Below are 57671 nucleotides of genomic sequence, written 5' to 3'. Positions count from 1 at the left end.
CGATTCAAGAACAAGGGGCCACAATATTAGCTACATATGCCGATACTCGTACAGATCTCACTATTGGAAGCTTTGAAATTCCCGTTTCATGGTTCCAGTCGTTAAATCCTTTATTCATTATTATCTTTGCACCAGTATTTGCATGGTTATGGTTAAAACTTGGCAGCCGCCAACCGTCAACACCTAAGAAATTTGCCATCTCATTATTCTTTGCGGGAGCTTCTTTCTTAGTAATGATGATCCCGGCGACAATGTCTGGTGGTACAGAACTTGTTAGCCCATGGTGGTTAGTTCTTTCCTTCTTCCTAGTAGTAGTAGGGGAGTTGCTATTATCGCCTGTAGGTTTATCAGCAACAACAAAGCTTGCACCGGCTGCATTTGCGGCCCAAACAATGTCTTTATGGTTCTTAACAAGTGCTGCAGCCCAGGCAATAAATGCTCAGTTAGTTAGAATATATGAAGCAGTAACTGAAATTACTTACTTCGGTACTCTTGGTGGAATTTCTATTGTCTTAGGTATTATTTTAGTAGTCTTGACACCAATTATTTCAAGAGCAATGCGTGGAGTAAATTAATAGTATTTTTGATATGGAAAGTGGGTACCTCAATTAAGTACGAGGGCCCACTTTCTTTGGTAGAAAGGAATTATTTTACTGGCATATAGAAAAAAATGACATCTTTTCCATTTCTTAAACGTTAATAAATGGTACCCTGTATTTGAAAGGATGGGATAAAGTGAAAAAATGGGTCATGATTTGTTTAGCAAGTTTCCTTTTACTTGTATTATCGGCTTGTAATAGTACGGCCGAGCCTACGTCAGGTTCAGAAGATGAAGCAGGAGGTCAAGAGGTTAGCAATAAAAGTGAGCTGACTTTAGAAGAAGTATATGAAAAGGCAATCGAGCGACAAAACGAATTAAAAAGCAGCAGTGCAGATATCAAGATGAATCAAAAAATGATTTTTGGTAGTGGTACTGAGAGTTTTGAAATGAGTACAATTAGTAATATGAAAATGGATATGATTGTTGAACCGCTTGAAACATATATGGATGGAACAATTCAAATGGCTGACCCTGAGACGGGTGAAGAAACAAATCTAGATATGGAAATGTACATGGCAAAAGAAGGTCTATTCATGCACGACTCTGAAACAAAGCAATGGCTGAAACTGCCATCAGAGCAATTTGATGCAATTGTTGGACAAACAGCAAATCAAGCAGATGTATCAGATCAATTAAAGCAGTTGCAAACATTTATCGATGATTTTAAATTCGAACAGACAGAATCGGAGTACATTTTAACAATGAATGCAGCTAGCGAAGAGTTTAGCAAATTTATTCTAGAACAAATGCAACTCAGTGAGATGCTAGGAATGACTGAGGAAGATAAACAATTGTTCGAAAATATGAGCTTTGATACTGTGAATTATGTAATAACGATTGATAAAGAAACATTTGATATTCATAAAATGGATACGGTTGTAAATATGACGCTTGAAATTGAAGGTGAAGCCATCACTGTCAATACAGATGCTAAAATCGCGTTCAATAACTTTAATGCAGTAGAGGATATAGCAGTGCCTCAAGAAGTGATCGATCAAGCAGTAGAAGTACAGTACTAAATTTTAAGAGTTAAACACAGGGAGTAAATTTTCCTTGGGTTTAACTCTTTTTTTGTCAAAAGTAATCAAACATATATGATGCGCTAGTCATAAAGCAATCAATATTGATGTGAATAAATTGGTATCAATAATTTACAAAATATGTAAAATACTTAAGTCGCTATATGGGACTTTATTTTGCCACCTTTTACTTATATTACCAGTATTATATATGTGTTAGGATGTTACTAGTTTGAGAATTGGAGGTTTTAGGACATTGAGTAAATTAAGTAAATCATGGAGTACTCTTCTAGCCATAATGCTAACATCACTAATTCTTAGTGCTTGTGGCAGCGACGAAGAATCAACAAAGGCTGAGGAAGATGTAAACGTAGATGCATCAGAGGAAACTACTGAAGAAGTTGAGAAGACTAAGGAAGAAGTTGTAGAAACAACGTCTGCTGCAAATGCATCTGGCGATATTTCCGACTTAATTAAATATATGGAAGAAGAAACAGAAGGAACAGCAAAAGTTCTTTATGAAAATACAGAACCACAAGTTCATAAAATGGAAGGTGTAACGGTCTCGTTAGATAACTATACACTTGTTGAGCTGAAAGATTTCCATACGGATTTTAGTATTCCGTTTAATGATCAAACAAATGGCGGTGTTATTGTAGCTCAATATACAGTTAAGAACGAATTGGACAAAGACATGTATTATACGCCATTTTTCTATTTATCTTTTACAGGTGCTCAAAAAGCATACAACAATTATCGAGATCTGCTGCCGCTTGAAGATCAGTTATCTGAAAAGTTATCACCCTCAAATGATTACTTACTTAAAGCTGGTGAATCGGTAACAGGCTACTATACTTATCCATTTGGTCAAGATGATTTGCAAGCTGCATTAAACGTATCCACAACAGCAGTTGAAGTTCCTGCAGCGCTAGCCGTAAAGGATGATTTTGGTTCAGCAATAGGAAAAAAAGGGCAGTTCACACTGAGCTTGAACACAGCAGGAGCTGATAAAGTTAAATCTAATGAGGCATTTTATAAAGATAAAGCTACTGTTGCTGACATGGGTGAAAAGAAGATGTTGAAAGAACAAAGTGGCATCGGCAAAAGTGAGGCACTAGGGGACGTTACAGTAACACTGGACGGATACCAATTTACAGAATTCACTCCAAACGAGGTAGAAGCACCACGTTTTGAAAGTTTTAAAACTGGGATCGTGTTGCTAACAGTTAAGTTCAATTTAGACAATAAGGGAGCAGATGCTATCGGTCTGTCTTCCATCTCTTCTAAGTTGACTGTAAACGATGGTACCCAGTATATGCTTGGAGAGGGCATGTTGCTAAATTATAGCTACGACGATTTGATTGCAGCTGGAGAATCTGGAGAGCTATTGCAAATATATACCCTTGATAAGGAACAGTATGAAAAAATCTGGAAAAACAAATCCTTTGAAGTGGAAGTTGGACCAATTCGAAATCAAGACGCAAAGGATATTTCTAAAGGAAAAACAGCTGTATTTTCTTTCTAATACTCTGAAATAGGAAGCACATATTCGAGGTAATATATAATAGAGGCTGAAGATATTGTCTGAAAATGACTTTGTCTTCAGCCATTTTTTGGATTAAATAAAAGAATCTTTTAACTTTACTGTCTATCTTTTAAACTGATTTGATAAAACTTTGGATATTAAAACCCTGAAAATTGTCATTCTTGCAAACTTTTCTGTTATTCAATGATTATCATTCTCATTACTTTATTGATTTTTTTCAATTCAATAAGATATACTTATAGAGTACTCGAGGTTGAGAATTATTTTCATTACATACTTGAGAATAAAAAGAATATGGGGATAAAAATGAGACTGTGGATGTTAATTATCGCAGCAATCATCCTGTCGTTTATTTCGCTCTTTATTGGTGCGATTGATATAAAACCAAGTGATTTGCTTAATTGGGAATCAAGAGAAATGCAAATTTTCTTAATCAGTCGTGTGCCGCGTCTAATTGCGATTATTCTAGCGGGTGTAGGGATGAGTATTGCGGGCTTAATCATGCAAAGCTTAAGTCGAAACAAATTCGTTTCTCCAACAACAGCAGGAACATTAGACGCTGCTAAGTTAGGGATTCTTATTTCGATGTTGTTCTTTACAAATGTAACGTATACTCAGCAGGTTATTTTTAGTTTTGCTTTTGCGTTAATTGGAACTTTGCTTTTCATGCAGATTTTAGATCGAATTAAATTTAAAGATGTTATATTTGTACCATTAATCGGGATAATGTATGGGAACATTTTGTCCTCGATTACGACGTTTTTCGCATATGAAGCAGATTTGCTTCAAAATATTAGCTCATGGTTGATGGGTAGCTTCACTTTAGTTATTGCAGGGCGTTATGAGCTTCTTTATCTCAGCATACCAGCAGTTATTTTGGCTTATCTTTATGCCAATAAATTTACAGTTGCGGGTATGGGAGAAGACTTTGCAAAAAACTTGGGATTAAGTTATAAGTTTGTTCTTAATATTGGGCTTATTCTTGTTGCAATAATCGCAACTACTGTTGTTTTGACAGTGGGGGTAATTCCATTTTTAGGGTTGATAGTACCGAATATAGTTTCCCTATATATGGGCGATAACTTGCGTAAAACAATTCCTCATACAGCTGCACTAGGAGTCGTTTTCCTATTAATCTGTGACATAATTGGCCGAGTGGTTATTTACCCATATGAAATTCCGGTAAACGTAACAGTAGCAGTTATCGGCAGTGTAATCTTCTTAATCATGTTAATTAGGGGGAGAGCATATGCGAAATAGTACGAAACTTATTATTTTAACGGTTGTAGCGATAATCTGTATTTTATTATATGGATTTTATGATATCAAAGGCGGGTTTGATTATGCCTTTCCTCGACGCATGATGCGTGTCGGGGCAATGATTGTAACTGGCTTTGCCATTGCATATTCGACGGTCGTATTCCAAACGATTACACATAATCGTATTTTAACACCTTCAGTCATGGGTCTTGACTCGATGTTTGAGGTTGTGCAAACGCTTATCTTCTTCTTTGCAGGTTCAGTGTCTATCTGGGTAGTGAACCAATATTTGAATTTTGCAGCATCTATCATAGCAATGGTATTGTTTGCGTTAATTTTATACCGTTTCCTTTTCCGTGCGGATAAACATCCAGTTTATTTATTGTTATTAATCGGAATGATATTGGGGACATTTTTAGGAAGTCTTGTTTCTTTTTTACAAGTACTTATTGATCCTGTTGAATACTTAAGTTTACAAAGTAGATTATTTGCAAGTTTTGTTAATATTAAAGTAGAGTTGCTATACATTTCAGTAGGGATTCTCTTTTTAGCTTTTGCATACGGTTATCGTATAATGGGCCAATTAGATGTTATGTCACTTGGTCGTGAAAATGCTATTAATCTAGGAATAAATTATGATCGATTGGTTTTGAACGTTCTAATTTTATCGTCGGTTCTAATTGCAACATCAACTGCATTAGTTGGACCAATCACATTCTTTGGTTTAATCGTTGCAAATCTTTCATATCAGTTTTTAGTCACATACAAGCACTCTATTCACATATTAGGTGCAGGGTTAATGAGTGTGATTGCTCTAGTCGGTGGTCAATTTATCGTAGAACATATTTTTGAAATGAATACAACATTGAGTGTCATTATTAACTTTGTTGGTGGAATTTATTTCATTTACTTATTACTAAGGGAAAGTAGGGCAGCAGGATGATTGAAATCAAGGGATTAACAAAAAGATTTGGTAACAAACCTGTTGTAGAAGATGTTTCTATCAAGATTCAACCAGGGGCCATTACTTCCTTTATCGGCCCTAATGGTGCTGGGAAATCGACTCTATTATCAATGGTTAGTCGCTTATTAGATGCAGACACAGGTGAAGTGTTATTAGATAAAAACAATGTAAAGCAGTGGAAGTCCGATGAATTTGCAAAGCGAGTATCGATTTTGAAGCAGGCAAATTTCCTTAATGTACGATTAACGATACGTGAGCTTGTTTCTTTTGGACGTTATCCTTATTCAAAAGGTCGTTTAACGTCTGAAGATGAACAATTCGTAGATCAAGCTATTGACTATATGAATTTAACGGATATGCAGCATATGTTCTTGGATGAATTATCCGGCGGGCAAAAACAACGAGCATTTATAGCAATGGTAATTGCTCAGGATACGGAATACATCTTACTGGATGAGCCATTAAATAACTTAGACATGAAGCATTCTGTTCAAATTATGAAGATTTTACGCAAGCTCGTTGATGATCTTGGCAAAACAGTTGTAATCGTATTACACGATATTAATTTTGCTTCAGTGTATTCAGACAATATCGTTGCATTAAAAAATGGTAGGGTAGTTAAGGATGGACCGACAAACGAAATCATTAACTCGGAGGCTCTACGTGAAATCTATGATATGAACATTCCGGTGCAGGAACAAAATGGATGCCGAATTTGCGTTTATTTTAACTCGCACTCGTAGTGATTAATGGTTTAGAGAAGTTTGTTAGGCATACTTTTCTAAATCATTTTTTTGTAAAGAATGGAAATTAAATTTTAAAAAAGTGTTGACCTTTTTTTTCTAAGTGCTATAATTTCAATTAGTTAGTTGATAATGATTATCATTATCGTAAACAGATAGATAGGAGAGAAATGAAAATGAAAAATTGGAAATTACTAAGTGTAATTTTAGCAAGTCTATTATTTGTTCTTGCGGCATGCGGCGGATCTGACGAGTCAACTGAATCAGATACAAATACATCAACAGAAGAACAATCAGCTACAGAAGGAACATCTGAAAGTACAGAGGGTCCTGTTTACCCGATGACTATATCCCCAACAATTGCTTCTACTGAAAGTGAAGATGCAGGCACAATTGCTTTTGAAGATGTAACACTAGAAGAAATGCCGAAGAAAATTGTTGTTTTTGACTATGGTTTCTTAGATACGCTTGATGCTATCGGAGTTGAAGGAATCGTTGGTGTAGCAAAAGATTCTACATTACCTGAACACCTTTCAAAATACTCTGGTAATGAATATTCAAGCATTGGTAATTTAAAAACTCCATTACTTGAAGATATAGCTGCTTTAGAACCAGACGTAATTTTCATTTCTGGTCGTCAATCTGCATTCTATGAACAATTAAAGGAAATCACTCCAAACGTAATCTTTGTTGGTACAAACCAAGATGATTACTGGAACACATTCTTAGCATCAACTGATATTGCAGCTAAAATGTTTGGTAAAGAGGCTGAAGTGGAAGAGCACGTCGCTAAAATCGAATCAGCAATCGAAGAAGTAAAAACTTTAGCTGGTAATTACGATAACTCATTAGTAACAATGTACAATGAAGGTAAATTATCAGGTTTTGCAAAAGAATCTCGTTTTGGATATATATATGATATTTATGGATTTACTCCTGTAACAACCGATATTGAATCTTCTTCACATGGTTCAGACTTTGGATTCGAAGCAATTTTAGAGTTTGACCCACAAGTATTATTCGTAATCGACCGTACAGCAGCAACAGGTGAAGCATCTAATATCGAGACAGATATGGAAAATGATATAATTAAAGAAACAATCGCCTATAAAAATGATAAGATCGTTTATTTAGATGGACCTCTATGGTACTTAAGTGGAGGCGGCTTACAATCAGAGCTTGCTAAAATTCAAGAAATCCTAGATGAATTAAAATAATGTATTGAAAAAGAAGGCTATCCCGCTTTTGGGATGGCCTTATCTTAAATATCAGGGGGAATGGTCATGTTTGTTCAAATTCGAAAATGGACGATTACAGAAGGAAATTCAGACAAAATTTTAGAGCGTTTTAAAAAGAAACCCGGTCAAGGCCCTACATTGATCGAACAACGAGAAGGATTTATTGGCCGTGAACTTCTTGTTAAAAATGTACGTCGTGGAGAAGAAGAAGTTGTCATGATTATCCGTTGGGAATCTGAAGATGCATGGAAGGCTTGGGAAAAGAGTCCTGAGCATATCGGAGGCCATAAAGAAAAAATTAAAGAGCATGGCGGGAAGCCACCAAAACCGGAATACGTGATTAATATGGAGCATGGTAACTACACAATAGTTGAATAAAGTGCTAGTCCCCAAAGTTTGTAATTAAACAAACTTTGGGGATTTTTTTGCTCTAATTACATTTTTACTGGAGTTGGAGTAGAAGGCTATTATCAAGAAGAATAAAACTTACTTCTAAATAATAATGAGTAATATGGTAATATTTATAAAAAAGAAAGGGGGAACTATATGAAAAAAACCTCTTATATCTTGGCGATTATTACATTCTGTTTATTTTTAATCATGCTAATCAATTTTGAAAAAACGTCCTTTGTTAATTTCGATAAAGCAATATCTGATGTTCTATTCGGAAATGACTTGATAACAGCCTTCCATATTCTTGGGGAAACTACAACAATTGTTACGATTGCACTGATACTTTTGTTTGTTCTATGGCTAGTTCAACGAAATTTTCGTGGAATGCTTTTTGTATTATTGACGATTGGAATGGGGAGAGTATTGAATCAACTAATCAAGAATTGGATTGATCGTCCAAGACCGGAATTAGCTAATGATATGACCTCATTTAGTTTTCCATCTGGACATGCAATGATAGGGTTGCTTTATTTATTTACAATAGCTTATTTATTATCTGAAGCTTTAATGGATAATAAAAAAACTCTGATCTTCTGGGTTACGGCTATACTTTTAACCCTCCTTACTGGTTTATCCAGAATTACTGATAGTCATCATTATGCAACTGATGTTGTAGCGGGCTGGAGTTTAGGATTTACTTGGTTTGTTGTCTGTGTAATTTGGTATGAAAGAAGAAAACAAAAGATTAGTAAGATTATAGATAACACCTAAAATTGGGTGCTATCTATTTTTATGTTTATGACAAAAAAATGTGGCTATTTAGAAAGGAATGACTATAGTTAAAGTTTTCCTGGCGCACAAGATATAACTTCGGCTAAAAAAGTTGCACAAAGGAAACTTTTAAGTATATAATACTAGTATCAAATTAAAAGAGGAGACTAAAAACTAAATGGAGGGTAATGTACTTTTAGCTTTAGGTTTAACGCTGTTTGCTGGCTTGGCTACTGGAGTAGGGGCATTAATCGCTTTCTTTACATCAAGAACAAACAAGAAATTTCTTTCTGTTGCTTTAGGCTTTTCCGCAGGTGTTATGATTTACGTCTCTTTAGTCGAAATTTTTGTGAAGGCAAAAGATGCCCTGGTTGCTGCACACGGAGAAACACAAGGATACTGGATGACTGTAATTGGATTCTTTGGAGGGATTGTCTTTATTGCATTGATTGATCGCTTTATACCAAAAGGGAATAATCCACATGAGGTAAAAACTGTAGAGGATGTGCATGCTGCAGAGTTAGATGCACGTATTATAGATGAAGATAAATTAATGAAGATGGGGATGTTCACTGCATTGGCAATTGCCATTCATAACTTTCCTGAAGGTATAGCAACATTTATGTCTGCAATGCAGGATCCGAGCGTGGGAATTGCTATCGCCATAGCTGTTGCAATCCACAATATTCCTGAGGGGATTGCAGTTGCAATTCCAATCTTTTTTGCAACTGGAATTCGAAAAAAAGCATTCAAACTTTCATTTCTATCTGGTTTAGCAGAACCAGTCGGCGCTATTGTAGCATATTTAATATTAATGCCATTTTTAACAGACACAATGTTCGGGATTGTTTTTGCTGCTGTAGCTGGGATTATGGTATTCATTTCATTAGATGAACTTTTACCGGCTGCCCAAAAATATGACGAAACTCACTTATCGATTTACGGATTAGTTGCAGGAATGGCTGTAATGGCTTTAAGTTTGCTATTACTGGCCTAATATAGAACTGTTATTTTTGTTGAAATTAAAATGCCCTTAAAGACATTGGATGACTTTAAGGGCATTCTATTTATAAGTCACTCTAGCCGATTTGGCATTAGTCTTTACGGATTGATTTTATGAGCTACTAGTTAAGTTTTCAGAAGCAACTGTAAAACGTGCATTTTCGTGAATTGGACTTTCGATTTCATCCAGTACAGCTACCGCGTAATCTGCATAACTGACATAGCTAATCTGTTGGGAGTTTAGTAGGAGATGGTCTTTACCTAAAATGTAATGGCCTGTTCTTGGTCCGTCGGAATCGAACAAGGCAGAGGGACTTAAAAATGTCCATTTAATGGAGGAGTTTTGTAAATCTACCAAGTTTTGTAACTGTTGGGTTGCGATTTCTCTAAATTCTTTAGGGTAATCCGGAATATCGATTAGCCTTGTTTTCCCATCAATAAATAAGCTTCCAGCTCCTCCAACTACAAATAGTTTCGTCCTGCTCCCTTCTAAAAGCGAAATAAGAAAGCGTCCAAATTCAACGTGTAGATGTTCTTCGCCTGGTTGAGAACCAAAAGCATTTACGACAACATCAAATTGAAGTAAATCTTCTCTGGTTAAGTCAAATACTTCTTTTTCTAATATATTGATATGTTGCAAAGTAATCTTATCCTTATTACGAACGATGGCGGTTACATCATGATGTCGCATTCTGGCCTCTGTTAAAATTGTAAATCCAGCTTTACCAGTTGCCCCAATAATTCCAATTCTCATTTCGATTCCCCTTTCTAATTGTTAATAGAACATCCCCTTAATCTTTTATCCCCAAGATTGAACTTAGCGAAACATAGGTTGGACAGCTAGATGCATAATAAAATGAAAAAAAGATGTCCAATAGTTATATATATGAACCATTGGACATCTATATTAATTATTTATGTTAGAACATCATTGAGAATTTTGGCTGACACCCCTTGGTGGTCGGCTTTCGTTAAAATAATCTCATGAGTAGGGAACCGATTTTTCATTGTAAAAACAAATTGGTCACCGATAGCGTTCGGAATAATTGAAATCATGGTTGGCCCGGCTCCACTTAACGCAGTGCCATAAGCGCCAGCTTCTTTTGCTGCACAAAGTATCTCATCAAAATTTGGGATAAGACTTGAACGGAAAGGCTCATGGAATAAATCCGATTCCATATATTGCCCGATTCGCTCATAATCTTTGGAGATGAGTGAAGCTGCTAACATATTCGCATTTGCACTTGCACGAACGGCATAGCTGCGGTCCAACTGATCAGGCAAAACTTTACGAGCTTCTGACGTCTTTAGCTCTACACTAGGAATAAACACAACAAAAGAAGCATCTAAATCTTTTACATGGATTGTATCGACGATTCCTTGTTCGTTCATTTGAGAAATTGTTAAACCACCAAGTACAGAAGCGGTTGCATTGTCAGGATGGCCTTCAATTTGTGAAGAGATGTTTAATTTATCCTGTATTGTTAATTGTAATTCGCATACTAGGTTCGCTAATTCAATCGCTGCAACGATTGCTGCGGCACTGCTACCTAACCCACGCGCATAGGGAAGTTCACTTCGCATCACAATTTGACAAGGTGGTAATTCCTTATTAAAACGAGCTGCCGTTTCTTTAGCAATGGTATAGATTAAGTGTTCCTCAATGACGATATCTTGGGGAAGGTGATCTGAAACATGAATGATTTCCCATTGGTCTGCTAGTGAAACTGTTAATTCAAGATAAAGGTTTAAACTAAGTCCAATGGAATCAAAACCAGGTCCTAAGTTAGCAGTGCTTCCAGGGACTATGATTTGCCATTTTTTACTCATAGAATTCCCTCAATATAATGGCGAATATCGTTTTCATCGTTTTGAAGAGAGACTAGATCCACTGTTGAAACATTCATAGCCGTATCTGGATCCTTTAAGCCATTACCTGTAAATACTGTTACAACACGGCTGCCTTTTTCAATTCCACCGTTCTTAACTGATTTAATAACACCAGCAAGCGAGGCAGCAGAGCCCGGTTCAACAAAAATTCCTTCACTGCGTGCGATTAATTTATATGCTTCCAAGATTTCATCATCAGTTACTAAATCAATAATTCCGCCAGATTCATCACGGGCTGCCTCAGCAAATTTCCAGCTTGCAGGGTTTCCGATTCGAATTGCTGTAGCGACAGTTTCAGGATTTGATATTGGCTCTCCTTTTACTATTGCAGCAGCCCCTTCAGCTTCGAAGCCGAACATTTTAGGCAAACCAGTATTTTTTGCTTCGTTATATTCTTTGAAACCTTTCCAGTAAGCTGTAATGTTGCCAGCGTTCCCTACAGGAATACATAAATAATCAGGGGCATGTCCTAAACTATCAACAATTTCAAATGCGGCTGTTTTCTGACCTTCGATTCGATATGGGTTTACGGAATTAACTAAATTAACAGGCGTAGTTTCACTAACTCTGCGTACAATTGCAAGAGCATCATCAAAATTGCCATCGATTTCAATTATTTTTGCCCCGTACATACAAGCTTGTGCTAACTTGCCAAGTGCAACTTTTCCTTTTGGAATAACGACAATTGACTGAATTCCGGCACGTGCAGCATAAGCAGAGGCAGCAGCCGACGTATTGCCAGTCGAAGCGCAGATAACGCATTTTGCTCCATCTTCAATTGCTTTGGCAACAGCAAATACCATTCCACGATCCTTAAATGATCCAGTTGGATTGGCCCCTTCTACTTTACCGTATAATTCAATGCCTAATTCTTTTGAAAGATTAACTAAATGAATAAGAGGAGTGTTTCCCTCATTTAACGTAAGTAGCGGTGTATTTTCATTAACGGGTAAAAATTCTTTATATTCTTCGATAAGACCTTTCCACATGACAGATTAGCTCCTTTTGTTCACGCTGAATGAACAGTTGTTTGTATATAAGAGACATTTTAACTCAAATGTGTAGTACTTTTCAATAGCATTTACCAATTTCACAGAATACACATATAATTTTTAGCTTGTCACATAATTGAAATAATTGTATGGTATAGATATGTAAATTCATGTGTAAAGACAGGTGGGTACAATATGAGCAAAAATACAGAAACAACACCGATTTCTCGTAATAAACTATTACGTGTTGCGGGGGTTGGCTGGATGTTTGATGCAATGGATGTTGGGATTTTATCCTTTGTTATTGCAGCACTAGCAGTCGATTGGGATTTAACCACATCTCAAATGGGATGGATTGGCAGTATTAACTCTATCGGTATGGCGGTAGGGGCATTAGTATTTGGGGTATTTGCAGATAAAGTCGGGCGCAAACAAATTTTTATGTGGACGTTAATTATCTTCTCTGTTGCAAGTGGTCTATCAGCAATAACGACAACATTTGTAGCGTTTCTGATTCTAAGATTCCTTGTAGGAATGGGGCTTGGCGGAGAACTTCCTGTAGCCTCCACGTTAGTATCCGAAAGTGTTGAAGCGAAAGAACGAGGGAAAGTTGTGGTTCTGCTGGAAAGCTTTTGGGCAGGGGGTTGGTTGATAGCAGCCATTATTTCCTACTTTGTCATTCCAGCAGAATTTTGGCCAATCGAAGGCTGGCGAGTGGCTTTACTCTTAACAGCTATTCCAGCATTATATGCAGTCTATATAAGAATTCATTTACCTGACTCTCCGCAGTTTACGGCAAAACCTGAGGCAAAAAATCGATCTATCATGCAAAATATTGCAGGAGTTTGGGGCGGGAAATATTCTCGTTCAACCCTTATGCTATGGATTCTTTGGTTTACAGTAGTATTTTCATATTATGGAATGTTTTTGTGGCTGCCGAGTGTAATGGTAGGGAAAGGATTCGACTTAATTTCTAGTTTTAAATATGTATTGATCATGACATTGGCACAACTACCTGGTTACTTTACAGCCGCGTGGTTCATTGAGAAATTGGGAAGAAAATTTGTTCTTGTAACTTATTTAGTAGGTACAGCAGCAAGTGCATTTGTTTTCGGGAATGCAGAATCAATTGCCGTACTACTTACTTCGGGAATTTTATTATCCTTCTTTAACTTAGGAGCATGGGGTGCACTTTATGCCTATACACCAGAACAATATCCAATGATAATCAGAGGAACAGGTGCTGGGATGGCGGCAGCTGTTGGACGCATTGGAGGAATATTTGGCCCGCTGTTGGTTGGATATTTATTAAATGCAAAATATGAGATTGGGTTTATCTTTTCGATCTTCTGTGTATCGATTTTAATAGGTGCTGCAGCAGTATTATTTCTAGGGAAAGAAACAAAGCAAACTGAATTGGAATAAAATAAAATTTGGCTGATTTAAGTTTTTTATTGAACTTGAATCAGTTTTTTTATGGCGAATTTTTCTTAATATAATTAGATTTTTCATATAAACATCCAGTATTTTTACAATTTATCAACTTTTTTAAGTTAATGTGTTAAAGTTTTTTCTGAAAAATCATTGTATTCAATCTATAATAGTGATAATATCAATTATTAAATTAGTATATGTATACAAAAAGGAAAAGAATAATTGAATAGAGGAGTGGGGGAGCTAAAATGTGCTTTTGTGATCAGATTAAAAAGCGGTTTATCCGTTTATCTAGAGGACAGCGTAAAGTTGCCCAGTTTACTATTGATAACCCAAACGTTATAGCTACTCATATAGCTTCGGATATCGGTAAGCTAATTGGAGTTAGTGAATCGACTGTAATTAGGTTCTGTTATGCAATGGAATTATCAGGTTTCTCGGAGCTGCAAGAGAAAATTAGGGCGGATTTAATGGGACAAGGCGACAAGGTAGAAAAATCGCATCCGCTTATACCGAAGAAGAATGTAAACCTTCTAAATGAAGTGATGAACCGAGATGTAGCAAGTATATTAAATACGATTAATATTGTTAATGAAGAACAATTTGATCGAGCAATTAAATTGATGCACGAATCACAAGACTTATATGTACTCGGATTGAGACAATCATTACCTTCAGCCAACTTCTTAACTTGTACGTTAAGTAATTATCGAAGACAGGTCAAACAAATTGAGCCTGATGTGGAGAACATTGTACAGCAAATAAATAGTATGGAAGAGGATACTCTATTATTTGTTATAGCACTAGATGATTGTGCTGAAGATGTATTGGCAATTTCGAAAATGGCAAAAAATAGGAAAGTGAAGATGATTGCGATTACCCATTCGTGTATTTCGTCAATAAGAGGTAACGCAGAGGTACTGTTTACAGTAGGATCACAAAAGTCAGCATTCGCCGAAACAATTACTGCTGCGCATTCATTAATCCATGCATTAGTCGAGGGAATGGTTGCGCAAAATAAAAATCAATATACAAACTTTCAGAAAGTGAATGCACAAATCAATAATAATTCTCTATATTTAGAGAAAACACTCTATATTTAGTTAAGCTATTGTTTCGGAGAGCGTATTCGTAAATTGCGGGGGCATTTACGAATGCGCTTTTTTCTAAGAAAAGTGGAGAACGCTCTTTCAGCTCCGACAACAACTGGAGGGGCTGGCAAAAGGACGCTCTTTGTCCTTGAAGACAGCACCGAAGTTGTGGAGGAGCTAGCGTTTGCAACTAGACAAAAAGAAAAGTGGAACGGGCTCGTTCAGTTCCGACAACAACTGGAGGAGTTGGCTGCAAGGACGCTTTTTGTCCTTGAAGACAGCACCGAAGTTGTGGAGGAGCTAGCGTTTGCAAACAGTGAAGTTCTTTTTTCTATTCATGCTGTTGTATGATAAAATAAACTCGAAATCATTGAAGAAAAGATCAATAGGAGGCCTCATATTTATGAGCAAAGTATTAATTTTCGGACACAAAAATCCAGATACAGATACGATTACATCTGCAGTTAGCTATGCGTATCTAAAACAACAACTTGGGGTGGATGCAGAGGCAGTTAGATTAGGCGAGGTAAACAATGAAACACAATACGCATTAGAAAAATTCGGTTTTGATGCTCCTCGTCTAATAAGTAATGTGGCAGGTGAAGCTAGTGAAGTGATTTTAGTAGACCATAACGAGCGTCAACAATCAGCTGAGGGTATTGAAGAAGTAAAGGTGACAGAAGTAATTGACCATCACCGTATTGCAAACTTCGAAACTTCAGATCCACTTTACTATCGTGCTGAGCCAGTTGGATGTACAGCAACAATCCTTAATAAAATCTTTAAGGAAAATAATGTAGAAGTACCTTCGAATATTGCTGGTCTAATGCTTTCTGCGATCGTATCGGATACGTTATTATTTAAATCTCCTACTTGCACAGAACAAGATGTACAAGCCGGAAAAGAATTAGCCGAAATAGCTGGTGTAAATTTGGATGAATATGGTTTAGCTATGTTAAAAGCAGGTGCAGATCTTTCAGATAAATCACTAGAGGATTTACTATCACTAGATGGAAAAGAGTTTGCGTTTGGTGAAGTCAAATCAGTTATAGCTCAAGTGAATGCAGTAGATGTAAATGATGTCTTAAATCGTAAAGACGAGCTAGTAAGCTTAATTAAGCAAAACATTGAAGAAAATGATTTAAATCTATTTTTCTTCGTTGTGACAGACATATTAAATAATGATTCAACTGCTGTAGTAGTTGGTGATGCTGCAGAAGCTGCTGCTGAGGCATTCGGAAAAGAATTAGTAAATGATTTAGTTGATTTACCTGGTGTTGTATCTCGTAAAAAACAAATCGTTCCAGTTTTAACTGAAGGACTATAAAATAAAAAAAGGTTGGCCCAAGTCATTCTAATGTGACTTTTGTGGTCCACCTTTTTTATATTGGCAATAATTCAGTTAGTAGGGCATAATCTCGCGTCCTCAACTTCAACCCCGGTTCCCGATACTACTTTCTTAACTTCAATGGATAAACTGCTGGCCCTTCGATTACGTTGCCATTTTTATCATAACGAGAACCATGGCAAGGACAATCCCATGTTTCGTCCCCTTTATTCCATCTTGTTTTACAGCCTAGATGTGTACATTTGGGAGCTTCCATTCTTGTCAAATACCCTTCAGCTAAATTAGCTGTTACAAAGCCAATTGTACTTAAGCCCCTTAAGAAATTTGTCCCAAACTGATCCCGTGTAGGGCTGTAAATACGGGCTGCCTTGTGGGTTTCATGTGTAATTAAACTTGAAAGTATCTCTCCGGCAACGAGTGAATTCGAAAGCCCCCACTTACGGTAGCCAGTAGCTATATAAAGGTCCGGCGTGTCCTCAGAAATCTGTCCAATATAAGGAACTAAATCAGGAGTGTTTGGATCTTGTGCACTCCAAAGGAAAGGAGGTGGCTCCGGTAAATTAAAAGTCGTCTGCATTTCGTCTTTTAACGTTTCATAATAACTGTCCGTATCCTCGACTTCTCCTGCAATATGACTGCTTCCTCCATAGATAAGATAAGGGGTATCTTCTACTAAGGCAGTACGAGTCGAACGTGATGAATTTTCAACGGATAAGTATTGGCCTTTTAGTTCTTCGGTTGTCTTAGCGGCAAGTAAATATGAACGATCAATCGATAATTTTACTGTGATTAGGTTCTTTATTGATTCGATTGGGTAGTGCGTACATAATACTAATTTCTTGAACGTAACCTTTGAATCGTTATCGGTTAATAAGAATTTCTCATCAATTTCAACCTTTGTCACACGACTATTTGTATAGATTGCAGCCCCATTTTCCAGTGCAAGTTTTAAAAAATGGTTCGCAAATTTTGTCGGATGAATTTGTGCAGTATCCTCCATTTTGAGAGCAGATGTGACATCAAAAGGAAGCTCGGTTTCAGTTGTTTCCACCCCAGGAATGTTTAATTCTTGATAGGCGTATAATTCTTTTTCTATGGTTTGCTTGCCGGAAACTGTAGTGGCATATAAATAAGAATCCACTCTTTTGAAAGTATCTTCTGAAGCCACTTGAAGTGCGGATTCAATTGCATTTTTATTTGCCTCATAATAGGTAAACACATCTTCAGTAGAAAAGTACTTCAAAAGCTTGGAATAAACTACACCATGTTGTGGTGTTAATTTACCAGTAGAGTGCCCGGTTGTACCGATAGCAAGCGAGGGCTTTGCTTCGAGTAAGACAACATTCACGCCTTTTTTAGCAAGAAGATAAGCAGTATAGATTCCAGATAATCCGCCCCCCACAATACATACATCACAATCCAAGGAAGTTGATAAAGTGGGGAATGCAGGAGTTTCTACGTTATTTAGCCATAATGAATTTTGCATAAGTGCCTCCAGTTTACTCATATTTCACACAATCAAAGTATCGAAATAAATATTATATAGTAGTAAATCTCACTATTTTGGTGAAATTATCTACTTTATATAAAGTATTGGAAAAAAAGGATGACTATATTCAAATGAGCACTTTAATTGTCGAAAAAATATTTCACTCGTACAATGAAGAAAAGAGGAGGAATTGCTGATGAAAGTTGAAGTATGGTCAGATTATGTTTGTCCATTTTGTTATATAGGTAAACGTCAACTAGAACAATCTATTAAGGATTCTGGATACGAAGGACAAATTGAAGTGGAGATGAAGAGCTTTTTGCTCGATCCCACTACACCTATTGATACAGACAAAACGGTATATGCTAGCTTAAGTAATAAATATAATATATCAGAAGAACAAGCCAAAGAGATGACGAAAAATGTTGCTGAGCGTGCAAAGGAAGTTGGATTAAATTACAATTTCGACATTATGAAAGATGCAAATACAACAGCTGCACATCGTTTGGCAAAATGGGCAAGTACAAAAGGTAAAGGTCCAGAAATAAGCGAGAGATTTCTTCAGTCATATTTCCTAGAAGGCGGTGCCATCGGGAAACAGGAAGTATTGCTAAGCTTAGTAGAAGACATTGGACTTGATAAAGCTGAGGCACAGGAAATTTTAAATGGTAGCCAATTTAGTGATGAAGTGCAGAAAGATATATCAGCAGCACAAAATTTAGGTGTCCGCGGAGTTCCTTTCTTTGTCATTGATAATAAATACGGTATATCAGGAGCACAACCAAAAGCTATCTTTGAGCAAACGATATCAAAGGCTGCAGATGAAGCTGGTTTAAAACCTAAATTAAAGATGGTTGGAGATAATGGATCAGTATGTGCAGATGGGCAGTGTGAATTTTAGTAACTGAAATGCAAATTAGCATAAGATATTAAAATTTGTGAGTGGAATTCAGTCAAAAGTATTAGAACTGTTTTATTGAAATAATTTTTTAACTCCATTAAGATTAATTATATATCTTGATTTCAAGATACATAATTTTTTAAAAGGAGTTTTTATATTATGACAAAGGTATTAGTCATTAAAGCAAATAACCGCCCTGATGGCGTTTCAACGAAAATGTACGAAGCTTATGTAGAAGAAGCAAAGAAAGTTGAAGGTGTAGATCTAACAACTTACGATTTATTCCAGGAGGATACACCGTATTTTGGACAAGAACTATTTAATGCATTTGGTAAAGTTCAAAACGGTGAAGAATTAACTGAATTAGAATCTCGTCTTTTAGCAGCAAAACAAAAAGCAATGGATGCTGTAACTGCTGCCGATGTAGTTGTACTTGCATTCCCGCTTTGGAACTTAACGATTCCTGCTAAATTACAAACTTTCATTGATTATGTTTATTCTGCTGGCTTCATGTTTAAATATTCTGCTGATGGACAAATGATTCAGTTATTAACTGACAAAAAGTTTGTTGTCTTAAACGCTCGTGGTGGCTACTATTCAGCTCCAGAAGCACAACCTATGGAAATGTCGGTAAACTACATTAAAAACGTATTTGGTGGAGTAGCAGGAATGACACTTCATGATGAAGTAATCATTGAAGGACATAATGCTGAACCAAGCAAAGCACAAGAAATCATTGCAGAAGGAATCGAACGCGTAAAAGCATCGGCTCAAAATTTAGCTAAAGTAAATGCATAATTTATTGAAACCCCAACTTGATCATGGAAGTTGGGGTTTTTCTTCGTTATAGATACTTCTTAACAGGATTAAAATCACTAAAATATAGAATCTCTTTGTCGAATGAATAGAGTCAAAAGGGAATTCATAAAATCATTGAGGCAATAAAATCAGAAATATTCCTAATATCGCTTTAATTTGATTCAGCTTACTTTTCGTAACTAGATGTAAAATGGTACACTAGGAATAGAACACGCATATGATAAATTCAATTGAATGTTAATAAGTATATTGAACTACTTAATTTGAGGTGGAATGATGAAAGAATCTGCAATATGTCCCCGCCTAGCCAAAGCCATGGAGTTGCTTGGGAAGCGGTGGACAACATTAATACTATATCAACTACTAGAAGGCCCACAACGTTTTAACGAAATTGAAGCGGCATTACCCGTAAGTGGTCGTCTTCTTTCAGAGCGTTTAAAGGAACTCGAGAAAGAGGGGGTTGTTGAAAGGAAAGTTTACACAGAAGTACCTGTTCGTGTAGAATACTTCCTTACAGATAAAGGAAACGCACTGGAGGGTGCGATTCGTGAAGTCGAGAAATGGTCACAATGTTGGATAAAATAAGGCCATGTATCACTTGTCAAAAAGCTTTTAATTACCCATACTTAAAAAGAGTATGTAGTAGAAAGGAAATTTGCTTTTATGACAATTAAGCGCTGGGCAGAAGATTTAGCAAAAATAGTAAATCCTGGTAACATTAAAATTAATGAATCTTTAAAAACATATACAATGACGAAACTTGGGGGCAATGCCGATATTTTTGTCCTGCCTGAAACAGAAGAGGAAGCAACGGCGGTAGTAAAATACGCATATCAACATGAGGTGCCCCTATTAATGTTAGGGAATGGTTCCAACATGGTTGTGCGTGATGGCGGTGTTAGGGGAATCGTTATTTCATTTACAAAGCTTGATGAAATCCGTTTAGATGGGGAAAAAATATATGCACAAAGTGGAGCGCTCATAAAAGAAGTGTCTCGCACTGCGGCAGCCAATAGTTTAACAGGCTTTGAATTTGCATGTGGCATACCTGGTTCCGTTGGTGGAGCCATGGCTATGAATGCAGGAGCATATGGTGGAGAAATTAAAGACATTATTGTAGATTGCACGGTATTAACAAAAGAAGGCGAACGTATAGTTCTATCGAAAGAAGAGCTTGAGCTAGACTATCGTAAAAGCATTATTGCCAAAAAAGAATATTTTGTACTCTCTTCAAACTTCCTGCTAAAAAAGGGAAATCAACAAGAGATAGATGAAAAAGTTGCAGACTTAACTTATAAACGGGAATCAAAACAACCTTTGGAATACCCATCGGCAGGTAGTGTCTTTAAGCGACCACCAGGCTATTTTGCAGGTAAATTAATTCAAGATAGTGGCTTGCAAGGTAAAGGTGTAGGCGGTGCTGAAGTATCAACAAAGCATGCAGGGTTTATTATTAACAAAGGCCAAGCAACAGCTACAGACTATATTCAGACAATCGAAATGGTTCAACGTACGGTAAAAGAAAATTTCGATATAGAACTTGAATTAGAAGTGAAAATTGTTGGTGAAGATCTAACAAACTAAAAGAGAGCGTCTCTCCTAAAGTTAGGCGCTCAAAAGTGTAGACAAAGTCGGTTAAATCCGACTTTGTCTACACGTATTTTAAGGTGATTCTTGATGAGTAATGTTTCGCCAGACTGCCTTGAAAACGCCCGCCAGACAAGACGGATCGCAGAAGTCTTGTCCCGAATAGAACAAAACGTTCATAAAAGGGACGAGCCAGCAAGTCAACGCAGGTTGAAAGGCGTTGTTTAAAGTGTGAGTGCCTCTTGTAAAGGGAAGCGCTTATTTGCAATTCAGATATAAGATAAATAATTAATTTATACATAGAGGGGTTTGCAATGAAATTCATATCTTGGAATGTTAACGGAATACGTGCGTGTGTGAAAAAAGGTTTTATCGGTTATTTTAATGAAGTAGAGGCAGATTTTTTCTGTATTCAAGAAACGAAATGTCAAGAGGGGCAAATCGAATTGCCATTTGAAGGGTATCATCAGTATTGGAACTATGCTGAGAAAAAAGGCTATTCTGGGACTGCCATTTTTACAAAACATGAACCACTTACTGTAGCGTATGGTGTCGGAGAAGAAGAAAGTGAGTCAGAAGGACGTATTATTACACTGGAATATGACACATTCTATTTAGTAAATGTGTACACACCTAATTCACAGCGAGATCTAGCACGCTTACCTAAACGTCTCGAATGGGAAGAAAAGCTATCCGCGTATTTAAAGGAATTGAATAGTAAAAAGCCGGTCATCTATTGTGGGGACTTAAATGTTGCGCATGAAGAGAAGGATTTAAGAAATGCGAAATCTAATATTGGAAATTCAGGTTTTACTTTTGAAGAAAGGGGCAAAATGACAGAGTTACTTCAATCGGGATTTATTGATTCATTCAGGCATTTTAATCCTGAGAGAGAAGATGCTTTTACTTGGTGGTCGTATATGAATAAAGTACGTGAGCGAAATATTGGTTGGCGAATTGATTACTTTATCATTTCTAAGCAATTAGTAGAACATGTTCGAAAAACAGATATTCATGCCCATGTACTAGGCAGTGATCATTGCCCGATCTTATTGGATATAAATGTTAATCTGTAAAAAAGCTTTACTTGCAATAACTTGCTTGTTAAAATAGACAGATTTCATTATACAAATTATCTACAAGGCTATGTAGAGTTTGTTGAAAAGAAGAAGAATAAATATAGGTAGGCGAAAATCTTTGTCAAAGCCAATACTAATCAATGTAACAGAAGAAATGGTACAAGGTCTTGTAAGATTTTTGTTGCATAGTCCTGATTATCAAACATTTTGTGATTGTGAATCCTGTCAAATGACTATTTGTGCATATGCGTTAAATCAATTGCCAACGTACTACGTGTCAACAAATGATGATAGAGAAGAAGCATATATTACATTAAAAACACCCCATCATCTCGAGTTAATTAATAAAAAGATTATCATAGCAATTCATACAGTTGGCAAAAATGCAAACCATAAAAACTAAAATGTCCAATAAGTCTGTAAAAGGCTTTTTGGACTTTTTTCTTCAAGTTTAATTTATGCTAAACGGATAAAATCTATATTAATTGTTTTAAGTTACCTTTTTAGGTGTGTTGTAGTAAAATTAAACTGATATTTTGAAAGTGAGGAGACTTGTTATGCCAACACCTAGTATGGAGGATCATATCGAGCAAATTTATTTGTTAATCGAAAATAAAGGATATGCGAGGGTGTCGGACATAGCTGAGGCATTATCTGTTCTCCCTTCCTCAGTAACTAAAATGGTGCAAAAATTAGACAAAGACGGATATTTAGTATACGAAAAATATAGAGGGCTAACATTAACATCGAAGGGTGAAAAACTGGGTAAACGTCTTGTTAAAAGACACGAATTGCTTGAACAGTTTTTAAGGCTTATTGGTGTAGATGAAGGGCGAATATATGAGGATGTTGAAGGAATCGAACACCATTTAAGTTGGAATTCGATTGACCGAATTGCAGACCTAGTCCAACTGCTGGAAGAAGAGTCGCACCTAGTCAAAAGATTGGAAGCTATGAAAGAACAATAAAATCACTTCTATTTAAATAGTGGAAAGGAAAAGAAAATTGAACGAATTACAATCAGGTCAAGTTGTTGAATTAACAGTCTTAGAGGAACAGGGGTCAAAATGGTTACTAACGAATGGCCATATCGAGATCCCTTTAAACAGTTCTGATGTACAAACACCTTTAGCAATTGGTGAAAGAGTTAAAGTCTTCCTATATGCGGATCGTCGTGGCAATTTACAAGCAACTACTGCCATTCCAGCGATTTTGCAAGGTGACTACGGCTGGGCTCGTGTTATAAAAGTAACAAAAGAGGGAGCATTTGTTGATATCGGATCATCAAGAGAGGTTCTAGTCAAAGAAGAGGATTTACCTCCTTTACAAAATGTATGGCCGGAAGTGGGAGACCATCTTTTTTTAACACTTCGAACTGACCGTAATGGGGATTTATTTGGCCGTTTAATAACGGAAGAAAAAGTAAATGAATTGTATGAGGGTGCATATGATGAAATGCACAATAAAAACATTAAAGCACGTCCTTACCGACTATTGCCAGTAGGATCGTTTTTAATAGGCATAGAGGAACCTTATCGAATTTTTGTTCATAATACGGAGATGGAAGCAGAACCAAGACTCGGTCAAGAAGTTGAAGTGCGAATCATCGCAGTAAAAGAAGATGGTTCATTAAATGGCTCATTGCTGCCAAGAAAGCATGAAAGACTTGGACAAGATGCCGAAGCAGTTTTTGCGTACTTACAAAGCGTTGGCGGTAAAATGCCATTTGGAGATAAATCCACACCAGAAGAAATTACAGAAATGTTCCATATGAGCAAAGGAGCTTTTAAAAGAGCTCTTGGTACGTTAATGAAAGCCGGGAAAATTAAGCAACAAGATGGATGGACAGAAATTTTATAAAGAAAAGTAAAAAGCTGTGACCAAATTATCTGTGTCACAGCTTGTTTTATAAAAAAAGAGTGTTTACAATTCAAATTCTAAGGAAAGATAAAATGGAACCTTTTACTTTTTTTTACGTACTAATTGTTGAAAAACATAAAAAGGGGATATAGAGAAATGAAACAAAAGTGGATATTGATTGTTGCAACATTTGTATTATTAGTTTCCGTAATCATGCCAATGAGTGCCTTTGCAGCTAATAATACTCAAAGTGCTATAAATGAAAAATTAGGAGTACCCATTATTGTTTACGGAGCAAATTTAACCGAGGATGAAAAAGCAACTGTAAAAGAAGCACTGCAAGTAGATCAGGAACCAGAAGTAGATGAAATCACGGTTTCTGGTGAGGATTTAGTAAAGTATATTAGCGATAGTAATCCTAGCTCGAGGATGTATTCTTCAGCTAAGATTACACGTGAAGAAGCGGGAAAAGGACTAATTATTAGTATTGTTACACCAGATAATATTACCGAAGTAACTTCTGAAATGTATGCGAATGCAATGCTAACTGCAGGGATTGAAGACGCGACAGTGGAAATTGCTGCACCAAAACCTGTAACAGGTCATTCTGCACTTGTGGGCATTTATAAAGCATATGAAGTAAAAACTGGTGAAACATTAGATACTGAACGTACTGACGTAGCAAATGATGAACTTTCTGTAGCTACACAAATTGCAGAAAATGCAAATATTACTGATGAACAAATCGCAGAATTACTGACTGGTATTAAACAACAAATCTCTGAGTTGAATCCGGCAACTAAAGAAGAAGTAGAACAAATTGTTAGTGATCAATTAGCAAAGTTAAATATTGAGCTTAGTGAGCAAGATCGCCAATTATTAGTCGATTTAATGGATCGCATTAGCCAACTTGATATTGACTTTTCGAAGCTTTCGGATCAATTAACAGATTTAGCGACTACATTTGAGGAAAAATATGGGGAACTCATGCAAGATGAAGGCTTCTGGAATGGTGTGAAAAACTTCTTCAATAATCTGATTGATACGGTTTCTTCTTGGTTTAAATAATTATAAAAGCAGGATGGGCAACATATAATGAAGAAGCAAATCGATACCATAAGCGGCCAAACTATGTTATATTTTAGCGAATGGGAGGGATGATGATGGATTTTAAACTGACAGAAAAAAGTCCAAAACAATATGCTTTTGAGTATGAACAAGAAGGGGAAAAACTAGCAGAAATTGAATGGGTAGAGCGAGATAATATTATGGATATGACTCATACCTATGTTTCGGATGCATTGCGCGGTCAAGGGGTGGCCAAAAAATTACTAGACAGAGCAGCAGATTATGCTAGAGAAAATAATCTAAAAATGAATGCGATCTGTTCGTATGTAGTGGCGGCATTTGAAAAAAGTGAAGCCTATAACGATATAAAAGCATAACAATCGGGTGCCTAATTTGTAGAACAACTACGTTTAGGCACCTTTTCTGTAATTATGAAAAGTAAGAATCGGTAAAGTGAATGAAGAATAAGCTAGGAAAAATAAAACAAGCGTATTCGTTGAAACCAGCCGAATACGCTTGTTTTAAGTTAAATATAGCCTAATAAATAAATGTAAATCCATAAATAACAGTAGTTAAGAGTGTTGAGGCAATTATAATGGAAGTAACTTCTTTCCAGTCATATGTAACTTCTTTGTTATTCATCATTATTGTTCCTCCTTTAAAATTGGTGTAATAGTGGTTTTTTCACATAACTCCAGACTTATCCATAAAAAGCTTTGTTATATATCCTTTCCACATTTTTAGAGATTTTAAACAATTAGTTGGACGGTTTAAATGAACCGTATTCGGGAAAAGTAAACCATAACACTTTTTTGGAGGGGATAGAAAATGGCAAAATTAAAGGGAAAAGGTGTAGTAATGACTGCGTTAGTGGCTGGAGCAGCCTCATTTTTAAGTAAAAAAGAAAATCGTGATAATACAGTAAAGTTTTTTAAAGATATGAAATCACAATTTTTTGGTTCAAGACAGAATACAGGAACTGAACCTTTAAAGGAAATTGCAGAAACAGCAGCAGGTGCTACATCCACAAAAATTCGAGAAAACAACTTCATTTCTGAGGGTGGGGGACAAACCGCTCTAGCCTATTACAATGAATCGGATCAAAAACAGGTTCACTAAAAGATGAAAAAATCGACAACGATTCATTCGTTGTCGATTTTTTTTTAGAGATGAAACTCTCCAATGATATATTAAGCTTTAGTAACTTCTTTTTTCATTGTTTTGTTTTTAGCTAGGTTAACATGCCAAGAAAGTGCTTCCTCTAGGATATGAGGAGTTTGAGCATTACCAGTAGCTTCTACAGCGCGGTTATAGTAATCCCACATTTGTTCTTTGAAATCAGGGTGAACGCAGTTTTCAATAATTAATACTGCGCGTTCTTTAGGTGCTAATCCACGTAAGTCCGCAATACCTTGTTCAGTAACAATCACGTCAACGTCATGTTCTGTATGGTCAACGTGAGATACCATTGGAACGATTGACGAGATAGCGCCGCCTTTAGCATAAGATTTCGTTACGAAAATCCCTAGACGAGCGTTACGCGCAAAGTCTCCAGATCCACCGATACCGTTCATCATTTTTGTTCCGCTAACATGTGTAGAGTTTACGTTTCCGTAGATATCTAACTCTAAAGCAGTATTGATGGAAATTAATCCGAGTCGACGGATTACTTCTGGGTGATTAGAAATTTCTTGTGGACGTAAAACTAATTTGTCTGCATATTTTTCTAGGTTCCCGTATACTTTTTTCTGTAATTCTTCAGAAATAGTAATAGATGTTGCAGCTGCAAAGCTTACTTTACCAGCATCAATTAAATTGAATACTGCATCTTGAAGTACTTCAGACGCTACAATTAAATCTTCGAATTCAGAATCTGCAAAGCCATCTAATACAGCGTTTGCAACTGAACCTACACCTGATTGAAGTGGCATTAATTTATTTGTTAAACGACCAGCTGCAATTTCAGAACGGAAGAAATCAAGTAAAAGGTTTGCCATTGTTTGCGTTTCTTCATCTGGCGGAACGATTAATGAAGGAGCATCTGGCTCTTCAGAAATAACGATTGCTTTAATTTTAGCAGGATCGACTTTAATACCAATTTCACCGATACGTTTTACAGCATCAGTCATCGGAATTGGTTCACGTTGTCCTTGTGGTGCCGGAACATAGATATCGTGAATTCCGATAAGGCTCTCTGGGTGAGAGATGTTCAATTCAACGATAATATTTTCCGCGTACTCAGCAAATACTGGTGAGTTACCTACAGAAGTTGTAGGGATGATTAATCCATCTTCAGTAATTGCAGTAGCTTCTAAAATTAAGTAATTAATAGGGCCAATGATTCCTTGGCGTACTAATTCGGCATTATGAGATAAGTGAGCATCTACATATAAAACATTACCAGAGTTAATTTGGTTACGAATACCTGAGTCAGCTATGAAAGGTCCGCGTTTGCGAATAACCCCAGCTTCAGCCAGATACTTGTCCACTTCTGGTCCTAGCGATGCACCAGTATAAATGTCGATTTTGAAATTTTCATTTTTTGCACGTTCAACTAACGCCATTGGAACGACTTTAGCATCACCTGCGCGAGTGAAACCACTCATACCAACTACATCACCATCATTAAAAAGTGCAGCGGCTTGTTCAGCAGATACCACTTTATCCGCTAATTCTTTTAAACCTAAACGTTTTTCAACTCTTGAATCCATATAAAAAATCCTCCCCTATATTAAAGTGAAAAAGAGAAAATTGTGCAGAATTTTCTGTAAAATCGGTTGAATTTATTTTCAACTTGTATAATCAATAATAACATTGTAATGTCACAGAATCTCCATAAAATGCATGAAAGTGCTTAAAAAATGTTTTTTCGAGAAAAAAACATACAATTCGATTGATAATAAAACTTCATAGAGAATGAGTTGGTTTGTGATGCTGTATAAAAATGCAAACGACCTTTGCACTTTATGCAAAGGTCGATATAATGAAAAGTTTATCATTTTATATTAGGATAATTTGATGTTTAGGAAGATTTGCGTTCACAAATCTATTGCATCCTATATATTAGAAGCCTAGAGAACGTCGGAAATAACTAGCATAGCGTTGGCTCACAGGAATTCTTGTACCATCTTTCATAATCAGTAGGAAAGTTGAGTGTGAATCAGGTTGAACTTCATCGATATAATCGATGTTTACAATATATGATCTATGACAGCGAATAAATGAATCAGGAGCCAAGAATAATTCAAGGTCGCTTAAATTCAAACGGTGATACCCTTCGCGACTCATCGTTTTTACAAACGTCTTGCGTAATTGAGTCTCAAGATAAATTACTTGATCGTGTTTAATAGGGTACCAACAATCATCAATCTTAATAGTAATGTAGTTTGTTAAAAATGGTGATGGCTTTTGAGGGAAAATCGCTGTAATTGCACCTTTTGTTTCTCCTTCTTCTATTAGAGGAATACTCATCCCATAGTAAGGAACTCCAAATACATCCGACTCGATGTAGGAATTGATTTTTTGTCCATATGTTAGTGCTTTGTGAGCGGCAGAGCCATCTTTTATAGGATCGCCGGGTTTAATTTTTAAATCTACCTTTTTACTAGGCTGATAATATAAATATTCATTTGTATCCGATATTGCAATTGACGTATTTTCTGGGAAGAAATCTTTAATTATATCCATTATTTCTTCTATTTGTTTTGGTTCCAATTTAAGACACCTCATTTTGTATACATTTTATATCATATATCATCTATTTTACTACAGTTTGAACTAAATGAAATAGAGAAGATTACGGTATATCAAAGGAATTTTCAGTAAATATGAAATATACATTCTTATTTTTGTCACTTTTTGATGTTTTCAACAAAAATAGTGTACCTTATACTTAAAGTGGAATACATGTTTAGTATTTAGAACTTAAGTAAAAAGTATGCTAATAATTGTACTGATATCTAGGAAATTTAGCATTTCCTAAGTGGTCAGTTGAATTCATGGAAAATAAAAAGTCAATACTCTCTTAACTGTTTAAAATAGAGTTTGAAAAAATGCGAAATTATGGTAATATTCACTTAGTTATATATAATTAATTCTTTATTCTTATTAGCGAAATAACTTTAGGTAAATTTCTAGCAAAATCTACTCAATAAGTCAGTTATTTCATAGAAAATCTATTAAGAAGAACTATATTCTTTATTTAAATTAGGTTATATTACAGTAGTCGATGTGCATTGTTGTGCAAATGAAACAATACTGCAATTGTATTCTGAAGAAAGATGGGGTAATCTATGCAGCTATTTCCACATTCAATATCTGAAACAATTTCTAAACGGTACTTTCAAGAGATTGATAGTATAAATCAATATAACGGGATTGAAGATTTTTATAATATTGAATCCAAGCTGTTATTTGAAATCTTTCACTTAGAGTCGGCAAAAGCAAAAAAATCTTTGCATGAAATAATTGATATTTTATCAATAAGATTTGGAAAACAAGTCATCAAAGTGGTTAGAAACTATTTTGTTATCCTCTCATCAATAGTTGCACGCAAGCTTTTGGATAACCAAGTCCCTTCTAAGAAAGCATTTGCGTTTAATTTAGCTTGCTCTGATATGATAGAAAATAACATGAAGGATGCAGAGTTTCTGCAATTTGCTGATGATTTAATTGATTTTTATGTTTACTTTATAGCAGATCGTAAACAACCAACCTTTAGACATCAAACAGTAAATAAAGTAATTATGTACATAAACGATGAACTGGAAAATGATTTGACGGTAGAAAGCATTGCTCAAAAATTTCATATAAGCACTAGCCACTTGTCCAGAATTTTTAGAGAACATGTAGGCATAACATTGGTAGAGTATTTAAATGTTAGAAGAGTAGAAGAATCACAATATTATCTACGTCATACAAATAAAAGTATTACATCGATATCTGATCAGTTCCATTTCTGTAATCAAAGCTACTTTACACGTATTTTCAAAAAATATACGGGTGTAACACCGAAGCATTTCCGTGATGAGTTGCATCATGAATTTTATCGCTTTGAAATACCGGAAATTGAGTACGAAAACGTGTAGTACAAAATTAATACAGCAGTTTCAAATTTTCATAACTGATGGGAATTAATAAGTTCTTATTGAAATCCGTATAAAAAAGATATCAACTCGACCTCTTTTGGTCGAGTTGAGTTTTTCTAATCAGTTTTTCTTTAAACTCTTTTGTATCCGCATCTTTAACTTTCAGGAAAAGCGAGAATAGATCATATAGTATTCGATTATATGACCTTGCATTTGATATTCATAAAGTTAATACTGTATACTTCAATTTAGCTAAATAAAATAGTAGGTGGAAAAATGAAAAAACTGAAACTTTTTTCAATGCTAGGCCTTATGCTGTTCGTGTTAACAGGGTGTCAAGCTGTTGAAAATCAGGAAGGCTTCTTTTATAGCACATTTGTTAGACCAATGAATTGGTTGTTGGAATTTTTGGGGAATGACGTGTTCAATGGAAGTTACGGCATGGCAATCATTGCAATTACAGTAGCTGTACGTTTAATTTTAATGCCATTCATGTTGAAAAACTATCGTTCTCAATCTGCGATGAAATCAAAAATGGATGTCGTTAAACCGAAAATGGACGAGATTCAAGAAAGATTAAAAGCAGCTCAAACAAAAGAAGAGCAAATGGCAATTCAACAAGAAATGCTAAGTTTATATCGTACTCATGGCATTAACCCTCTAAACCTTGGTTGTTTACCTATTGTTATTCAAATGCCAATTATTATGGGATTATACTTTGCCATTTTATATTCAGGCGATGTAAAAACACATGAGTTTTTATGGTTTAATTTAGGGACGCCAGATATTTTGATGACAATAGTTGCTGGTATTGTATATTTTGTTCAGGCGAAAGTTTCACTTTGGACAGTTCCTGAGGCACAAAAAGCACAAATGAAATTAATGATATATATTTCGCCTATTATGATTGTATTCATTTCCTTCACTTCAATGGCTGCACTACCTTTATATTGGTCAGTAAGTGGTATACTATTAATTTTACAAACTTATATAGGTAGAAAATATTTTTCAGAGCATCCAGCTAAACCGGAAACAGAAACTGTTTCATTAGATAAAAAATAGATCCCACAAGTCGAGGTGAATTGCCTCGGCTTTTATTTATGGAAACTTAAAATTAAAAGTTGTTGCATTGAATTTCCTGCTATAAATTCTGAGAAGGATACACTATTCTGGAAAGCAGCCTACCATGTAAGCTGCCTTAAAGAAGCTTTCAGAAAGATATACCATGGTGGGCGGGCCAATACAAAGCAAAAGACAAGTCGTGGAGTTAACGTTAGCTCTATGGCTTGTCTTTGCGCTTAGACCTTCCACCAAAGAAATTTCTAATAGAATCTTTATTAGGAAAAAATATTTCTTGATTAATAGTTTGTTTGGTTAAGCTTAAATTTTAAGGAAAATATTAAAGTCAAATGGTAAAAACAGTGCTAAAATAAAAGCATTGTAAAGGAAAGAGGCTCGTACGATTATGAAAAGAACTACAACTTATGGAAATAAGAATAATAGCAAAAAGAAATACATATGGTTTGGTGCTAGTGTAGTAGTTATTTTAGTTGCAGCTATAGCAGTATTTATGTATTTAAAGCAAAACAACTTGAATAATCAAACGGGAGTACCTACACCAACCGAGGTAGTTGAAGAGGAAAAAGTTGAACCGAATGATACAAAACCAATAGAAGAAAATAATCCACCGTCGAATACTCCTGCAGATGAAACAGACAAGACTGATATAAATGATCAAGAACAGCAGCAAGAAGAACAACCTACTTCAAATAATGGTTATATAGAAGGGCAGCCATTACCAACAGAGCCAACAGTTATAGAAGGGGTATTATTAGCCAATAAGAAATATCCATTGCCAAGTACTTTTGCCCCTGGGGAAAGTAAAGAAGCTCGTAAAGCTTTTGAACAAATGGCTGCCGATGCAAGAATAGCCGGCTTCGAACTTGTAGCTTTTAGTACGTACCGTTCTTTTGAATATCAAGATACGCTTTATAATAATTATGTTAGTCGAGATGGCCAAGAAAATGCAGATCGCTATAGCGCAAGACCAGGGTATTCCGAGCATCAGACAGGGTTGGCCTTTGATATTGGTGAAAAAGGAAAAGAAGACCTATGGCTAACGGAAGAGTTTGGTGAAACGGAAGCGGGGAAATGGCTGGTTGTAAATGCAAACAAATACGGTTTTATCTTACGTTACCCTCAAGGAAAAGAGGCAATTACGGGATATATGTATGAATCTTGGCATTTCCGCTATTTAGGGGTGGACTTAGCTACAAAAGTAAAACAAGCAAACGTAACTTTGGAAGAATATTTAGGGATACAATAACAATATAATGCTGGGACAAAAGAAAAAGCATCAAATTTCTCACCGAGAAATTTTGATGCTTTTTTGCTTACTATATTGATTTCCGTTGCAAAGGACGCGCATCCACGAACAGGGCTCGAGCCAATAGTCTTTCACTCGAGCTTGTTCCCCCAGGAAGCTCTGCACCTGTCGCTTCGCTTTCGGAGCAGAAAAACATTGCTCTGTAGCGAAAGGCATAGCCCGACAGCTACAATCGCCCAACCACTCCAATCAATAGAGGGCCAATTTCTTAAGAGATTTTTACCTCATTCAAAGGATTTTCTACTTTTGTTCTATCGCCATTTTTTATTTACAGATAGTGAAGAGTATCACAAGATTGGTGTTAATAATCGGGAAATGGATTCCTTAAACTTAATGATTCCTGATCGATTCTCATATTTTTCCAATGTTAACTCTGTACAATCGAAAATATCCTTTTCAAAAATTTCAGCTAGCTCATGGGAGATTGTACGATCATATATAAACGCGTTTACCTCAAAATTCAAACTAAAGCTACGTACATCAATATTTGCTGTTCCTACAGTCGAGGTTTCATCATCGATGACGATTGATTTAGCATGGATAAAACCTTTCTCGTATATATAGATTTTGGCCCCTGCTCGCAGTAACTGCCCAACATAAGAAAAGGTAGCCCAATAAACAAACATATGGTCAGGTTTATTTGGAATCATAATGCGTACATCTATTCCAGAAAGAGCTGCAATCTCTATGGCGTTTAAAAAACTATTATCCGGAATAAAGTACGGTGTCTGGATGTATATATACCGCTTAGCTTCCATAAGTAATTTTAAATAACCGTTTTTGATAGCCGGGAATTCTGTATCTGGTCCACTAGATACTATTTGCATGGCGATATCGCCCTTTTTAGGAATAGCTGGGAAGTATCTTTCCGAATAAACAATATTATTATCGCTTGCTTGATTCCAATCTAGTAAAAAACGAGTTTGTAATGGATGAACTGAACTCCCTTCAATGCGTAAATGGGTATCTCGCCAATAGCCGAATCTTTTATTTAAACCTAAGTACTCGTCACCAACATTAAAACCTCCGATATAACCTATACGTCCATCAATGATGACAATTTTACGATGGTTTCTAAAGTTTAATCGTGGGTTAATAAGAGGGAGTATAGAGGGGAAAAATACTTCAACCTCTCCACCTAATTCAAGAAGGGATCTAAAGTATCTCTTTCTTAAACTTCTAGAACCCATTTCATCATAAAGTACTCGAACCTTCACACCTTGCTGTGCCTTTTTTAAAAGAGCTTTATAAATTCGTTTTCCTAAGTTGTCTAATTTGAAAATGTAATACTGAATATGGATATGATCCTTTGCATTTTCGATATCCTCAATTAATGCCTCGAATTTTTCAGCACCATCATCATAGAGCTGAACATGGTTATCTTGAGTTAAAACTGAATCACTAGTTTTTAAATTCATATGAATCAAGCTTCTGTATTTCCCAACTTCTACGGAGCGGAAATCCAGTGAATTCTCTTCTAATGCTTCAATTTGATAACTAATTAATTTATCAATACCAATATCCTTTTGTCCTTCCCAGCGGAACAAATGCTTTTTGCGCATGGGCCTGCCGAGTAATAAATATAAAATAAATCCAGCTAACGGAAGGAAGAAAAGCACAAGTGTCCATGCCCATGTGGAAGAAGGGTCTTTTCTCTCTAAAAAGATGACCGTAATTGCTAAGATGATGTTTAATATGAGAATAATTGGAATAACAGATATGGTATTGAAGAAAATACTCATATGACTGCACCTACTTTATTTTTATTAAAATAATTATAGCTTAACAAGTAACTGAATTGTAGTATTGCAGTTAATATCAAAACTGTTCAGCGACAAAATAGACAGAAGAAAAATCAAGATTTCTTAAAGACTGTTGATTGATAAAAAATTTGATGACCCCTGAATCACCATACATAATTCCTTGTTCATCATTTGAAACGATTTGAAATAATAAGGTATCAAATCTTTTTAAAAATGTAGAATTCTTTCTTGTATCATATTCAATAAAATACGGATAGCCACCTAATTTGTGCTCTGCAGCCAAAAAGTTTTCAAAGTAAATCTCCTCGAATGTTCGGTCATCCTCGCTAATAAACGCACTCTGGAGTTGAGTTGGTTGTAAAAATTTCTCCCTCCTATAATCAGAGGCGGAAACAGGTTCGTATTTTGGCTGAAATACTAACGCCATCTCTTTTTGAATAGGGAAATTGTCATTCCTTAAAAAAGAAAAATCATGAACGAGTTGATCTTCATGTAATACCTTTGGGAAGTAACGGACCTTAAAATCTTGTTGAAAAAACAATTCCTCTTTTTTCTCAATAGGGTGATTAAATTTATTTGATAAAAAAAATTGTAGTAGCCCTTTGTTTGGAAACAGAGGTTCAGGCGGTATTTGGGAAAAATTTATTTGAGCCAATAATGGCATCAATTCACCATTTGAATCTCTAGGATATAAATGCGATTTAGGTAAATAGGGATAACCTGCAAATTTGCAATCGGTTAAAGAGGTGTTACCGTCAGTAGGGGTAATCCATAAAGAGCTGACAACTGATGATTCTATTTTGTCCCTAAAACATTCAAGCTGACTTGGTACGTAGATCGTTTTGTCTGTTTGCACTCTTTTACCTCCAAAAACTATAGGTCTTACTAGCTTACAAATTTTATATAATAAATATTCATTTAAAACTAGGGCATTATGCATTGTAATATACGTTATGTTTTAATTTTTCATGTCCTATTGGTTAGCATAACTTATTTTTTGGAATTATTAGTATAATAACTATTACCCTTTTTAATAAAAAGTAAAATTTTTAATAAAACAGATCCTGGTTAACTTTAATTGTGAACAAATTGTGTCTTTTGGATTTTGTGTTTATTTAGTAAATTTACGGTTATAATTCCTTTAGTACCTAGAATAAAAGTGATTTTAATGTATTTGATAAAAAGAAATCAATGCTATTTAGTTGACAATTTGAAAGTTGTAACAGAATTGAAAGATTTTAGTTAGAAGAAGCATGTTATGATGGACATATCAAATTAAGCTAGAGGTTTATATCCTTGAAACTTTTAGAAGGTTAATACGTTATTAATAATATAAAAGAAGGTTAGGTGGAAAAACATGACGAAGGAAGTAGACTTAAAGAAAATCGTTTCGAATTTATCTAAATTAGGTGTTACTGCAACAATTACAAAATCCCGTCTTGAATTACTAAAAGTATTAACACCACCAACACAAACTCCACAAGTATAAAAATATAATCAGAATTAGCATAAAAATAATCCCGACTAGAAATTAGATAGTCGGGATTTTTTCTGTGAACATTATCAGCAAAACATGCGACAACAACCCCACCTATTTGGTCGAGTTGTTTCATTCTCAATATGCGGGCATACAACTATTCGTCATCATCATTGCCGGCAAACATATATGACTTATAATGGAATTTCATACTAAATACCAAGCCGATAGCCAAGGCATTTCCCATTAAAGAACTACCGCCATAACTGATAAAAGGTAATGGGATACCCGTAATTGGCAAAAGTTGAATCGTCATTCCAATGTTTTCGAAGACGTGGAAAGTAATCATAGCAATAATCCCAGCGCAAACATAGGTACAGAAGGGATCTTTTAATGTTAAAGTCAATTTTGTTAAATGATAAATTAGTAAGAAATAGAGACAGATTACGAAGCTTGCTCCAATGAATCCCCATTCTTCTCCAATTACTGTAAAGATAAAATCGGTATGACTCTCAGCAACATATACTTCGCGGTCCAAATACCCTTTACCGAAGATTTCACCAGAACCAATTGCATTTAAAGAAGTGATTAAATGGTATCCTGAACCCGAAGAATAAGAATAAGGATCCAACCAGGAATAGATTCGGGCAAACTGGTATGGACTAAATCCAAATTTCTCCTCCAGGAAATCCTGCATATACAGCGCCATCCAAAGTAAAGAACCACCCACAGTTATACCGACAGCAAACACAGGTAATATAATTTTCCACGAGACGCCTGCTACGATAATTAGGGCAGCAGTAATCGCTAAAAATACTAGAGAGGAACCTAGGTCAGGCTGCAACATGATAAACGCTAATGGAATAATTAATGTTATCGCAATTTTACCTAACAAAATAAAGTCCGATTTAATACTTTTAATGGAATATTTTTCGTGATGTTTACTAATTAGCCATGCCGTAGCGAGAATATAGAAGGTCTTCATAAACTCAGTAGGCTGTATACTCCCTATTGGTGTGGAGAACCAGCTTTTTGCCCCGTTACGTTCGATGACAATGCCACCAGCCGGTATAACTGCCAGAACAATCAACAATAAAATACCGATGCCATATAAGTACCAAGCCATCTTTTTATACTGATCGGGGTCAAAATAAATAACAAATGCTACAATAACCGCAAATATAACGTAATTTATCAATTGTTGTAACACGAAGTTTGTTGTCCCATATTGCCCTGTGGTCTGTGCAGAAGAAATGGCTAACAAACTAACGATGAGAAATATTAAAATAATTAAAGCAAGCTTCCAATCAAAACGGCCTGCGAAATTCTGGTTATTTTGCATTTATTTCACCTAATTAATCTTAAAGATTTTAGAGAGTTCTCGAACTCGTACATTTTACTTTAACATAGAAATGAATAAAAGGGGACTATCGTTTCTATGTTAATAAGTGTAAAATATTGGAATAACTTGTTCGGTTAAACATTTATTTTTTATTGCAAAAATTAATATGCAAAGTTACGACGCAAATGGCAATGAAAATGTTTCAAATTTACGAGTTACATCATATAATAATTAATGTATTGAAATATGGGGAGTGAGCTTATGGCAAGAAAACAAAAAACTGCGGATGATTTTATACATCATTTATTTGTACATATGAATGATGTTGATCATTTTGTGATATACAGTGGCCTGACATTAAAGCAGTTTATTAGCTCGGTAGACCCCATCCCGAATTTATTATTACTAAAGCATGGCTACGATGACGGCTCATTCAATATGCATACTCATTTTGATTTTGTATCAATTGATGAAATGACGAAATTTGTTAAGAAAATGGATGATACTGACGGCGACTTATGTTGGATTGACTTTGAAAGTGAAAAAAATGTAAACCAGCTTACTGCAATGGAACAAGCGGAATTGCTTTACTTTAGCCATAAAAAAGAACCTATCCATTCTCCGTTCTTTACTAAATTGCAAAATCGATATTTGTATTATTCATCGGAAAATGACAAATTAACAAAGGTTTATTATCGGTTCTTAAATGATTCGGAATATCTGATATCCAATTTGTTCAATCATTTAGTAAAAGAAAAAGAAGGTAACGGTAGTTTTTGGCGTAGAAAATCTAAAGATACGATTCCCACTCTAGATCCGGTCGTATTAAAGGCATATAGACCTTTTGTAAAAGAAGGTGCTTTGTTGTCTCTGTACAAAATGGAAAAGCAAAATAACTGTTATGGTGTTGAAATACGTACTCTTTCCGACTATGATTATCCTGATGAAGTTTGGGATGATTTAGATGTTATATTAAAACAAAACTACGATGAACTAATCAAAATCACTTAAAACTTTCTGTCATAGCACATTTTTGACAGGGAGTTTTTTCGCTTTATGCATCTTTAAAATACCTTGTGTAAGTTGTTTGTGAAAAATACAATGAGGTGAAATGAACTTGTTTTACAGATAAGAATAATCCTTCTTATTCTGTAAGGGTGCAACTAAGGTTGAACACAAAACGTCTTTCGATAAGCCAAGTTTTCTAACAAATTGGTTTTCGTGTTAAACTAGTACTACTCAATATTTGGAGGTCAAAAAATGAAAAAGCGCGTTGGTTTACTATATGGAGGGAAGTCTGCTGAGCATGAAGTGTCATTATCTACAGCGACGGCCGTTTCAAAAGCGATTGATTATAACAAATATGATGTCTATCCAATTTTCATAACATTGGACGGTCAATGGCTTAGAGGACCCCAACTAACAAAACCGGTTGAATCAATTGAACAATTACAATTTACAAGTGATGAAACGTCACCAAATAATATTACAGAATTTATATTAGAGAATAATTCGCAGGCACAATTTGATGTAGTCTTTCCTTTGTTACACGGAACTAATGGGGAAGATGGTACGGTACAGGGATTGTTGGAAGTTTTGAATTACCCTTATGTAGGAAACGGAGTACTTGCTTCAGCAGCAGGTATGGATAAAGTAACGATGAAACAACTATTCGGCGTTGTTGGTTTAAAACAAGTTCCATACACTCACTTTATTCGAAAAGAGTGGAACGGCCGCTCTGAAGAAATCATCGCAAAATGTGAAAGTGAATTAGGTTGGCCGATGTTTGTAAAACCAGCTAATTTAGGTTCAAGTGTGGGGATTAGCAAGGCAACGAATAGTGAAGAATTAGTTAAAGCAATCGAGTTTGCTTTCCAATATGACCGAAAAGTAATTGTTGAACAAGGAATTGTAGCTCGTGAAATTGAAATGGGTGTATTAGGTAATGATGAACCAAAAGTGTCGGTTGCTGGCGAAATTAAACCGATGACAGATTTTTATGATTATGATTCTAAATATAAAGATGGTTCAACTGCACTGATTATTCCTGCTGAAATTACATCAGATGTGGAAAGTACAATGAAAGACATGGCCATTCGTGCATTTAAAGTTTTGGATTGTTCAGGACTTGTTCGCTCAGATTTCTTTGTAACGGAGAATAATGAGGTTTATATTAATGAAGTAAATACAATGCCTGGTTTTACTCCAGTAAGTATGTATCCATTATTATGGCAACATACAGATGTCAGTTATCCACAATTAATCGATAATTTAATTGAGTTGGCGATCGAACGACATACAGAAAAACAACAATTACAATATAACCGAGATTAGAGTGAATAGATATGAGAAGAACAATAAAAGAAATTGCCGAATGGTTGAATATTAATTGTGCAGGCAACCTGGATACAATTGTAACGGGTGTCTCTATAGATACGCGAACAATTACAAAAGGGGATTTATTTATTCCTTTTCGTGGTGAGTCGGTAAATGGGCATAAATATGTCGAGCAAGCATTTGATAAAGGGGCATCTGCTACCCTATGGTTAAAGGATGAACCGAACCCTCCAAAAGATAAACCTGTTTTATTTGTGGAAGATGCAGAACTTGCCCTGCAAGAAATGGCGCGAGCATATCGAAATATACACCAAGCAAAATTTATTGGTGTTACAGGCTCGAATGGAAAAACTTCTTCTAAAGATATATTAGCTAGTATGTTGTCGCCGTTTTACAAAGTGCAAAAAACAATCGGTAACTTTAATAATCAATTAGGTTTACCTATTACAATTTTGAATCTTGATGAAGATACTGACATTGCTGTGTTGGAGATGGGAATGAGCGGTTTTGGTGAAATTGAATTTTTAACAAAACTTGCGAAGCCTCATTACGCAGTGATTACAAATATCGGGGAAGCTCATATGCAGGATCTTGGTTCGCGTGAAGGGATTGCAAAAGCGAAATTTGAGATTGTTCTTGGCTTAGGATCAGATGGAATTCTGTTCTTTGATGGTGATGAACCTTTACTGCAAAATTTAGTAAAAGAACAACCTGAACTTACGTCTAAAGGATTTGGCTTCAACTCAACGAATGATTTGGTCGCAACAGCGATTGAAACAACTGAACAAGGTAGTCATTTTACTGTTGTCGGCGAGGTGAATGGAGAATTCTTTATTCCAGTATTAGGAAAACACCAAGTAAAAAACAGTTTGAATGCGATATTATTAGGAAAAAAACTTGGCTTGACTGAAGCACAAATTCAAGAAGGTCTGGCACAAGTTTCTTTAACTGATATGCGAATGCAGTTAGTACCGACTAATAAGGGGATTTTATTCATTAATGATGCTTATAATGCAGCACCTACCTCTATGACGGCAGCCATTCAATTTGTCCAATCGACATCATTGCGTGAAGATAAATGGCTAGTGCTGGGGGATATGCTTGAATTGGGTGATCATGAAAAACAATACCATGAGCAAATAGCAAATGTAATTGATTCAAATGAAATCTCGAGAGTTTGTTTATATGGACCAAGAATGAAGTGGCTATATGATCAATTAAAACTAAAGTTCTCAAACGAAAATGTAATCCATACAGTGAATGATTATGAAGAAATTGTAGAATATATAAATCAGTATGCAAACGAACATACATTAATTTTATTAAAAGGTTCTCGTGGTATGAAATTGGAAACCCTTCTTCATTCATTTAAGTAATAATTAAATCAGAGTGCAGGTATAGTCGAATATCGACTGTGTCTGCACGTTTTTTTAGTTAATTCTAAATAATATATACCCGGACTATCTTGAAAACGCTTGTCAGCAGTCTGGAAAAATTAAAGGTGTTTTTAGGTCTAATGTTGATTTGAAAGTGCCTAAATTTAAAAATGCTTTTAATTTGAAGCCTTGTCAGGTTTTACTGGATGTTGTGAATGGCAGAAGATGCAATACATGGACAATGAAAAGTTTGCGAATTATTTAAACGCCACAAGAGCAATATAAGGACTGTACCAGTGAGTTCAAGTGCTTTGATTTTGAAAATTGTCCGTCCCTTATATTGAATGACTGATTTGATAATTTTTGCTTTTAATGCTTTACAATAAACATTTTGCGATGAAAAAAGTTTTATTACGAACCAAAAGGGAAAATCAAATTTAAGAAAATAACTTTATACGACGGATGGTTATTTTAATTTTTGTCATGGAAAACGAAAATTAAGAATATTATAACAAGAGCAATTTCGTTGCAATGCAGTAAAGAGCCGTGATAGAATATGATAAGCAATGGATACATTTTGTGCGAAGGCTCTTCATAAAAAATGATGAAGAGTGCTTTTTTTTGAATTTAACGGTTTTATTCTATTTTAATTGAGTTTTAACATAAGAAAATGGGTAGAATTGAACCGCTCGGCAAAGACCGGGCTTTCCCTTTCATATAAAATCGCTCTCTGTAGAAGCAGAGAATTATTAAGTATCGGAAACGTTCCAAAACTTAGGCTCGAAGTTTGCCGCATTTCATCTGAAAATGTAACCATTTGTCAACTTAAAGGAAAAAGGAGATTGAAGAGTTTGACAAATTTTTCAGAATTAAATATTAGCGAATCAACATTACGTTCTTTAAAACGTATGGGATTTGAAGAAGCAACACCAATCCAAGAAGGCACTATTAAGTTTGCATTAGAAGGTCGTGACGTATTAGGTCAAGCGCAAACTGGTACTGGTAAAACTGCTGCATTCGGAATACCGCTTATCGAGAATATCGACCCGAAAAACCCAAATATTCAAGCATTAATTATTGCCCCAACTCGTGAATTAGCAATCCAAGTTTCAGAAGAACTATATAAAATTGGTTATGATAAACGCGTGAAATTATTATCTGTATACGGTGGACAAGAAATCGGACGCCAAATTCGTGCGTTAAAAAATAAACCACAAATTATCGTAGGTACTCCAGGTCGTATTCAAGATCATATTAACCGTCACACATTAAAGCTTGATCAAGTACAAACACTTGTATTAGACGAAGCAGACGAAATGTTAAACATGGGCTTTATCGACGATATTAATGCGATTTTAGAAAATGTTCCAGAAACTCGTCAAACATTATTATTCTCGGCTACAATGCCACCTGCAATTCGTAAAATTGCATCTAACTTCATGAAAAACCCTGAAGAAGTTAAAATTAAATCAAAAGAAATGACAGTTGAAAATATTGAGCAATTTTTCGTGAAAGCTCAAGAACGTGAAAAATTCGATGTGTTAACTCGAATCTTAAATGTTCACCAACCAGAGCTTGCAATCATCTTCGGTCGTACAAAACGTCGTGTTGATGAACTATCTCAAGCATTAAGTATCCGTGGTTACGTTGCAGAAGGAATTCACGGTGACTTAAGCCAAGCGAAACGTATGTCTGTATTACGTCAATTTAAAGAAAATAAAATTGACATTCTAGTTGCAACAGACGTGGCTGCACGTGGTCTTGATATTTCAGGTGTAACTCACGTTTATAACTTTGATATTCCTCAAGATCCAGAGAGCTATGTTCACCGTATTGGTCGTACTGGCCGTGCTGGTAAATCAGGACTTGCAGTTACTTTTGTAACTCCGCGTGAAATGGGTTACTTACGTATTGTTGAAGAAACAACGAAAAAACGTATGACACCACTTCGTCCACCGAGTGAATCAGAGGCACTAGTTGGCCAACAAAAAGTAGCTATGGAGAAATTGATTGAAATCGTTCAAGCAAATGACTTAAATGACTACCGTATTTTAGCGAATGAATTATTAGAAGAACATAATGCAGTTGATTTAGTTGCAGCAGCTATTAAATCAATGACGAAAGAACCAGATGAATCACCAGTAACTATTTCTGAAGAGCGTCCATTACCAGCTCGTAAAGAACGTTCTGGTGGTGGTCGTGGACGCGGAGGAGACTCTCGCGGAGGACGTCGTGACTTTGGTCGTGGCGGACGTAGCGGTGGTGGCGGCGGTGCACGCCGTGAAGGTGGCCGCAGAGAAGGTGGTCGCCGTGAAGGTGCCCGCAAAGAAGGTGGCGGCGGTGACCGTAGACGCTCTTCAAGCACACCACGCCGTCGTGAAGACTAATCATATATTAATATTCTTAAAAGTGTCCTTTAGGGGGCACTTTTTTTATGAGGAAAAGCCTCGGCCTGAATGTGTACTTGCCCATTCGCATAAGGTAGAATTTTGCAGAGTAGACCTATTAACCAATAATTGAATAATAAGTTATATATGTTGATATTTTGGTTGTCTATTATTGGTATATATTTATAATATATTGAAACAATTTCATTTTTCATTCGTATTAAAGGGAAGAGAGGGTGGTTGTGTGCGAGAACAATTAATGTATCAAATACCGAGGAAAGGTTTGACTGTATGGCGGTTATATGGCATTTTTAACACTTTAGTTGCAGCAATTCTAATGGGGGTCGTATGTTTTCTAACGTTTTATTTTGAATGGCCATCATTTATTTTTTACATAGCAATAGCTCTTATCCTAGTCGTTGCAATCACTACAATTTGGCTATTCCCAAATATTCGTTGGAATCATTGGAGATATGAAGTTCGTGAACATGAGATTGAAATTCAGAGTGGCCTATTTATAATAAAGCGGACATTAATCCCAATGGTACGTGTTCAGCATGTTGATACTTCACAAGGACCAATATTAAAAAAGCACGACTTAGCGAATATTTCAATTTCAACTGCGGCTACAACACATATCATCCCGATGTTGGTCACTAATGATGCAGATAGCCTGCGATCCCGTATTTCAATCTTGGCAAGGGTGGCTGAAGATGATGTCTGAGCAGCGTTTTAAGTTGCATCCGGTTTCCGCAGTGGTTGATTTTGTAAAGGGATTAAAGGAGTTAATTATACCCTTTATAATACTCTTTTTTGCAAATGGCTTTAATGTGACTTTTAATCCGGGTGATGGAAGTTTCTGGTCTAGCCTTATTCCTTTAGGTATCTTTATACTGGTTATATTAGTGGGATTGGTAAATGGGATAATTAAATGGTGGACGTATGTCTATTGGTTTGAGGAAAAGGAGCTAAGAGTTGAGTATGGTCTGCTGGTTAAGAAAAAACGCTATATTCCATTTGACCGTATACAAAGCTTTAATTACAAAGAAGGCATCTTCCATCGACTATTCGGACTAGTGCAAGTGATGGTGGAAACAGCGGGGAGTACGAATGGTAAGCCGGAAGTTATTTTGACAGCTATTACGAAAGATGCTGCGAATCAGATTGAGCTTGTTACTCGAAAAGGAAATGACGAAAAGCGGGAAAATGAACAGCGCGAAGAAGCGATGGTGCCAGCTGAGTCGTCCCAAACAAGTGCAAGAGTGATTCATAAAATGAGAACAAAAGATTTATTCATACTTGCTACTACCTCCAGTAGTATGGGCGTTGTTATTGCCGGGGTTGCCGCGGTTCTTTCCCAATTTGCAGAATTTATACCCTTTGAATGGATATTTGAAGAGGTTTCCCACTTTATCAAATTTGGAATCGTTATTGTATCACTCGCCGTATTCGTAACATTTTTATTCACATGGATTGTTGCTGTCATTATTACATTTATTAATTACTATGATTTTACGGTAATTGAGGAAAACGAACGTTTAACTATAACGAGAGGATTATTAGAAAAGAAGAGAGTAACAATTCCTTTAAACCGTATTCAAGCTATTAAAATTGTGGAAAACCCTTTAAGGCAAATGTTTGGATTTGCAGCAGTTGCTGTAGAAAGTGCAAGTGGTGGATTTGGTGGGGAAGAAAAGAAAATTACACTCTTCCCGCTAATAAAGAAAAAACATTTATATGATCCACTTCAAGATTTGTTTCCTCAATTTGAATGGCAGCAATCTTTAACAAAACCACCTAGAAAAGCAAAACCTTTCTTTTATCGTATTGATTTTATTTGGATGCTGCCTGTTATTGCACTTTGTTTGTATTTTTGGTTCCCGTATGGATTGTTGTCGGTGCTGATTTTTATTCCAGTTATCCTCATCGGTTTATGGCAATTTAAAACGACAGGTTTTGCCATTAGTGGAAACCAATTAACTTTTTGTTATCGGGTATTTAGTCGCGTGACTTTTATTGTGGAGAGAAAACGAATCCAAGCTATGGAAAGCAGGCAGACATATTTCCAAAAGAGAAGCGAGCTCACTACAGTCCAGGTAACGGTTATGTCTGGGTTGACAGGGGCCACGGCGAAAGCAATGAATCTCGAAAATAAAGCTGTAGAAGATATAATGAATTGGTTTGAAAAATCAACTTCTTAATCTATATTATTCCATATTAAAAGGCAATCTCAGTAAAACGTAGAGATTGCCTTTTCCTTTTAGAACTTCCTTTTTGCATTAGTGCACCAAGGTCAATTGCTACGGGTTTAACAATTGGCCAGGTTTTTATTTTTTTTGTTTCCAACGAATGATATTCTTTGGTGAGAAATAGGATAAACCAAGTAAGAAACCTGTAATCAGACCACCTATATGTCCCGAGACATTGATATTAGGGGATATAAACGTAATAATCACACTAATAATAATAAGTGGCATGATAACTTGCTTTAGCTGTGGCATGGTACGGCGTGTATAGTAGACAAGCGCTGCAAAGGCACCAAATATACCGTAAATCGCACCGCTAGCCCCGACACTTGCATACATGCCGTCTTGCATTACAAATGTAGCCATATTGCCAAAAATACCGGCTAGGAAATAAATCGTTAAAAAGCGCATCTTCCCAGCAATTTTTTCCAGCTCCGGACCGAATAAGAATAGCGAAAACATATTAAATAGAACATGCATGAAACCTGCGTGAAGAAATAATGACGTAATAATTCTCCACCATTGTCCATCACCGATCAGAGAATTCACACTCATCCCTGTGTAAAAAATTTCATCACCGATATTTGGTAGCATTGTTATAATATAGACGATGAAATTTATCGCAATAATCGTTGATACAACTGGATATAGCTTTAAAAACTGTTTGAAATTTTCTCTACGAATAAACATCTATACACCTCAAATCAAATACGCCTTGGCGAATTGTACCTGTCGCAAGCTTTCGGTACAGCAAGCTTTCGGTACAGTCAAAAGAATGCTGCAAAGATTTTATCGAGCTAGCTCGATAAATTTCCTTTGAAAATCTGTGGCAACCGCCGGAGGCTTTTATTCATTCAGTTGGGGGCAGTGCCTGACATAAACTATCTATCTTTTGTAGTCATTATACCATTTAAAGAAGTGGAACATTACTTCTACTGAATGAATTTAAAATTATTATACATTGTATTTTATTAATAATAAAAGGAGAACTTCCATATGATAAAAGGAATTGGACTAGATATAGCAGAAATCCCAAGAATAAAGAAAGCAATGGATCGTTCAGAAAAATTTCAGCAAAGAATATTATCTGAACGGGAGCTGAACCTATTTTACCAACTATCCGAACTACGAAAAGTTGAATTTTTAGCGGGGAGGTTTGCAGCGAAGGAGGCATTTTCCAAAGCAAATGGTACAGGCATAGGAAGTGGTTGTGAGTTTCATCAGATTGAAGTATTGAAAGATGACTTAGGAAAACCAACTTTGTTTTTCAACGGGAAGTTAGTGAGTGGACATGTTAGCATCACACATACAAAGGCATATGCAGCAGCTCAAGTTATACTAATGCAATAGCTTCAATAGTTGAATACATCGAATTAGAGACCTATAAAAATTGTGATTAATAATTTGTTAAGTTGTCCAAAAGTGATAGCATAATGTTATACATCCACTCATATATTTGACGTATCGGAGCTGAAAGTAGAAGAAAGGATGGAGTTTTGCGACACAAATTAATCTTATTTTTTGTCATGTTGTTTGGAGTGCTAATGCTTGCAGCTTGTGGGAAAGATTCACAGGAGGATGTTCTACAAGATCTAAATGATAAGTGGAACGACGTAAAAGGATATGAACTAGATGCCACGATGGAAATCAAAACAGGTACTGAACCAAGAGTTTATGATGTAAACGTATGGCATACTGAACCGGAATTTTACCGTGTAAAAGTAACCCAGCAAGGTGAAGATGTTACACAAATGATTGTTCGAAATGATGAAGGGGTATTTGTAGTAACACCATCACTTCGAAAAACGTACAAGTTCCAAAGTGAATGGCCCAAACAAAATAGCCAAGCCTATTTAATAGGTGCATTAGCTGAAGACTTGTTAGCTGACGATGCTGTAACAATGGAAGAAGATGAGAAGAATTATATCTTCACTGCCGCAACACGAAATAATCATAAGAGTATTATGCCAACGCAAAAAATAGTTGTGGACAAGAAGACAATGCTGCCAACTTCTGTTTCAGTAGTAAACGAAGCACAAGAAGAACAAATGCTGATCACATTTAAAAATATTGATCTAGGAATGCAGCATAAGAAAAGTGAATATGCAGTAGAGAATTTCTCTGAGTCAACTGAAGAAGAGACTGCTAGTGCAAGTGCAGAGGTTCCGACAGAGTTCCAAACGTATTATCCAGATTTAAATTGGGATAATACAAAACTAGCAGATGAAGAGGCTGTCGTGGAGAATGGAACAGAACGTGTTATTTTAACATTCGAAGGTGATAAATCCTTTACACTTGTTCAACAGCCTGTTGAATATGGAGAAACAGCAACACTGCCGGTATACGCTCCGGGTGATCCAGCAGATTTAGGCTTTACTATTGGTGCAATTACCGAAAATTCAATTAGTTGGGAACGCGACGGTGTATCATTCTTTATCGCTTCCAATAACTTAACTCAAGAAGAAATGGTAGAAGTTGCTGCGTCTGTTACGACTGGTGGATTAAAATAACGCTATTAAAGTAATTGATTTTCACATAAAAGTATAAAATTTTGAGAGGTTAGTCTTCGCAGGTGGACAAACAGTCGCTCTTAGGCTAACTCTCTCTTAATGTCATTTAAAATTAAAAGTGGTGGACAAGATCTAGTAATAAAAATAAAATATAATAAAATAAAAATTACAAAAATTTGAAGTTTATAAATACTAAATGAGGGAATATGTAAAATGCAAAACATAAAGCACTTCCGTCCAACCAAAGCCATTATCAATTTGGATGCAATAAAAAACAATGTTAGTCATTTAAGGGAATACTTAAAGCCTGAAGTTCAAATCATGGCTGTAGTGAAGGCGAACGCATATGGACATGGAGATATTGAAGTAGCTACGGCAGCTATTGAGGCTGGTGCAACCGTGTTAGCGGTAGCAACCCCAGAAGAAGCCCTGCGACTGCGAAAAACATTCCATAACATTGATATTTTAATTTTAGGATATGCCCCTGTATCGTTTGCACCTTTGGCAGCAAATGAGAATATTACTCTAACTGTATTTTCTCTTGAGTGGGTGCAGCAAGTAAAAACATTAACTCTTGCACATCCTTTAAAATTACATATTAAATTAGACACAGGCATGGGTAGGATAGGTGTCACTAATATTGAAGATTTACAAAACCTATATAATACCATTACGTTTTCTGAAAATTTATTGGTGGATGGTATTTTCACACATTTTGCAACTGCAGATGAAGAGGAGGGTGCTTATTTCCAGCGTCAAGTTGATAAATTTGATGAGTTTATAAGTTCCTTGCCTAAAAAACCAAGACTTGTGCATGCAGCAAATACAGCGACGATGCTTATTAAAGATCAATCTCTTCAATATGATGCGGTAAGGTTTGGAATTTCAATGTATGGTCTTGCACCCTCTGCCTATGTAAAAACAAAATTGCCGTTTCCATTGCAACCTGCTTTCTCATTAGAAACAGAACTTATTGAGGTAAAGAAAATCCAAGCTGGTCAATCGATTGGTTATGGAGCAACCTTTACAGCATCAGAACCGTCGTTCATTGGAACAATTCCTATTGGATATGCAGACGGTTTAATTCGAAAATATAGTGGCCAACATGTATTAATAGATGGCGTACGTGTACCAATCATCGGAAGAATTTGTATGGATCAATGTATGTTATTATTACCAACTGCATATAATATAGGTAAAAAAGTAACTCTAATAGGAAAACAAAAAGACGAAGAAATTACAATTGACGAATGGGCGGCAAAAGGAGATACAATTAACTACGAGGTTCCTTGTATCATTACTTCGAGAGTGCCTAGAATCTACCACAATTAATAGTAAATGCGACAAAAACTTCACCAAAAACCGATAATACTACATGGATAGCCATATTTTTTAATAATTATCTTTTCAACATATCATTTCGATGATAGAATGAGAAAAGAATTGAAATGGTACGGTTTTTGTGGAGGTGCTTGTTTTGTACGCGAAAAAAGTAGAAGAAGTAAAGGAAGTATTAGAACTTCCTCAAGAGTTGTTAATGGCATTTAATACACTTGAGCAAAAATCTCGAGATGCGGAAAGTTTTGTTTATATTTCATCTCGTAGATTGTCTACGCACAAGCAACCAAATCAAATACGGGAAGCTTTAATGAAAGGCTATGTGGAAATGTCGCAAATCAACCTGAATATTTGTAGCGAATGTCTACATGCAGAGTATGAAGCGGAACATATGGTAGAGCGTCTCGTAAGCGGGGGATGACATTTTGATTGTGAAACGAGGGGACGTTTTTTTTGCAGATCTCTCACCAGTTGTAGGATCTGAACAGGGCGGCACGAGGCCCGTATTAATCCTTCAAAACGATATAGGTAATCGATTTAGTCCAACTGTAATCATCGCTGCGATTACTGCGCAAATTCAAAAAGCAAAATTGCCGACTCATGTCGAAATTGATGCTAAAAAATACGGTTTCGAACGAAATTCGGTAATTTTGCTTGAACAATTGCGTACTATAGATAAATCTAGATTGACAGATCGCATTACCCAATTAGATGATGAGCTTATGGAAAAAGTGGACGTTGCACTAGAAATAAGCCTAGGATTATTAAAATTTTAATATTAATACATAAAAGTAAAGGTTTGACCATAAGAAGTAATTCTTCTGGGTCATTCCTTTTTTTACAGTGAATAGGGAATTTTAAGTTTTTGGGCTATATGTGCAAGTGGCGAAATTAACTCGGGTCTATCGGAAAGGTTAATTACACTCGTTCTTTTTCAAAATCTTTTGTCTATTTATCGCTCTAGATTTGATGTAAGGTACTTGATAATATATATTAGAATTACTAAGTAATATACATAATTGCTAGAATTATAGTATGCGTTCCATTAATTTTTTAGCAAATTGGGGGTGCAGTGATGAGCGAAACAAAAATAGTTGAGATAGTGACAGAATTAGATATAGTAACTGCACGCAAGCTAGGTCGAGATGAGGCGAAGGAGATTGGATTCAATGATGTGGACCAATCCCGAATTACAACTGCTATTGGTGAACTCGCGAAAAATATATTATTATATGCCCGTGCCGGTAAGATTGTGATTGAGGAAATAGAGGGAAATGACATGAAAGGAATTTCTATTTCATCGATTGATAGCGGACAAGGAATGACGGAGGTCCATAAGATATTCGAGGATGACTATTCATCAAGTCATACTGGAGGAGGCCTTCCGGCTGTCAAGAGACTTGTGGATTCGATTGATATTCAGTCTAAAGTCGGTCAGGGGACTACGGTTAAAGTAGTGAAATGGCTAAGTTAGGGTGTGGGTTTAATTGGAGCAAATAAGAAAACAATATAAAAAAATACTATCAGACTATATTGGAAATCAGAATGAAAGTGATTTATATATTGGCCAAAATTTTATTAAACGAATGATTCAAAAAAATGTAACACCAGAAGAGGTTATTAGTATCCATAAGAGGGCTCTTGAAGAGATATATGATGATATACCTGAGTCAGTATTGCATGGGTATGATTTTTTAATCGAAGTAATGGTACATTTTGGCTTAAAGGTTCAAGAACATCAAACTCTACTAGCTAAACAAGAAGAACTCCGCATTGAGATGGATATCGCAACAAAAATCCAGAATCTCTTATTAGAGACAGAAATACCCAAGCCCCGTTCCATAGATATTGGATCGGTTTCAATCCCTCTACGAAAAATGAATGGCGATTATGTTCATTTTATGCATGATGATGAACGCTATTTGAGTGTTGCCGTTACTGACGTAGTAGGTAAAGGGGTGCCGGCTGCGCTATGTATGTCCATGGTGAAATATGGGTTGGACACTTTGGAATATGCAAACAGCAATCCTTCCTATGTCCTTGAAGTATTAAATAAAATCATTGAAAAAAGTATCGATGATAGTATGTTTGTTTCATTATGCTACGTACGTTATAACTTAAATACGAATGTACTTACATGGAGTTCTGCTGGACACGAGCCATCCCTCTATTATAAGGAAGCAGATCAAGCATTCTATGATCTAGAGTCGAAGGGTCTATTGCTCGGCATATTGCCGGAAGCCAAATATACACAACAGGATATTGAGCTAAAAGTCGGTGATTTCGTCATACTTATGACGGATGGTGTAACGGATTTTCGCAATAGAGAAGAATTCGACTCCCGCGAAATAATTAAAGCGCTTGCTTTAGCTAATCGCCATCTAACTGCCCAGGAAATGTGCGAAGCAATTTATAGTGAATTGCAAAAGCTGCATAATTTTAAATTAGAAGATGATTTCACGGTAGTAATTATAAAAAAAAATGATTTTTTTTAAAAAAATAGGTTTAGCATAAGAAATCTGGGGAAAAGAACAATAGGTAATTGTGGGAGGTGTCTTAAAATGAATGTTAATGTACAATTCCGAGAAGATGGAGATACACTGATAGGATTTATCGAAGGTGAAATTGATACGTATACAGCACCAATTTTAAGGGATGAGCTCGAGATGATTCGTTTGACAGAGGGCTTATTAGTAGAATTGGATTTATCAAATGTGAATTATATGGATAGTACAGGGCTTGGAGTGTTTGTAGCATTCTATAAAAAGATCGTGAAGGAAAATGCTAGCCTAAAATTAGTCAACCTGTCTGCCAGATTAACAAGATTATTTGAAATAACAGGACTTAGTGAATTAATGGAAATAGGAAAAGGTGGGGCAACCAATGCGCGCATTTGACTACATTGAAATAAGAGTTCCTGCAAAACCGCAGTATGTTAGTGTAATAAGGCTAAGTGTTTCTGGATTAGCTTCTCGCGTTGGTTTTTCCTATGATGAAATTGAAGATATGAAAATTGCCGTAAGTGAAGCGGTGACCAATGTTGTACAACATGCTTATGGAATTCATGAAGACGGAGAAATTGTTATCGGTGTTGCTTTATATGCTGACAAAATTGAGGTCATGGTATCGGATTACGGACATAGCTTTAACTTCGAGGAAGTAAAATCTCAGATTGGTCCATATCAAGAAGATGAAAGTGTTGAATTATTAAGAGAGGGCGGACTAGGGCTTTACTTAATGGAGACATTAATGGACGAGGTCAGAGTGAACAATAACGAAGGTGGAGTCACTGTTTTCATGACAAAATATGTCACGAGAGAGCAGGTGAAGGAAAATGTCCAATCAATCACCAGATAATCGAAATTCAACTGAAGAAATATTGAAATGGATAGAACAATATCAACAATCAGAAGAGCAAGTATGCTTAGATCGCTTAGTCATTCACTATAAAAATTTAGTAGAATCTATTGCAAGGAAATATTCCTATGGCAAAACGAATTATGAGGATATGGTCCAAGTGGGGATGCTTGGATTACTAGGGGCAATTCGACGTTTTGATACGTCTTTAGGTAGAAGCTTTGAAGCTTTTGCTGTTCCGACAATCGTTGGAGAAATCAAACGGTTTTTACGTGACAAAACGTGGGATGTTCATGTACCTCGACGCATTAAGGAGCTTGGTCCGAAAATTAAAACTGCTGCAGAATTTCTGACAACTAAACTACAATACTCACCTTCTATTCAAGAGATAGCGGAGTATTTAGAAGTAGAAGAAGAAGATGTTCTTGAAGCGATGGAAATGAGTAAAAGTTATCATGCTCTTTCAATGGATCATTCCATCGACGCGGATTCTGAAGGTGGTACAGTCACGTTGATGGATATCGTAGGTAAAGAAGATGACGGATTCGAAAGGACAAACCGTCGAATTGTTGTTTCAGAAGCAATGGATACTTTAGATGAGCGTGAAAAAGAGATTTTAAAATTAACTTATTATGACCAATTGAGTCAAAAAGAAGCAGGAGAAATGCTAGGAATTTCTCAGATGCATGTATCGCGTATCCAGAGAAAGGCCATAAAAAAATTGCAGCAAGTCATTACTGCTGACGGTGTTGTTTAAAATTAAACTACGCAATTTAATACAAAGGACAAGTCTACCCTCGAAAAATCGATAAAAGGGTAGATTTTTTTATTGAGAATAAATGACTAATTCTTTTTTTATGCCCATGGGTAAGTTCGGTAATAGTAGAAAGTGGGCAGTAAATGTTAAACTAAGTTTATCTCGCCATACTAAAAGAGGATTCACTTTATGAAATATAGAGAGGCTGTGAAATGATGGAACAACAGAAAATGCTACAAATTATTGCGACGGATGTAGTAGTTAAACCGCATCAAGCTGAAGCGGTTATTAAATTATTAGAAGATGGCAATACCGTTCCCTTTATAGCTCGTTACCGTAAGGAAGCAACTGGGTCATTAGATGAAGTTCAAATTAAATCCATTGAGGATCGATACCATTACATACAACAATTAGAACAGCGAAAAGAAGAGGTTATTCGTCTTATTGATGAACAAGGAAAACTAACGGAAGAGTTGCGAGCATCGATTCAAGCCGCTACCGTGCTACAGCGTGTTGAAGATTTATACAGACCCTACAAGCAAAAACGACGTACGAAAGCGACTATTGCCAAAGAAAAAGGCTTGGAACCATTAGCAAATGAAATAATGAAATTTGCAAAAGAAGATATTGGAAAATTGGCCCAATCATTCCTCGATTCTGAAAAAGGAGTAGATACGGTTGAAGATGCTATAACTGGAGCGAAAGATATTTTAGCTGAAAGATTTGCGGATGATGCGCAAGTCCGTGATCAAATACGTAAGCTTTCGTGGAGGGAAGGGAAAATTGTTACGGCTGTTAAGGATGCCGAAAAGGATGAGAAAAAAGTCTTTGAGATGTACTATGAGTATGTAGAACCAGTAAAATATATTGTGCCTCATAGAACGCTTGCTCTTAACCGTGGAGAAAAAGAAGATATTTTAAAAGTAGCAATCCATATTCCTTTAGATAGAGTTCTTCAAATTATGGAAAAGAATTGGATTCCTTTTAATTCTTCTTCCTCTTCAGTTCCTCATGTAAAAGAAGCAATTGAAGATGGGTATAAGCGATTGATTCAACCTTCTATTGAACGTGAATTACGAAGTGAGTTAACAGAAAAGGCGGAAGAACAGGCGATCCATATCTTTGCAGAAAATTTAAAAAGCCTTTTATTACAACCACCAATGCGCGGAAAAATGGTTTTAGGTGTCGATCCAGCTTATCGGACAGGTTGTAAATTAGCAGTGGTTGATGAAACAGGTAAGATGTTGGAAGTAACTGCAATTTATCCTCATCCACCTAAACCAGATGTAGCAAAGTCAAAAGCTGTAGTGAAAGCTTTACTAGAGAAATACCCCATTTCAATTGTTGCCATTGGGAACGGAACAGCTTCTCGTGAAACAGAGCAGTTTGTTGCAGATGTGCTAAAAGAAGTTGGGCAGGATATCGCTTATGTGATTGTAAATGAAGCCGGGGCATCTGTATACTCTGCTTCTGATGTTGCGCGCAACGAGTTCCCAAACTTACAAGTAGAGCAAAGAAGTGCGGTTTCAATCGCTCGCCGATTACAAGATCCATTATCAGAACTTGTTAAAATTGAACCAAAAGCAGTTGGGGTTGGCCAATACCAACATGACGTATCGCAAAAGAAACTAGCGGAATCTTTAACATTTATTGTAGAAACAGCAGTTAACCAGGTAGGGGTAGATGTAAATACGGCATCAGCTTCTCTTCTTCAATATGTATCTGGTTTATCGAAAACCGTGGCAGAAAATATTGTAAATGCTCGTATTGATAGTGGAAAATTCTCATCGCGAGCTCAATTAAAGAAAATCCCCCGTCTAGGTGCTAAAACATATGAACAGGCAATTGGTTTCTTGCGAATAGCAGAAGCGAAAAATCCGCTTGATGCAACGGGAATTCATCCGGAAAGCTATAAATTAGCTGAAGATATATTGGCGAATGCAGGTTTATCGAAAAAGGATGTTGGATCTAAAAAATGCGAGGAATCTCTTGCCGGGATGGATATCAAGGCTTTAAGTGACCAACTTGGTGTCGGTGAAGTAACTGTGAAGGATATAGTAGATACATTAATGAAACCGACACGAGATCCACGAGACGCCTTCCCGCAACCATTATTAAAAACAGATGTATTAAAGATGGAAGATCTGCAAGTGGGGATGGAACTACAAGGAACAGTCCGTAATGTGGTTGATTTTGGAGCCTTCGTAGATATCGGGGTAAAACAAGATGGCCTAGTTCATATTTCCAAACTACAAAAACGTCGTATCAAGCATCCTTTAGAGGTTGTCTCATTGGGAGATATTGTAACGGTGTGGGTAGATAAAGTAGAAGTAAATAAAGGTCGTATTGCCTTAACGATGATAGCACCTGAGAAACAGGTCGAAATAATTCAATAAGATTATGAGTTAAACGAGTCTCCCTGGTTAATACAGAAACTATTAACCGGGGTTTTTATTATTTTACGTTGGAAGGGACTTATTATTATTCGAATGGTATGGTAGATTAATGCGTGGAGGGAATATAAATGACTGATCAAGAACTGCAATTACTGGTAGAGGAACTCTCGCTTCATTATTTTGAGCTGCCTTTTCTACATAAAGCGTACTTTAATAGTAGATTACGAACGACTGGTGGACGTTATCTGCTTAGGAGTCATAATATCGAATTTAATAAAAAATCCTATGAAATCTTTGGTCTGGAAGAATTACGTGGAATTATTTTGCACGAATTATGTCATTACCATCTTCATATAAGAGGTAGGGGCTATAAACATCGGGACGCCGACTTTAGAGACTTGTTAAAAAAAGTTGGAGCACCCCGGTTTTGTTCGACGATTGAAGAAAATAAAAAGAAGACTAGTTCTAGAACCTACATATATGAATGTGTTGAATGTAAACAGCGGTATCCACGTAAGAAAAGAATGAATGTGAATAAATATCGATGTGGTAAATGTCGGGGGCATTTAATAGAACAAATAACAGACTAATCGTTTGTTTGTTACGATATAAATAAGATTTTAAATGTTATAATTTTGAATGTATTTTATATGTATGTTTTTTTGGAAAAGTGTACATTATAGGACAGCTGCTTCTTTTTATTTAGTACTTTAAGGCTTGATATATAAGGGTTTTTCCTGGGTTTGAAAGAAATGAAAAAAAGTTCTAGTAAAAGTGTTGACTTTATCTATAAGTGTCTCTATAATAATAAAAGTCGACAAGATAAGTCGCGAACGAATTATTCCGAAGTAGCTCAGTGGTAGAGCAATCGGCTGTTAACCGATCGGTCGTAGGTTCGAGTCCTACCTTCGGAGCCATGGCCCGTTGGTCAAGTGGTTAAGACACCGCCCTTTCACGGCGGTAACACGGGTTCGAATCCCGTACGGGTCACCACTTATATTTAAATAGATACAAAGCAATTTGGTCCCGTGGTGTAGCGGTTAACATGCCTGCCTGTCACGCAGGAGATCGCCGGTTCGATCCCGGTCGGGACCGCCATTGTTGGGGTATAGCCAAGCGGTAAGGCAACGGATTTTGATTCCGTCATGCCCAGGTTCGAATCCTGGTACCCCAGCCATTTGTAAGAGCCATTAGCTCAGTGGTAGAGCATCTGACTTTTAATCAGAGGGTCGAAGGTTCAAGTCCTTCATGGCTCACCAGTTTTTATTCTTGACATAGTTCGAGAATGGTGTATAATTAGTAAAGTCTTCATTTAAACGCGGTCGTGGCGGAATGGCAGACGCGCTAGGTTGAGGGCCTAGTGGGGGCAACCCCGTGGAGGTTCAAGTCCTCTCGGCCGCACCAAGTAGCACATTTCAAATACGCGCCCGTAGCTCAATTGGATAGAGCGTCTGACTACGGATCAGAAGGTTGTGGGTTCGACTCCTGCCGGGCGCGCCATAATAATTTAATTTGCGGGTGTAGTTTAATGGTAAAACCTCAGCCTTCCAAGCTGATGTCGTGAGTTCGATTCTCATCACCCGCTCCATATTTGAACCTTGAAAACTGAACAACAAAACGTTAATGAAACATAGTTTCTTCTATTAATTTAGAGAAACAAAATCTTGGACATCAAAATTGATGCCAGCAGATGTTTTTTTGAACATTAGTACTAATGTTCAACAGAAATTTGAGCTTTATCAAATTTTCTCTTTTATGGAGAGTTTGATCCTGGCTCAGGACGAACGCTGGCGGCGTGCCTAATACATGCAAGTCGA

57 protein-coding genes, 8 tRNA genes and 1 rRNA gene (1 of these 66 running past the window's edge) are annotated in these 57671 nt (G+C 36.2%); 56 read left to right on the top strand and 10 right to left on the bottom strand.

Features of this window, described 5'->3' with window-relative positions; all coding sequences use genetic code 11:
• From ACFQU5_RS08315 to zupT, 10 genes are all read left to right on the top strand, one after another.
• A protein-coding gene (locus ACFQU5_RS08315; protein ID WP_390286678.1) for a peptide MFS transporter crosses the window boundary here: on the top strand, positions 1-575 show its final stretch. 913 nt of this gene lie to the left of the window's left edge; 575 of the gene's 1488 nt are visible here — the last part of the coding sequence; its start codon lies beyond the left edge, outside the window; it ends in the stop codon at positions 573-575.
• A gap of 160 nt (positions 576-735) precedes the next feature.
• The gene (locus tag ACFQU5_RS08310) at positions 736-1620 is read left to right on the top strand and encodes a DUF6612 family protein (RefSeq protein WP_390286676.1); all 885 of its coding nucleotides are present in this window, start codon (positions 736-738) and stop codon (positions 1618-1620) included.
• A gap of 298 nt (positions 1621-1918) precedes the next feature.
• Complete coding sequence (locus tag ACFQU5_RS08305) at positions 1919-3145, top strand: DUF5068 domain-containing protein (RefSeq protein WP_390286954.1); 1227 nt, start codon at positions 1919-1921, stop codon at positions 3143-3145.
• Positions 3146-3472: 327 nt separating this feature from the next.
• The gene (locus tag ACFQU5_RS08300) at positions 3473-4426 is read left to right on the top strand and encodes an ABC transporter permease (protein ID WP_390286674.1); all 954 of its coding nucleotides are present in this window, start codon (positions 3473-3475) and stop codon (positions 4424-4426) included.
• Positions 4416-5369: an iron chelate uptake ABC transporter family permease subunit gene (locus tag ACFQU5_RS08295; RefSeq protein WP_390286672.1), complete on the top strand. Its 954-nt coding sequence runs from the start codon at positions 4416-4418 to the stop codon at positions 5367-5369. Before ACFQU5_RS08300 ends, ACFQU5_RS08295 begins: the two co-directional genes overlap by 11 nt.
• A complete protein-coding gene (locus ACFQU5_RS08290; RefSeq protein ID WP_390286670.1) occupies positions 5366-6133 on the top strand; it encodes an iron ABC transporter ATP-binding protein in 768 nt (255 codons plus the stop codon). Before ACFQU5_RS08295 ends, ACFQU5_RS08290 begins: the two co-directional genes overlap by 4 nt.
• Before the next feature lie 176 nt (positions 6134-6309).
• Positions 6310-7350 carry a siderophore ABC transporter substrate-binding protein gene (locus tag ACFQU5_RS08285; RefSeq protein ID WP_390286668.1) on the top strand — a complete coding sequence of 347 codons (1041 nt, stop codon included), beginning with the start codon at positions 6310-6312 and terminating at the stop codon, positions 7348-7350.
• A 66-nt stretch (positions 7351-7416) separates the two neighbouring features.
• The gene (locus ACFQU5_RS08280; protein WP_390286666.1) at positions 7417-7749 is read left to right on the top strand and encodes an antibiotic biosynthesis monooxygenase family protein; all 333 of its coding nucleotides are present in this window, start codon (positions 7417-7419) and stop codon (positions 7747-7749) included.
• A 168-nt stretch (positions 7750-7917) separates the two neighbouring features.
• Positions 7918-8535, top strand: a complete 618-nt coding sequence (locus ACFQU5_RS08275) for a phosphatase PAP2 family protein (protein WP_390286664.1) — start codon at positions 7918-7920, stop codon at positions 8533-8535.
• Between the two features lie 178 nt (positions 8536-8713).
• Entirely contained in the window at positions 8714-9532 is an 819-nt protein-coding gene (gene zupT / locus ACFQU5_RS08270) for a zinc transporter ZupT (protein WP_390286662.1), read from the top strand.
• A 117-nt stretch (positions 9533-9649) separates the two neighbouring features.
• Here zupT and ACFQU5_RS08265 read toward each other — a convergent pair whose 3' ends face one another.
• From ACFQU5_RS08265 to thrC, 3 genes are all read right to left on the bottom strand, one after another.
• Positions 9650-10291, bottom strand: coding sequence for an NAD(P)-dependent oxidoreductase (locus ACFQU5_RS08265; protein WP_390286660.1), 642 nt, complete (start codon positions 10289-10291; stop codon positions 9650-9652).
• A gap of 161 nt (positions 10292-10452) precedes the next feature.
• Positions 10453-11367, bottom strand: a complete 915-nt coding sequence (gene thrB / locus ACFQU5_RS08260) for a homoserine kinase (RefSeq protein ID WP_390286658.1) — start codon at positions 11365-11367, stop codon at positions 10453-10455.
• Positions 11364-12416 carry a threonine synthase gene (gene thrC, locus ACFQU5_RS08255; RefSeq protein ID WP_390286656.1) on the bottom strand — a complete coding sequence of 351 codons (1053 nt, stop codon included), beginning with the start codon at positions 12414-12416 and terminating at the stop codon, positions 11364-11366. Before thrC ends, thrB begins: the two co-directional genes overlap by 4 nt.
• A 198-nt stretch (positions 12417-12614) precedes the next feature.
• Here thrC and ACFQU5_RS08250 point away from each other — a divergent pair, with 198 nt between their 5' ends.
• The 4 genes from ACFQU5_RS08250 to ACFQU5_RS08235 all read left to right on the top strand — a co-directional run bounded on the left by ACFQU5_RS08250 (position 12615) and on the right by ACFQU5_RS08235 (position 16271).
• Positions 12615-13844 (top strand): MFS transporter, encoded by a 1230-nt coding sequence (locus ACFQU5_RS08250; RefSeq protein ID WP_390286654.1) that lies wholly within the window; start codon positions 12615-12617, stop codon positions 13842-13844.
• A 257-nt stretch (positions 13845-14101) separates the two neighbouring features.
• Positions 14102-14956, top strand: a complete 855-nt coding sequence (locus ACFQU5_RS08245) for a MurR/RpiR family transcriptional regulator (RefSeq protein WP_390286652.1) — start codon at positions 14102-14104, stop codon at positions 14954-14956.
• 51 nt (positions 14957-15007) lie between these two features.
• Positions 15008-15295: a hypothetical protein gene (locus ACFQU5_RS08240; protein WP_390286650.1), complete on the top strand. Its 288-nt coding sequence runs from the start codon at positions 15008-15010 to the stop codon at positions 15293-15295.
• Between the two features lie 52 nt (positions 15296-15347).
• A complete protein-coding gene (locus ACFQU5_RS08235) occupies positions 15348-16271 on the top strand; it encodes a manganese-dependent inorganic pyrophosphatase (RefSeq protein ID WP_390286648.1) in 924 nt (307 codons plus the stop codon).
• A 124-nt stretch (positions 16272-16395) separates the two neighbouring features.
• Here the strand turns inward: ACFQU5_RS08235 and ACFQU5_RS08230 are convergent, their stop codons facing one another.
• Positions 16396-17778 carry an FAD-dependent oxidoreductase gene (locus ACFQU5_RS08230; RefSeq protein WP_390286646.1) on the bottom strand — a complete coding sequence of 461 codons (1383 nt, stop codon included), beginning with the start codon at positions 17776-17778 and terminating at the stop codon, positions 16396-16398.
• 199 nt (positions 17779-17977) lie between these two features.
• Between ACFQU5_RS08230 and ACFQU5_RS08225 the strand changes: the two genes are divergently transcribed.
• The 11 genes from ACFQU5_RS08225 (at position 17978) to ACFQU5_RS08175 (ending at position 26214) form a co-directional block, all read left to right on the top strand.
• On the top strand, positions 17978-18682 hold the full coding sequence (locus ACFQU5_RS08225; RefSeq protein ID WP_390286644.1) for a DsbA family oxidoreductase: 705 nt from the start codon (positions 17978-17980) through the stop codon (positions 18680-18682).
• Between the two features lie 159 nt (positions 18683-18841).
• Positions 18842-19480, top strand: coding sequence for an FMN-dependent NADH-azoreductase (locus ACFQU5_RS08220; protein ID WP_390286642.1), 639 nt, complete (start codon positions 18842-18844; stop codon positions 19478-19480).
• Positions 19481-19777: 297 nt separating this feature from the next.
• A complete protein-coding gene (locus ACFQU5_RS08215) occupies positions 19778-20086 on the top strand; it encodes a winged helix-turn-helix transcriptional regulator (protein WP_390286952.1) in 309 nt (102 codons plus the stop codon).
• 78 nt (positions 20087-20164) lie between these two features.
• Positions 20165-21085 carry a UDP-N-acetylmuramate dehydrogenase gene (murB, locus tag ACFQU5_RS08210; RefSeq protein WP_390286640.1) on the top strand — a complete coding sequence of 307 codons (921 nt, stop codon included), beginning with the start codon at positions 20165-20167 and terminating at the stop codon, positions 21083-21085.
• 317 nt (positions 21086-21402) lie between these two features.
• On the top strand, positions 21403-22164 hold the full coding sequence (locus tag ACFQU5_RS08205; RefSeq protein WP_390286638.1) for an exodeoxyribonuclease III: 762 nt from the start codon (positions 21403-21405) through the stop codon (positions 22162-22164).
• A gap of 121 nt (positions 22165-22285) precedes the next feature.
• A complete protein-coding gene (locus ACFQU5_RS08200) occupies positions 22286-22570 on the top strand; it encodes a late competence development ComFB family protein (RefSeq protein ID WP_390286636.1) in 285 nt (94 codons plus the stop codon).
• A gap of 154 nt (positions 22571-22724) precedes the next feature.
• On the top strand, positions 22725-23135 hold the full coding sequence (gene mntR, locus ACFQU5_RS08195) for a transcriptional regulator MntR (protein ID WP_390286634.1): 411 nt from the start codon (positions 22725-22727) through the stop codon (positions 23133-23135).
• A 37-nt stretch (positions 23136-23172) separates the two neighbouring features.
• Positions 23173-24027 (top strand): CvfB family protein, encoded by an 855-nt coding sequence (locus ACFQU5_RS08190; RefSeq protein ID WP_390286632.1) that lies wholly within the window; start codon positions 23173-23175, stop codon positions 24025-24027.
• 156 nt (positions 24028-24183) lie between these two features.
• Positions 24184-25095 (top strand): DUF1002 domain-containing protein, encoded by a 912-nt coding sequence (locus ACFQU5_RS08185; protein WP_390286630.1) that lies wholly within the window; start codon positions 24184-24186, stop codon positions 25093-25095.
• Positions 25096-25190: 95 nt separating this feature from the next.
• Entirely contained in the window at positions 25191-25472 is a 282-nt protein-coding gene (locus ACFQU5_RS08180) for a GNAT family N-acetyltransferase (RefSeq protein WP_390286628.1), read from the top strand.
• A gap of 451 nt (positions 25473-25923) precedes the next feature.
• The gene (locus tag ACFQU5_RS08175) at positions 25924-26214 is read left to right on the top strand and encodes a hypothetical protein (RefSeq protein ID WP_390286626.1); all 291 of its coding nucleotides are present in this window, start codon (positions 25924-25926) and stop codon (positions 26212-26214) included.
• 71 nt (positions 26215-26285) lie between these two features.
• On the opposite strand, the gene scpC is transcribed toward ACFQU5_RS08175, so the two are convergent.
• A complete protein-coding gene (gene scpC, locus ACFQU5_RS08170; protein WP_390286624.1) occupies positions 26286-27806 on the bottom strand; it encodes a succinyl-CoA:acetate CoA-transferase ScpC in 1521 nt (506 codons plus the stop codon).
• Positions 27807-28158: 352 nt separating this feature from the next.
• A complete protein-coding gene (locus tag ACFQU5_RS08165; RefSeq protein WP_390286622.1) occupies positions 28159-28809 on the bottom strand; it encodes a LytTR family DNA-binding domain-containing protein in 651 nt (216 codons plus the stop codon).
• Between the two features lie 578 nt (positions 28810-29387).
• Here ACFQU5_RS08165 and ACFQU5_RS08160 point away from each other — a divergent pair.
• The 3 genes from ACFQU5_RS08160 (at position 29388) to ACFQU5_RS08150 (ending at position 32508) form a co-directional block, all read left to right on the top strand.
• Positions 29388-30182: a helix-turn-helix transcriptional regulator gene (locus ACFQU5_RS08160; protein ID WP_390286620.1), complete on the top strand. Its 795-nt coding sequence runs from the start codon at positions 29388-29390 to the stop codon at positions 30180-30182.
• 276 nt (positions 30183-30458) lie between these two features.
• On the top strand, positions 30459-31244 hold the full coding sequence (gene yidC, locus ACFQU5_RS08155; protein WP_390286618.1) for a membrane protein insertase YidC: 786 nt from the start codon (positions 30459-30461) through the stop codon (positions 31242-31244).
• Between the two features lie 403 nt (positions 31245-31647).
• Positions 31648-32508: a M15 family metallopeptidase gene (locus tag ACFQU5_RS08150; protein WP_390286616.1), complete on the top strand. Its 861-nt coding sequence runs from the start codon at positions 31648-31650 to the stop codon at positions 32506-32508.
• Between the two features lie 347 nt (positions 32509-32855).
• On the opposite strand, the gene cls is transcribed toward ACFQU5_RS08150, so the two are convergent.
• On the bottom strand, positions 32856-34310 hold the full coding sequence (gene cls / locus ACFQU5_RS08145) for a cardiolipin synthase (RefSeq protein WP_390286614.1): 1455 nt from the start codon (positions 34308-34310) through the stop codon (positions 32856-32858).
• Positions 34311-34386: 76 nt separating this feature from the next.
• Complete coding sequence (locus ACFQU5_RS08140) at positions 34387-35187, bottom strand: YwqG family protein (RefSeq protein WP_390286612.1); 801 nt, start codon at positions 35185-35187, stop codon at positions 34387-34389.
• A 501-nt stretch (positions 35188-35688) separates the two neighbouring features.
• On the opposite strand from ACFQU5_RS08140, the gene ACFQU5_RS08135 reads away from it, so the two are divergent.
• Positions 35689-35820 (top strand): Lmo0850 family protein, encoded by a 132-nt coding sequence (locus ACFQU5_RS08135; protein WP_248283773.1) that lies wholly within the window; start codon positions 35689-35691, stop codon positions 35818-35820.
• Between the two features lie 145 nt (positions 35821-35965).
• Here the strand turns inward: ACFQU5_RS08135 and ACFQU5_RS08130 are convergent, their stop codons facing one another.
• The gene (locus ACFQU5_RS08130; RefSeq protein ID WP_390286609.1) at positions 35966-37150 is read right to left on the bottom strand and encodes an FtsW/RodA/SpoVE family cell cycle protein; all 1185 of its coding nucleotides are present in this window, start codon (positions 37148-37150) and stop codon (positions 35966-35968) included.
• Between the two features lie 261 nt (positions 37151-37411).
• Between ACFQU5_RS08130 and ACFQU5_RS08125 the strand changes: the two genes are divergently transcribed.
• From ACFQU5_RS08125 to ACFQU5_RS08100, 6 genes are all read left to right on the top strand, one after another.
• Positions 37412-38161: a hypothetical protein gene (locus ACFQU5_RS08125; protein ID WP_390286607.1), complete on the top strand. Its 750-nt coding sequence runs from the start codon at positions 37412-37414 to the stop codon at positions 38159-38161.
• Between the two features lie 249 nt (positions 38162-38410).
• A complete protein-coding gene (locus ACFQU5_RS08120) occupies positions 38411-39484 on the top strand; it encodes a D-alanine--D-alanine ligase (RefSeq protein ID WP_390286605.1) in 1074 nt (357 codons plus the stop codon).
• A gap of 11 nt (positions 39485-39495) precedes the next feature.
• Entirely contained in the window at positions 39496-40863 is a 1368-nt protein-coding gene (locus tag ACFQU5_RS08115; RefSeq protein ID WP_390286603.1) for a UDP-N-acetylmuramoyl-tripeptide--D-alanyl-D-alanine ligase, read from the top strand.
• Positions 40864-41714: 851 nt separating this feature from the next.
• Positions 41715-43250 carry a degradosome RNA helicase CshA gene (gene cshA / locus ACFQU5_RS08110; RefSeq protein WP_390286601.1) on the top strand — a complete coding sequence of 512 codons (1536 nt, stop codon included), beginning with the start codon at positions 41715-41717 and terminating at the stop codon, positions 43248-43250.
• A 244-nt stretch (positions 43251-43494) separates the two neighbouring features.
• On the top strand, positions 43495-43974 hold the full coding sequence (locus tag ACFQU5_RS08105) for a PH domain-containing protein (protein WP_390286599.1): 480 nt from the start codon (positions 43495-43497) through the stop codon (positions 43972-43974).
• A complete protein-coding gene (locus ACFQU5_RS08100) occupies positions 43964-45451 on the top strand; it encodes a PH domain-containing protein (protein WP_390286597.1) in 1488 nt (495 codons plus the stop codon). Before ACFQU5_RS08105 ends, ACFQU5_RS08100 begins: the two co-directional genes overlap by 11 nt.
• 126 nt (positions 45452-45577) lie before the next feature.
• Here the strand turns inward: ACFQU5_RS08100 and ACFQU5_RS08095 are convergent, their stop codons facing one another.
• Positions 45578-46186 carry a rhomboid family intramembrane serine protease gene (locus tag ACFQU5_RS08095; protein ID WP_390286595.1) on the bottom strand — a complete coding sequence of 203 codons (609 nt, stop codon included), beginning with the start codon at positions 46184-46186 and terminating at the stop codon, positions 45578-45580.
• Positions 46187-46492: 306 nt separating this feature from the next.
• Between ACFQU5_RS08095 and acpS the strand changes: the two genes are divergently transcribed.
• From acpS to ACFQU5_RS07990, 21 genes are all read left to right on the top strand, one after another.
• Positions 46493-46846, top strand: coding sequence for a holo-ACP synthase (acpS, locus tag ACFQU5_RS08090; RefSeq protein WP_390286593.1), 354 nt, complete (start codon positions 46493-46495; stop codon positions 46844-46846).
• A 146-nt stretch (positions 46847-46992) separates the two neighbouring features.
• The gene (locus ACFQU5_RS08085) at positions 46993-48006 is read left to right on the top strand and encodes a LolA family protein (RefSeq protein WP_390286591.1); all 1014 of its coding nucleotides are present in this window, start codon (positions 46993-46995) and stop codon (positions 48004-48006) included.
• 213 nt (positions 48007-48219) lie between these two features.
• On the top strand, positions 48220-49338 hold the full coding sequence (gene alr, locus ACFQU5_RS08080; RefSeq protein ID WP_390286589.1) for an alanine racemase: 1119 nt from the start codon (positions 48220-48222) through the stop codon (positions 49336-49338).
• Positions 49339-49543: 205 nt separating this feature from the next.
• Entirely contained in the window at positions 49544-49765 is a 222-nt protein-coding gene (locus ACFQU5_RS08075; RefSeq protein ID WP_390286950.1) for a hypothetical protein, read from the top strand.
• A gap of 4 nt (positions 49766-49769) precedes the next feature.
• Positions 49770-50120 (top strand): type II toxin-antitoxin system PemK/MazF family toxin, encoded by a 351-nt coding sequence (locus ACFQU5_RS08070; RefSeq protein ID WP_036200448.1) that lies wholly within the window; start codon positions 49770-49772, stop codon positions 50118-50120.
• Between the two features lie 299 nt (positions 50121-50419).
• On the top strand, positions 50420-50818 hold the full coding sequence (locus ACFQU5_RS08065) for an anti-sigma regulatory factor (RefSeq protein WP_390286586.1): 399 nt from the start codon (positions 50420-50422) through the stop codon (positions 50816-50818).
• 13 nt (positions 50819-50831) lie between these two features.
• Complete coding sequence (locus ACFQU5_RS08060) at positions 50832-51839, top strand: PP2C family protein-serine/threonine phosphatase (protein WP_390286584.1); 1008 nt, start codon at positions 50832-50834, stop codon at positions 51837-51839.
• A gap of 66 nt (positions 51840-51905) precedes the next feature.
• Positions 51906-52241: an STAS domain-containing protein gene (locus ACFQU5_RS08055; protein WP_390286582.1), complete on the top strand. Its 336-nt coding sequence runs from the start codon at positions 51906-51908 to the stop codon at positions 52239-52241.
• Positions 52228-52701, top strand: coding sequence for an anti-sigma B factor RsbW (gene rsbW / locus ACFQU5_RS08050; RefSeq protein ID WP_390286580.1), 474 nt, complete (start codon positions 52228-52230; stop codon positions 52699-52701). The genes ACFQU5_RS08055 and rsbW overlap by 14 nt, the downstream gene beginning before the upstream one ends.
• Positions 52679-53458 (top strand): RNA polymerase sigma factor SigB, encoded by a 780-nt coding sequence (sigB, locus tag ACFQU5_RS08045; RefSeq protein WP_390286578.1) that lies wholly within the window; start codon positions 52679-52681, stop codon positions 53456-53458. The genes rsbW and sigB overlap by 23 nt, the downstream gene beginning before the upstream one ends.
• Before the next feature lie 215 nt (positions 53459-53673).
• A complete protein-coding gene (locus ACFQU5_RS08040) occupies positions 53674-55854 on the top strand; it encodes a Tex family protein (protein ID WP_390286948.1) in 2181 nt (726 codons plus the stop codon).
• 128 nt (positions 55855-55982) lie between these two features.
• The gene (locus tag ACFQU5_RS08035; RefSeq protein ID WP_390286576.1) at positions 55983-56444 is read left to right on the top strand and encodes a SprT family protein; all 462 of its coding nucleotides are present in this window, start codon (positions 55983-55985) and stop codon (positions 56442-56444) included.
• Positions 56445-56696: 252 nt separating this feature from the next.
• Positions 56697-56771: transfer RNA gene (locus ACFQU5_RS08030), tRNA-Asn, on the top strand.
• Between the two features lies 1 nt (position 56772).
• Positions 56773-56847, top strand: a tRNA-Glu gene (locus ACFQU5_RS08025).
• Between the two features lie 29 nt (positions 56848-56876).
• Positions 56877-56952: transfer RNA gene (locus tag ACFQU5_RS08020), tRNA-Asp, on the top strand.
• 4 nt (positions 56953-56956) lie between these two features.
• Positions 56957-57031 (top strand) — tRNA-Gln (locus ACFQU5_RS08015).
• A 7-nt stretch (positions 57032-57038) separates the two neighbouring features.
• A tRNA-Lys gene (locus ACFQU5_RS08010) sits at positions 57039-57113 on the top strand.
• A 59-nt stretch (positions 57114-57172) separates the two neighbouring features.
• Positions 57173-57258 (top strand) — tRNA-Leu (locus tag ACFQU5_RS08005).
• A 19-nt stretch (positions 57259-57277) separates the two neighbouring features.
• Positions 57278-57354 (top strand) — tRNA-Arg (locus ACFQU5_RS08000).
• A gap of 14 nt (positions 57355-57368) precedes the next feature.
• Positions 57369-57442: transfer RNA gene (locus ACFQU5_RS07995), tRNA-Gly, on the top strand.
• Between the two features lie 164 nt (positions 57443-57606).
• Positions 57607-57671: ribosomal RNA gene (locus ACFQU5_RS07990) — 16S ribosomal RNA — on the top strand; the annotation flags it as partial.

Source organism: Ureibacillus sp. GCM10028918, from assembly GCF_042666115.1.
In the GTDB taxonomy this organism is placed as follows: Bacteria; Bacillota; Bacilli; order Bacillales_A; family Planococcaceae; genus Ureibacillus.
Note: the sequence above shows the minus strand (reverse complement) of the source record. Positions and strands in the feature narration are given on the sequence as shown.

What these genes read in the sequence shown, in the direction of transcription:
- ACFQU5_RS08225 (WP_390286644.1), top strand. Translation starts at nt 17,978, where the DNA reads ATGAAAGTTGAAGTATGGTCAGATTATGTTTGTCCATTTTGTTATATA.
- ACFQU5_RS08290 (WP_390286670.1), top strand. Translation starts at nt 5,366, where the DNA reads ATGATTGAAATCAAGGGATTAACAAAAAGATTTGGTAACAAACCTGTT.
- acpS (WP_390286593.1), top strand. Translation starts at nt 46,493, where the DNA reads ATGATAAAAGGAATTGGACTAGATATAGCAGAAATCCCAAGAATAAAG.
- ACFQU5_RS08215 (WP_390286952.1), top strand. Translation starts at nt 19,778, where the DNA reads ATGAAAGAATCTGCAATATGTCCCCGCCTAGCCAAAGCCATGGAGTTG.
- ACFQU5_RS08075 (WP_390286950.1), top strand. Translation starts at nt 49,544, where the DNA reads ATGGCATTTAATACACTTGAGCAAAAATCTCGAGATGCGGAAAGTTTT.
- murB (WP_390286640.1), top strand. Translation starts at nt 20,165, where the DNA reads ATGACAATTAAGCGCTGGGCAGAAGATTTAGCAAAAATAGTAAATCCT.
- alr (WP_390286589.1), top strand. Translation starts at nt 48,220, where the DNA reads ATGCAAAACATAAAGCACTTCCGTCCAACCAAAGCCATTATCAATTTG.
- rsbW (WP_390286580.1), top strand. Translation starts at nt 52,228, where the DNA reads ATGCGCGCATTTGACTACATTGAAATAAGAGTTCCTGCAAAACCGCAG.
- ACFQU5_RS08235 (WP_390286648.1), top strand. Translation starts at nt 15,348, where the DNA reads ATGAGCAAAGTATTAATTTTCGGACACAAAAATCCAGATACAGATACG.
- yidC (WP_390286618.1), top strand. Translation starts at nt 30,459, where the DNA reads ATGAAAAAACTGAAACTTTTTTCAATGCTAGGCCTTATGCTGTTCGTG.
- ACFQU5_RS08265 (WP_390286660.1), bottom strand. Translation starts at nt 10,291, where the DNA reads ATGAGAATTGGAATTATTGGGGCAACTGGTAAAGCTGGATTTACAATT.
- ACFQU5_RS08150 (WP_390286616.1), top strand. Translation starts at nt 31,648, where the DNA reads ATGAAAAGAACTACAACTTATGGAAATAAGAATAATAGCAAAAAGAAA.
- ACFQU5_RS08295 (WP_390286672.1), top strand. Translation starts at nt 4,416, where the DNA reads ATGCGAAATAGTACGAAACTTATTATTTTAACGGTTGTAGCGATAATC.
- zupT (WP_390286662.1), top strand. Translation starts at nt 8,714, where the DNA reads ATGGAGGGTAATGTACTTTTAGCTTTAGGTTTAACGCTGTTTGCTGGC.
- ACFQU5_RS08205 (WP_390286638.1), top strand. Translation starts at nt 21,403, where the DNA reads ATGAAATTCATATCTTGGAATGTTAACGGAATACGTGCGTGTGTGAAA.
- ACFQU5_RS08230 (WP_390286646.1), bottom strand. Translation starts at nt 17,778, where the DNA reads ATGCAAAATTCATTATGGCTAAATAACGTAGAAACTCCTGCATTCCCC.
- sigB (WP_390286578.1), top strand. Translation starts at nt 52,679, where the DNA reads ATGTCCAATCAATCACCAGATAATCGAAATTCAACTGAAGAAATATTG.
- ACFQU5_RS08185 (WP_390286630.1), top strand. Translation starts at nt 24,184, where the DNA reads ATGAAACAAAAGTGGATATTGATTGTTGCAACATTTGTATTATTAGTT.
- ACFQU5_RS08280 (WP_390286666.1), top strand. Translation starts at nt 7,417, where the DNA reads ATGTTTGTTCAAATTCGAAAATGGACGATTACAGAAGGAAATTCAGAC.
- ACFQU5_RS08240 (WP_390286650.1), top strand. Translation starts at nt 15,008, where the DNA reads ATGCGCTTTTTTCTAAGAAAAGTGGAGAACGCTCTTTCAGCTCCGACA.
- ACFQU5_RS08160 (WP_390286620.1), top strand. Translation starts at nt 29,388, where the DNA reads ATGCAGCTATTTCCACATTCAATATCTGAAACAATTTCTAAACGGTAC.
- cls (WP_390286614.1), bottom strand. Translation starts at nt 34,310, where the DNA reads ATGAGTATTTTCTTCAATACCATATCTGTTATTCCAATTATTCTCATA.
- ACFQU5_RS08120 (WP_390286605.1), top strand. Translation starts at nt 38,411, where the DNA reads ATGAAAAAGCGCGTTGGTTTACTATATGGAGGGAAGTCTGCTGAGCAT.
- ACFQU5_RS08175 (WP_390286626.1), top strand. Translation starts at nt 25,924, where the DNA reads ATGGCAAAATTAAAGGGAAAAGGTGTAGTAATGACTGCGTTAGTGGCT.
- mntR (WP_390286634.1), top strand. Translation starts at nt 22,725, where the DNA reads ATGCCAACACCTAGTATGGAGGATCATATCGAGCAAATTTATTTGTTA.
- ACFQU5_RS08065 (WP_390286586.1), top strand. Translation starts at nt 50,420, where the DNA reads ATGAGCGAAACAAAAATAGTTGAGATAGTGACAGAATTAGATATAGTA.
- ACFQU5_RS08095 (WP_390286595.1), bottom strand. Translation starts at nt 46,186, where the DNA reads ATGTTTATTCGTAGAGAAAATTTCAAACAGTTTTTAAAGCTATATCCA.
- ACFQU5_RS08125 (WP_390286607.1), top strand. Translation starts at nt 37,412, where the DNA reads ATGGCAAGAAAACAAAAAACTGCGGATGATTTTATACATCATTTATTT.
- ACFQU5_RS08305 (WP_390286954.1), top strand. Translation starts at nt 1,919, where the DNA reads ATGCTAACATCACTAATTCTTAGTGCTTGTGGCAGCGACGAAGAATCA.
- ACFQU5_RS08275 (WP_390286664.1), top strand. Translation starts at nt 7,918, where the DNA reads ATGAAAAAAACCTCTTATATCTTGGCGATTATTACATTCTGTTTATTT.
- ACFQU5_RS08100 (WP_390286597.1), top strand. Translation starts at nt 43,964, where the DNA reads ATGATGTCTGAGCAGCGTTTTAAGTTGCATCCGGTTTCCGCAGTGGTT.
- ACFQU5_RS08220 (WP_390286642.1), top strand. Translation starts at nt 18,842, where the DNA reads ATGACAAAGGTATTAGTCATTAAAGCAAATAACCGCCCTGATGGCGTT.
- thrB (WP_390286658.1), bottom strand. Translation starts at nt 11,367, where the DNA reads ATGAGTAAAAAATGGCAAATCATAGTCCCTGGAAGCACTGCTAACTTA.
- ACFQU5_RS08130 (WP_390286609.1), bottom strand. Translation starts at nt 37,150, where the DNA reads ATGCAAAATAACCAGAATTTCGCAGGCCGTTTTGATTGGAAGCTTGCT.
- scpC (WP_390286624.1), bottom strand. Translation starts at nt 27,806, where the DNA reads ATGGATTCAAGAGTTGAAAAACGTTTAGGTTTAAAAGAATTAGCGGAT.
- ACFQU5_RS08180 (WP_390286628.1), top strand. Translation starts at nt 25,191, where the DNA reads ATGGATTTTAAACTGACAGAAAAAAGTCCAAAACAATATGCTTTTGAG.
- ACFQU5_RS08245 (WP_390286652.1), top strand. Translation starts at nt 14,102, where the DNA reads ATGTGCTTTTGTGATCAGATTAAAAAGCGGTTTATCCGTTTATCTAGA.
- ACFQU5_RS08115 (WP_390286603.1), top strand. Translation starts at nt 39,496, where the DNA reads ATGAGAAGAACAATAAAAGAAATTGCCGAATGGTTGAATATTAATTGT.
- ACFQU5_RS08035 (WP_390286576.1), top strand. Translation starts at nt 55,983, where the DNA reads ATGACTGATCAAGAACTGCAATTACTGGTAGAGGAACTCTCGCTTCAT.
- ACFQU5_RS08055 (WP_390286582.1), top strand. Translation starts at nt 51,906, where the DNA reads ATGAATGTTAATGTACAATTCCGAGAAGATGGAGATACACTGATAGGA.
- ACFQU5_RS08040 (WP_390286948.1), top strand. Translation starts at nt 53,674, where the DNA reads ATGGAACAACAGAAAATGCTACAAATTATTGCGACGGATGTAGTAGTT.
- ACFQU5_RS08300 (WP_390286674.1), top strand. Translation starts at nt 3,473, where the DNA reads ATGAGACTGTGGATGTTAATTATCGCAGCAATCATCCTGTCGTTTATT.
- thrC (WP_390286656.1), bottom strand. Translation starts at nt 12,416, where the DNA reads ATGTGGAAAGGTCTTATCGAAGAATATAAAGAATTTTTACCCGTTAAT.
- ACFQU5_RS08285 (WP_390286668.1), top strand. Translation starts at nt 6,310, where the DNA reads ATGAAAAATTGGAAATTACTAAGTGTAATTTTAGCAAGTCTATTATTT.
- ACFQU5_RS08250 (WP_390286654.1), top strand. Translation starts at nt 12,615, where the DNA reads ATGAGCAAAAATACAGAAACAACACCGATTTCTCGTAATAAACTATTA.
- ACFQU5_RS08135 (WP_248283773.1), top strand. Translation starts at nt 35,689, where the DNA reads ATGACGAAGGAAGTAGACTTAAAGAAAATCGTTTCGAATTTATCTAAA.